This window comes from Herbaspirillum sp. FG34 (assembly GCF_057809315.1).
This window is the reverse complement of the sequence record NZ_JBMDJS010000005.1, coordinates 1-56790: the sequence shown is the minus strand read 5'-3', so window position 1 is coordinate 56790 and position 56790 is coordinate 1. Positions and strand designations below refer to the sequence as shown.

The 56790-nt window shown below is 62.5% G+C and carries 50 protein-coding genes, 1 tRNA gene and 1 rRNA gene (1 of these 52 only partly in view); 31 read left to right on the top strand and 21 right to left on the bottom strand.

What is annotated here, in order from left to right; translation table 11 throughout:
• Positions 1–44: the 3' end of an ABC transporter ATP-binding protein gene (locus ACODSZ_RS08195; protein WP_008325332.1), read on the top strand. It extends 1294 nt beyond the left edge of the window; only the last 44 of its 1338 coding nucleotides appear in the window; its start codon lies off the left edge, out of view; the stop codon is at positions 42–44.
• 39 nt (positions 45–83) lie between these two features.
• Here the strand turns inward: ACODSZ_RS08195 and ACODSZ_RS08190 are convergent, their stop codons facing one another.
• Both ACODSZ_RS08190 and ACODSZ_RS08185 read right to left on the bottom strand, forming a co-directional pair.
• Positions 84–1730 carry a methyl-accepting chemotaxis protein gene (locus ACODSZ_RS08190; RefSeq protein ID WP_008325330.1) on the bottom strand — a complete coding sequence of 549 codons (1647 nt, stop codon included), beginning with the start codon at positions 1728–1730 and terminating at the stop codon, positions 84–86.
• Between the two features lie 328 nt (positions 1731–2058).
• Complete coding sequence (locus tag ACODSZ_RS08185; protein WP_175344268.1) at positions 2059–3513, bottom strand: MFS transporter; 1455 nt, start codon at positions 3511–3513, stop codon at positions 2059–2061.
• A gap of 141 nt (positions 3514–3654) precedes the next feature.
• On the opposite strand from ACODSZ_RS08185, the gene ACODSZ_RS08180 reads away from it, so the two are divergent.
• The 3 genes from ACODSZ_RS08180 (at position 3655) to ACODSZ_RS08170 (ending at position 7046) form a co-directional block, all read left to right on the top strand.
• On the top strand, positions 3655–4605 hold the full coding sequence (locus ACODSZ_RS08180; RefSeq protein WP_488927377.1) for a LysR family transcriptional regulator: 951 nt from the start codon (positions 3655–3657) through the stop codon (positions 4603–4605).
• 22 nt (positions 4606–4627) lie between these two features.
• A complete protein-coding gene (gene gloA2, locus ACODSZ_RS08175; protein WP_488927376.1) occupies positions 4628–5020 on the top strand; it encodes an SMU1112c/YaeR family gloxylase I-like metalloprotein in 393 nt (130 codons plus the stop codon).
• A gap of 145 nt (positions 5021–5165) precedes the next feature.
• On the top strand, positions 5166–7046 hold the full coding sequence (locus ACODSZ_RS08170) for an AI-2E family transporter (RefSeq protein ID WP_488927375.1): 1881 nt from the start codon (positions 5166–5168) through the stop codon (positions 7044–7046).
• 87 nt (positions 7047–7133) lie between these two features.
• Here ACODSZ_RS08170 and ilvD read toward each other — a convergent pair whose 3' ends face one another.
• Complete coding sequence (ilvD, locus tag ACODSZ_RS08165; protein WP_175344272.1) at positions 7134–8996, bottom strand: dihydroxy-acid dehydratase; 1863 nt, start codon at positions 8994–8996, stop codon at positions 7134–7136.
• 196 nt (positions 8997–9192) lie between these two features.
• Entirely contained in the window at positions 9193–10626 is a 1434-nt protein-coding gene (locus ACODSZ_RS08160; protein WP_008325314.1) for an MFS transporter, read from the bottom strand.
• Positions 10627–11040: 414 nt separating this feature from the next.
• Here ACODSZ_RS08160 and ACODSZ_RS08155 point away from each other — a divergent pair, with 414 nt between their 5' ends.
• Positions 11041–11994, top strand: coding sequence for a 2-hydroxyacid dehydrogenase (locus tag ACODSZ_RS08155; RefSeq protein ID WP_488927374.1), 954 nt, complete (start codon positions 11041–11043; stop codon positions 11992–11994).
• A 70-nt stretch (positions 11995–12064) separates the two neighbouring features.
• Positions 12065–12976, top strand: a complete 912-nt coding sequence (locus ACODSZ_RS08150) for a LysR family transcriptional regulator (protein ID WP_488927373.1) — start codon at positions 12065–12067, stop codon at positions 12974–12976.
• Positions 12977–12978: 2 nt separating this feature from the next.
• Here the strand turns inward: ACODSZ_RS08150 and mntP are convergent, their stop codons facing one another.
• The gene (mntP, locus tag ACODSZ_RS08145) at positions 12979–13560 is read right to left on the bottom strand and encodes a manganese efflux pump MntP (RefSeq protein ID WP_175344275.1); all 582 of its coding nucleotides are present in this window, start codon (positions 13558–13560) and stop codon (positions 12979–12981) included.
• On the opposite strand from mntP, the gene ACODSZ_RS08140 reads away from it, so the two are divergent.
• Positions 13559–13711 carry a hypothetical protein gene (locus tag ACODSZ_RS08140; RefSeq protein ID WP_175344276.1) on the top strand — a complete coding sequence of 51 codons (153 nt, stop codon included), beginning with the start codon at positions 13559–13561 and terminating at the stop codon, positions 13709–13711. The genes mntP and ACODSZ_RS08140 overlap by 2 nt on opposite strands.
• 138 nt (positions 13712–13849) lie before the next feature.
• Here the strand turns inward: ACODSZ_RS08140 and ACODSZ_RS08135 are convergent, their stop codons facing one another.
• A complete protein-coding gene (locus ACODSZ_RS08135; RefSeq protein WP_008325306.1) occupies positions 13850–14788 on the bottom strand; it encodes a cation diffusion facilitator family transporter in 939 nt (312 codons plus the stop codon).
• Between the two features lie 257 nt (positions 14789–15045).
• Here ACODSZ_RS08135 and ACODSZ_RS08130 point away from each other — a divergent pair, with 257 nt between their 5' ends.
• Together ACODSZ_RS08130 and ACODSZ_RS08125 are read left to right on the top strand one after the other, a co-directional pair.
• Positions 15046–16683, top strand: coding sequence for a flagellar assembly protein A (locus tag ACODSZ_RS08130; protein ID WP_175344277.1), 1638 nt, complete (start codon positions 15046–15048; stop codon positions 16681–16683).
• Between the two features lie 107 nt (positions 16684–16790).
• The gene (locus ACODSZ_RS08125; protein WP_175344278.1) at positions 16791–17189 is read left to right on the top strand and encodes a cytochrome c oxidase subunit Vb family protein; all 399 of its coding nucleotides are present in this window, start codon (positions 16791–16793) and stop codon (positions 17187–17189) included.
• Positions 17190–17210: 21 nt separating this feature from the next.
• Here ACODSZ_RS08125 and ACODSZ_RS08120 read toward each other — a convergent pair whose 3' ends face one another.
• A complete protein-coding gene (locus tag ACODSZ_RS08120) occupies positions 17211–18059 on the bottom strand; it encodes a LysR family transcriptional regulator (RefSeq protein ID WP_008325300.1) in 849 nt (282 codons plus the stop codon).
• Between the two features lie 126 nt (positions 18060–18185).
• Between ACODSZ_RS08120 and ACODSZ_RS08115 the strand changes: the two genes are divergently transcribed.
• The 4 genes from ACODSZ_RS08115 (at position 18186) to ACODSZ_RS08100 (ending at position 21215) form a co-directional block, all read left to right on the top strand.
• The gene (locus ACODSZ_RS08115; protein WP_488927372.1) at positions 18186–19205 is read left to right on the top strand and encodes a bile acid:sodium symporter family protein; all 1020 of its coding nucleotides are present in this window, start codon (positions 18186–18188) and stop codon (positions 19203–19205) included.
• A gap of 127 nt (positions 19206–19332) precedes the next feature.
• Positions 19333–19704: a VOC family protein gene (locus ACODSZ_RS08110; RefSeq protein ID WP_488927371.1), complete on the top strand. Its 372-nt coding sequence runs from the start codon at positions 19333–19335 to the stop codon at positions 19702–19704.
• A gap of 117 nt (positions 19705–19821) precedes the next feature.
• The gene (locus ACODSZ_RS08105; RefSeq protein ID WP_488927370.1) at positions 19822–20556 is read left to right on the top strand and encodes a helix-turn-helix transcriptional regulator; all 735 of its coding nucleotides are present in this window, start codon (positions 19822–19824) and stop codon (positions 20554–20556) included.
• Between the two features lie 137 nt (positions 20557–20693).
• Positions 20694–21215, top strand: a complete 522-nt coding sequence (locus ACODSZ_RS08100) for a hypothetical protein (RefSeq protein ID WP_008325295.1) — start codon at positions 20694–20696, stop codon at positions 21213–21215.
• A gap of 81 nt (positions 21216–21296) precedes the next feature.
• On the opposite strand, the gene ACODSZ_RS08095 is transcribed toward ACODSZ_RS08100, so the two are convergent.
• The 3 genes from ACODSZ_RS08095 to ACODSZ_RS08085 form a co-directional block, all read right to left on the bottom strand.
• On the bottom strand, positions 21297–22130 hold the full coding sequence (locus ACODSZ_RS08095) for a GGDEF domain-containing protein (RefSeq protein ID WP_488927369.1): 834 nt from the start codon (positions 22128–22130) through the stop codon (positions 21297–21299).
• A gap of 142 nt (positions 22131–22272) precedes the next feature.
• Complete coding sequence (locus ACODSZ_RS08090) at positions 22273–23841, bottom strand: methyltransferase regulatory domain-containing protein (RefSeq protein ID WP_175344283.1); 1569 nt, start codon at positions 23839–23841, stop codon at positions 22273–22275.
• Positions 23842–23895: 54 nt separating this feature from the next.
• On the bottom strand, positions 23896–24339 hold the full coding sequence (locus ACODSZ_RS08085) for a nucleotide pyrophosphohydrolase (protein WP_175344284.1): 444 nt from the start codon (positions 24337–24339) through the stop codon (positions 23896–23898).
• Between the two features lie 194 nt (positions 24340–24533).
• On the opposite strand from ACODSZ_RS08085, the gene ACODSZ_RS08080 reads away from it, so the two are divergent.
• From ACODSZ_RS08080 to ACODSZ_RS08065, 4 genes are all read left to right on the top strand, one after another.
• Positions 24534–25127, top strand: a complete 594-nt coding sequence (locus ACODSZ_RS08080; RefSeq protein WP_175344285.1) for an attG domain containing protein — start codon at positions 24534–24536, stop codon at positions 25125–25127.
• Between the two features lie 342 nt (positions 25128–25469).
• Positions 25470–27122, top strand: coding sequence for a methyl-accepting chemotaxis protein (locus tag ACODSZ_RS08075; protein ID WP_488927368.1), 1653 nt, complete (start codon positions 25470–25472; stop codon positions 27120–27122).
• A 185-nt stretch (positions 27123–27307) separates the two neighbouring features.
• A complete protein-coding gene (locus ACODSZ_RS08070) occupies positions 27308–27517 on the top strand; it encodes a hypothetical protein (RefSeq protein ID WP_008325282.1) in 210 nt (69 codons plus the stop codon).
• Positions 27518–27783: 266 nt separating this feature from the next.
• Positions 27784–27939, top strand: coding sequence for a hypothetical protein (locus ACODSZ_RS08065; protein ID WP_008325281.1), 156 nt, complete (start codon positions 27784–27786; stop codon positions 27937–27939).
• Between the two features lie 42 nt (positions 27940–27981).
• Here the strand turns inward: ACODSZ_RS08065 and ACODSZ_RS08060 are convergent, their stop codons facing one another.
• Together ACODSZ_RS08060 and ACODSZ_RS08055 are read right to left on the bottom strand one after the other, a co-directional pair.
• Positions 27982–29019 carry a TRAP transporter substrate-binding protein gene (locus ACODSZ_RS08060; protein ID WP_175344287.1) on the bottom strand — a complete coding sequence of 346 codons (1038 nt, stop codon included), beginning with the start codon at positions 29017–29019 and terminating at the stop codon, positions 27982–27984.
• 84 nt (positions 29020–29103) lie between these two features.
• Positions 29104–29853 (bottom strand): SDR family NAD(P)-dependent oxidoreductase, encoded by a 750-nt coding sequence (locus tag ACODSZ_RS08055; protein WP_488927367.1) that lies wholly within the window; start codon positions 29851–29853, stop codon positions 29104–29106.
• A 283-nt stretch (positions 29854–30136) separates the two neighbouring features.
• Here ACODSZ_RS08055 and ACODSZ_RS08050 point away from each other — a divergent pair, with 283 nt between their 5' ends.
• The gene (locus tag ACODSZ_RS08050; RefSeq protein ID WP_175344289.1) at positions 30137–31024 is read left to right on the top strand and encodes a LysR substrate-binding domain-containing protein; all 888 of its coding nucleotides are present in this window, start codon (positions 30137–30139) and stop codon (positions 31022–31024) included.
• An 86-nt stretch (positions 31025–31110) separates the two neighbouring features.
• Positions 31111–33156: a transketolase family protein gene (locus ACODSZ_RS08045; RefSeq protein ID WP_488927459.1), complete on the top strand. Its 2046-nt coding sequence runs from the start codon at positions 31111–31113 to the stop codon at positions 33154–33156.
• 532 nt (positions 33157–33688) lie between these two features.
• Here ACODSZ_RS08045 and ACODSZ_RS08040 read toward each other — a convergent pair.
• Positions 33689–33898 (bottom strand): cold-shock protein, encoded by a 210-nt coding sequence (locus ACODSZ_RS08040; protein ID WP_006461922.1) that lies wholly within the window; start codon positions 33896–33898, stop codon positions 33689–33691.
• A gap of 417 nt (positions 33899–34315) precedes the next feature.
• Between ACODSZ_RS08040 and ACODSZ_RS08035 the strand changes: the two genes are divergently transcribed.
• The 3 genes from ACODSZ_RS08035 to ACODSZ_RS08025 all read left to right on the top strand — a co-directional run bounded on the left by ACODSZ_RS08035 (position 34316) and on the right by ACODSZ_RS08025 (position 38312).
• Positions 34316–37255, top strand: a complete 2940-nt coding sequence (locus ACODSZ_RS08035) for an HD domain-containing phosphohydrolase (protein WP_488927366.1) — start codon at positions 34316–34318, stop codon at positions 37253–37255.
• Positions 37256–37381: 126 nt separating this feature from the next.
• A complete protein-coding gene (locus tag ACODSZ_RS08030; protein WP_488927365.1) occupies positions 37382–38035 on the top strand; it encodes an alanyl-tRNA editing protein in 654 nt (217 codons plus the stop codon).
• Between the two features lie 82 nt (positions 38036–38117).
• Positions 38118–38312 carry a hypothetical protein gene (locus tag ACODSZ_RS08025; RefSeq protein ID WP_488927364.1) on the top strand — a complete coding sequence of 65 codons (195 nt, stop codon included), beginning with the start codon at positions 38118–38120 and terminating at the stop codon, positions 38310–38312.
• 183 nt (positions 38313–38495) lie between these two features.
• Here ACODSZ_RS08025 and ACODSZ_RS08020 read toward each other — a convergent pair whose 3' ends face one another.
• A complete protein-coding gene (locus ACODSZ_RS08020; protein ID WP_488927363.1) occupies positions 38496–41111 on the bottom strand; it encodes a P-loop NTPase in 2616 nt (871 codons plus the stop codon).
• 33 nt (positions 41112–41144) lie between these two features.
• On the opposite strand from ACODSZ_RS08020, the gene ACODSZ_RS08015 reads away from it, so the two are divergent.
• Both ACODSZ_RS08015 and trmB read left to right on the top strand, forming a co-directional pair.
• Positions 41145–41218 (top strand) — tRNA-Gly (locus ACODSZ_RS08015).
• Between the two features lie 81 nt (positions 41219–41299).
• Positions 41300–42019, top strand: coding sequence for a tRNA (guanosine(46)-N7)-methyltransferase TrmB (gene trmB, locus ACODSZ_RS08010; protein ID WP_008325264.1), 720 nt, complete (start codon positions 41300–41302; stop codon positions 42017–42019).
• Between the two features lie 137 nt (positions 42020–42156).
• Here the strand turns inward: trmB and recQ are convergent, their stop codons facing one another.
• The 3 genes from recQ to ACODSZ_RS07995 form a co-directional block, all read right to left on the bottom strand.
• Entirely contained in the window at positions 42157–44004 is a 1848-nt protein-coding gene (gene recQ / locus ACODSZ_RS08005; RefSeq protein WP_488927362.1) for a DNA helicase RecQ, read from the bottom strand.
• A gap of 37 nt (positions 44005–44041) precedes the next feature.
• Complete coding sequence (locus tag ACODSZ_RS08000) at positions 44042–44914, bottom strand: undecaprenyl-diphosphate phosphatase (RefSeq protein ID WP_008325259.1); 873 nt, start codon at positions 44912–44914, stop codon at positions 44042–44044.
• 162 nt (positions 44915–45076) lie between these two features.
• On the bottom strand, positions 45077–45931 hold the full coding sequence (locus tag ACODSZ_RS07995) for an undecaprenyl-diphosphate phosphatase (protein ID WP_008325258.1): 855 nt from the start codon (positions 45929–45931) through the stop codon (positions 45077–45079).
• A gap of 529 nt (positions 45932–46460) precedes the next feature.
• On the opposite strand from ACODSZ_RS07995, the gene ACODSZ_RS07990 reads away from it, so the two are divergent.
• A complete protein-coding gene (locus ACODSZ_RS07990; protein ID WP_008325257.1) occupies positions 46461–46628 on the top strand; it encodes a hypothetical protein in 168 nt (55 codons plus the stop codon).
• Between the two features lie 3 nt (positions 46629–46631).
• Here ACODSZ_RS07990 and ACODSZ_RS07985 read toward each other — a convergent pair whose 3' ends face one another.
• Complete coding sequence (locus ACODSZ_RS07985) at positions 46632–46922, bottom strand: YkgJ family cysteine cluster protein (protein ID WP_175344295.1); 291 nt, start codon at positions 46920–46922, stop codon at positions 46632–46634.
• A gap of 145 nt (positions 46923–47067) precedes the next feature.
• Here ACODSZ_RS07985 and ACODSZ_RS07980 point away from each other — a divergent pair, with 145 nt between their 5' ends.
• From ACODSZ_RS07980 to ACODSZ_RS07970, 3 genes are all read left to right on the top strand, one after another.
• Entirely contained in the window at positions 47068–47697 is a 630-nt protein-coding gene (locus tag ACODSZ_RS07980; protein ID WP_008325254.1) for a TetR/AcrR family transcriptional regulator, read from the top strand.
• Between the two features lie 150 nt (positions 47698–47847).
• On the top strand, positions 47848–48513 hold the full coding sequence (locus ACODSZ_RS07975) for a protein-L-isoaspartate O-methyltransferase family protein (protein ID WP_488927361.1): 666 nt from the start codon (positions 47848–47850) through the stop codon (positions 48511–48513).
• 27 nt (positions 48514–48540) lie between these two features.
• Positions 48541–48864, top strand: a complete 324-nt coding sequence (locus tag ACODSZ_RS07970) for a rhodanese-like domain-containing protein (protein WP_175344297.1) — start codon at positions 48541–48543, stop codon at positions 48862–48864.
• 157 nt (positions 48865–49021) lie between these two features.
• On the opposite strand, the gene ACODSZ_RS07965 is transcribed toward ACODSZ_RS07970, so the two are convergent.
• Both ACODSZ_RS07965 and ACODSZ_RS07960 read right to left on the bottom strand, forming a co-directional pair.
• On the bottom strand, positions 49022–49666 hold the full coding sequence (locus ACODSZ_RS07965; RefSeq protein WP_175344298.1) for a TetR family transcriptional regulator: 645 nt from the start codon (positions 49664–49666) through the stop codon (positions 49022–49024).
• 294 nt (positions 49667–49960) lie between these two features.
• Positions 49961–50284 (bottom strand): hypothetical protein, encoded by a 324-nt coding sequence (locus ACODSZ_RS07960; RefSeq protein WP_175344299.1) that lies wholly within the window; start codon positions 50282–50284, stop codon positions 49961–49963.
• Between ACODSZ_RS07960 and ACODSZ_RS07955 the strand changes: the two genes are divergently transcribed.
• From ACODSZ_RS07955 to ACODSZ_RS07945, 3 genes are read left to right on the top strand one after another with little or no spacing between them, the layout of a single operon-like run.
• On the top strand, positions 50262–51470 hold the full coding sequence (locus ACODSZ_RS07955; protein WP_008325245.1) for an efflux RND transporter periplasmic adaptor subunit: 1209 nt from the start codon (positions 50262–50264) through the stop codon (positions 51468–51470). The genes ACODSZ_RS07960 and ACODSZ_RS07955 overlap by 23 nt on opposite strands.
• Before the next feature lie 11 nt (positions 51471–51481).
• Positions 51482–54628, top strand: coding sequence for an efflux RND transporter permease subunit (locus tag ACODSZ_RS07950; protein WP_034349630.1), 3147 nt, complete (start codon positions 51482–51484; stop codon positions 54626–54628).
• Between the two features lie 2 nt (positions 54629–54630).
• Positions 54631–56082, top strand: coding sequence for an efflux transporter outer membrane subunit (locus ACODSZ_RS07945; RefSeq protein WP_283810182.1), 1452 nt, complete (start codon positions 54631–54633; stop codon positions 56080–56082).
• Positions 56083–56560: 478 nt separating this feature from the next.
• Here ACODSZ_RS07945 and rrf read toward each other — a convergent pair.
• Positions 56561–56673: ribosomal RNA gene (rrf, locus tag ACODSZ_RS07940) — 5S ribosomal RNA — on the bottom strand.
• Between the last annotated feature and the right edge of the window lie 117 nt (positions 56674–56790).

The following is a 56790-nucleotide window of genomic DNA, read 5'->3' as shown; positions in this document are numbered from 1 at the left end:
TCGTGCCCAAGGACGAGGACGAGGACGACGGCCCCCAAGGCTGAGTGCCGTCCCCCTGCCGCTTCGCTCTCTCGGTATCGGTCTCAGTGCAGGGCCGCCAGCGGCGCGCTCTGCAAGGCCGGTGCCGTCGGGCTTGCGGGTGCGTTGTCGGTCATGGTCGAGGCATCCTGGCGGATCTTGAAGACCGACACCACCTTCAGCAAACCCGAGGCCTGCTGCGACAGCGACTGCGCCGCCGCACTGGCCTGTTCCACCAGCGCTGCATTCTGCTGGGTCACCTGATCCATCTGCACGATGGCGGTATTGATCTGCTCGATGCCGCTGCCCTGCTCCTGGGTGGCAGTGGAAATCTCGTTCATGATCTCGCCGAAGCGCTGCACCGAAGCCACGATGCCGCTCATCTGCTGACCGGCGCTGGCCACCAGTTGCGAGCCCGCCCCCACGTGTGCCATCGATTCACCGATCAGATCCTTGATCTCCTTGGACGCCACGGCGCTGCGTTGTGCCAGCGAGCGCACCTCCGAGGCCACCACCGCAAAGCCGCGCCCCTGCTCGCCGGCGCGGGCCGCTTCCACAGCCGCATTCAAGGCGAGGATATTGGTCTGGAAGGCGATGCCTTCGATCACGCCGATGATGTCGGCCATCTTGCCGGAACTGGCCGAAATCTTGTCCATGGTCGAGACCACGCGATCAAAGGCTTCGCTGCCGCTGGCGGCCGTCTGCGCGGCACCGCCCGAGAGGCGCAAGGCTTCGCTGGCATGGCTGGTGTTCTGGCGCACGGTGGTGGTCAGCTCTTCCATGCTGGCGGCGGTTTCCTCCAGCGAGGCCGCTTGTTCTTCCGTACGTTGCGAGAGGTCGAAATTGCCCTGGGCAATCTGGCCACTGGCCACCGAAATCGTCTCGGCCGCCGACTTGATGCCGTGTGCGATTACGTTCAACTGATAACGCATCTGCTCGATCGACGCCATGAGGCTGGCGCCGTCGCCCTCACGCAGACGCACCGTGGCCGTAAGATCTCCCGAGGCAATCTCGCGCGCGACGGCCTGCGCTTCCGATGGCTCGGCCCCCAACTGGCGCAGGATGCTGCGCGCGATCATCGCCGAGGCGACCACGCCTGCGAGCAAGGCCAGCGCCACCGCGCTGAGCATGATGGAACGAAGCCAGGCATAGGTGCTGCGGGCACTGGCGGCAGCGTCGTCGTTGAGCTGGTCTTCGAATTCGGCCAGTTCGGTCAGCGACTTGATCCAGGCCTGCTGCTTGGGCCGCACTTCGGTGATGAGCACCTTGACGGCATCGGCCGGCTGGTTATCCAGCCCCAATTGCAGCGCCTTGGCCATCAACGGCACGGCGGCCGCCTCGTCGGACCTGATCTGGGCCAGCAACTGTTTCTCGCGCTCGCTGGTGGCCGCTTCGGTGTTGAACATCTTGTCCAGCGCGAGCAAGGCATCGCCATAGATCTTTTCCTGGCGCGCCAGCGTCTGCGCTTCTACGCGCATGCCTTCCTGGTCATCGAGCAGGGCAATGTTGCGAATGGCGATGGCGCGCTGGCTCAGTGCGTTGCGCATGGTGGCAACCAGCCTGGTTTCGGCATTGTTGACAGAGGTGATGTCGCTGAGGGCATCATTGATGCGCGACATGCCCGCCATGCCCAGCAAGGAAATGCCCAACAGAAACACGAGAATCAGGCCGAAGCCCAATGCCAGCCTGGTCACGACTTTCAACTTGCCCATGGTATTGCCCCCTTTTGTGGTATCCCCCGGCCGATGCAGGATGAGGCCGGAGAGAGTTGGACGGAGCTTGCAAGGGTGGACTGCGAAACCTGAACGCTTGAGTGGGGCGAGGAGGATGAAACGGGACGCTGTTGTGCTTGTAATTCGCCCTGGGTGGCAGTCGGCACACCGGCAAGCAAAAGCAGTCTATGCTCCCGCCTGTCGGGACAAAGCGAGAATCAACGAGGATTTAAGGGCTCACTAAAAAGTTACCAATTCAGGTACATTTCAGTCAATAACGAGTTCCGGGGGCCTTGACGTTTTCTGCACCGTGGCTCGCAAATGCAGATCAGGCGGGCGATTGCGCCTTGCGACGCAGGCGGCTGGCGCTCACTGCCGTAGCCAGCGCGGTAGCCAGGACCGCGACCCACAGGGCAAGACGGATCGCCTCGCCATCCTGCGTCGCACTCATCTTGAGCTCACCTTGGGCCACCGCACCGGCGGTGTAGATCGCCAGGATCGTGCCCAGCATGGCCGCGCCCAGGCACTGGCCGAAGGTACGCATGATGGCCAGCACGCCCGAGGCATTGCCACTGCGTTCGCGGGCGACATTGGAAAGCATCTCGCGGTTGTTGGGACTCTGGAAGAAACCGAAGCCCATGCCGCATACCAGTGCGCGCCAGCCAATGTCCCAGGCCTGGGCGTGATCGGGCAGCAAGGCCAGCAAGCCCAGCCCGACCGTAAAGAGCGCCAGGCCCAGGCTCGACAGCAAGGCCGGAGAATGACGGTCGGCCAGCTTGCCTGCATGCGGCGCCACCAGCACGATACCCAGCGGCCACGGGGTGAACAGTGCTGCCGATTCAAAGGCGGTGTATCCATAGCCGTTCTGGAACAGGAAGGGCAAGGCCACGAAAGCGATGCCCTGCCCCACGAAGGACGCCAGCGAGGTCAGTGCGGCCAGCGAGAAACGTGCATTGGCAAAGATGTCCAGCGGCAACAGCGGTTCCGGTACACGGCGCTGGCCGCGCACGAAGGCGGTACCGGCCAGCAGCGCCACCAGGGCGTAGGCTGCCGCCTCCAGCATGGCGTGGGTACCCTGGCCCGGTTCGGCAAAGCGCGCACAGGTATCGGCCGCCATGATGATGGCGCCCATGGCCAGCGCCGACCACAGCGCACCGGCCACGTCGAAGGGCGCCTGCGCCGGCTTGCGTGTTTCCGGAATGGCGCTCCACGACAGCAGCACGGCGAGGATGCCCAGCGGCACGTTGATGAGGAAGATCCATTCCCAGCCCAGCGCAGCCAGCAAGGTGCCGCCCAGTACCGGACCGATGGCGGTACTGGCCGCCACCAGCACGGCATTGAGGCCGAGGATGCGCCCCAGCAGGCGGTTGGGAAAGACGGTGCGATGAATGGCCGGCGCAATGCTCAGCATGGCTGCACCGCCCAGGCCCTGCAACACGCGCATGGCAATGAGCAGGTCCACCGAGTGCGACAATGCACAGCCCAGCGAGGCCAGCGTGAAGACAGCCAGCCCCGCCGTGAACTGGGAGCGGAAGCCCAGTCGCGACGACAAGGCGGCGAAGGCGGCCAGCGTCATGGCCGTAGCCAGCAGGTAGGCATTGGCGACCCATACCGAGGCGGCGGCCGAGGTCTGCAGGGCCTGGCTGATCTGCGGGAGGGCCACGTTGATGATGGTGCCGTCGAAGACGGCCATGGTGGTGGCCGTCATCACGGCCAGCATGGCGCGGCGGCGCTGTACGCCCGGCAGGCCTTCGTCGCCGGGCAGATCGGAAAAGAGTGACATGGAGATCGCTTGGGAAGATCGAATCAGGTCTTCACTATAGCCAGCCGCGAGACAAGGCGGAAGACGCACGGCCTGCATTGGATCATTGCATGCAACGCCATGCCTCCAATCATGTCTGCTACCGCATGCTAGGATGCCGTCATGTCCGATACCGACCTCAACCTGCTGATCGCCCTCGATGCCCTCATCGCCGAAGCCAGCGTGGCCGGGGCTGCGCGCCGCCTGGGCCTGAGTGCCTCGGCCATGAGCCGCACCCTGACCCGCCTGCGCCAGGCCACCGGCGACCAGTTGCTGGTACGGGCCGGACGACAGATGGTGCTGACTCCCTGCGCAGAAGCCCTGCGCGAACGGGTGCGCAATGTGGTGCACGAAGCCCGATCGGTCTTGCGTCCCTCGGTACCGGAACTGGACCTGGCCCGGCTGGAGCGGGATTTCACCCTGCGCGCCAATGAAGGCTTCATCGAAGCCTGCGGTGCCGCACTCATCAGTGCCGTGGCGGCAGAGGCCCCGCTGGTGCGGCTGCGCTTCGCGCCCAAGGTGGAGCGCAGTCCGCTGCCGCTGCGCGAAGGCAGTGCCGACATCGAGATCGGCGTGGCCAGCGAGATGGGACCGGAGGTGCGTCTGCAAACCCTGTTTCGTGATCGCTTCGTGGGTGCGGTACGCATCGGACATCCATTGGCCGCCTTGCGCCGCGTCAGTGCCGAGCGCTATTGCGCCCACGAGCATGTGAGCGCCTCGCCACGAGGCGAGCGCAACGGCCCCATCGATGCCGCACTGGCCGGGCGCGGCCTGGTGCGCAAAGTGGTGGCAGTCGTGCCCAGCTTTCCGGGCGCGCTGGCGGTGGTGCGTAGCTCCGACCTGGTGACCATGGTGCCCTACTCCTTCCTGACCCAGGCGGGGGCACCGCGCAAGGATGGCAGTGCCTCCGGCATCCATCTGTTCGAACTGCCGGTGGCCACCGCCCCCATCATCGTCTCGCTGATGTGGCATCCCCGCGTAGAGCTGGACCCGGCCCATCGCTGGCTGCGCGACAAGGTGCGCGCGGTCTGCGCCGGGCTGGCGCAGCGCGGCCCCAAGGGCCGTCCCGGCTGAACCCTCTTTCTGAAAGCATCCCATGCAGCTGCAAGGCATCCATCATGTGGCCCTCATCTGTTCCGACTATGCGGCCTCCCGCGCGTTCTACGTCGATCTGCTGGGCCTGCGCGTGATTGCCGAACATTACCGCGAGGCACGCGACTCGTGGAAACTGGACCTGGGCCTGCCCGACGGTACGCAGATAGAACTGTTCTCCTTCCCCGCCCCACCGTCGCGTCCTTCGCGTCCCGAGGCCTGCGGTCTGCGCCATCTGTCCTTTGCGGTCGCCGACGTCGCCGCCAGCAAGGCCGAACTGGAAGCCCGTGGCGTGGTCGTGGAAGAGATCCGCGTGGATGAATACACGGGCCGGCGCTTCACCTTCTTCGCCGATCCGGATGGCCTGCCGCTGGAATTGTATGAAGTGTCGCGCTGAACCACCCCCTCTGCAAGCCTCGCTGCACCTGATGTTGCGGGGCATGGTGCAGAAAACGTCAAGGCGCGATGCGCGCACTGCAAGGGCAAGGGCTATACTCGCGCTGCATCGCTGACCGGCCCGCCTTCCTGCCCTCATCCTCTCCATGCAAAACCTCAAGACTTCCGCCTTTTCACGCCTGAATTCCACCACCCTCCTGGGGGCGGCCGTGGTACTGGGCATGCTCTACTTCGGCCGCGACATCCTGGCCCCGCTGGCAGTGGCCGGCATTGCCAGCCTGATCATCCTGCCGCTGGTGAGGAAGCTCGCCGCCCTGGGCCTGAACCGGGCTGCCGCCGCCATGGTATCGGTGCTGCTGGTGGGCGGCTGCCTGGTGGCACTGGCGGTGGTGCTGACCTTCCAGCTGGTGAGCGTAACCAGCGATCTGCCGCAATACCGCGAAGCCATCCAGGACAAGGTAGAAAGCGTGCGTGCCATGACCGAGCGTCCCTTCGCCCGGCTGGAGGCCGAACTGAGCGCGGTGATCCCGCAGCCGCTGCCGGAGAGCGCGCGCAGCGGCAAGAAGAACAGTCGTGCCGCCGCTGCAGCAGCAGCCGCCGCCGCACCCGAAACCGATACCCGCATGTCGGTGCGCGGGGCCTTGCGGCGGCTCTTTGCGCTGGCCTGGGGACCGATCGGCCAGGCCGGCATCGTGCTGGTCTTGCTGGTGTTCATCCTGCTGGAACAGGAATCCCTGCGCGAACGCCTGATCCGCCTGGCCGGACTGACCGAGATGAGCCGCACCATGCAGGCACTGGGCGATGCGGCAGAGGGCGTATCGCGTTTCTTCTTTTCACAGTTCCTGGTCAACCTGGTGTTCGGCCTCATCATGGGTGCGGTGCTGGCCGCCGGGGGCGTACCGCATGCGGTGCTCTGGGGCGCGCTGGCCGGGGTGCTGCGCTTCGTCCCCTACCTGGGTGCACTGGCCTCGGGCCTGATGATCTCGATCTTCATCGCCGCCATCGATCCGGGCTGGTGGCTGGCGCTGTCTTTCCTGGCGTTCTATGTGGGGCTGGAAGTGATCGTGGCCAATTTCATCGAACCGCGCGTGTATGGTCATAGCTCGGGCCTCTCGCCGCTGGCGGTGATCGTCTCGGCGCTGTTCTGGGGCACGCTGTGGGGACCCATCGGCCTGCTGCTCTCCACTCCGCTGACGCTGTGCCTGGTGGTGGCCGGGCGCCATGTGTCGGCCCTGGAACCGATCACCATCCTGCTGGGCGAGGCGCCCGACATGACACACGCCGAGCGTTTCTACCAGCGTGCCCTGGCCGGTGAATCGGACGCCATCATCCGCGATGCCCGCACGCATCTGCAGAAGCAGAGCTTTGCCAAGTACTGCGACCAGATCCTGCTGCCCGGCCTGGCCCTGGCGGCGCTGGATTTGCGCCATGGTCGCATCGAAGGAGCGCAGCAGGAGCGTCTGCTGCATGCGGTCTCGCAGTTGACCGAAGTGCTCACGCAAAGTCCCGGCGCGCCGCGCAGCCTGCGTCGGCGCCGCGAGGTACCGCTGCTCAACAGCGGCGTCGGTGCGCATCTGCGTGAACTGCGCCAGGCGCGGCTGGGACGCTGGCAGGGTTCGCTGGATGTGCCGCAAGGGTCGGTGGTGCTGTGCGGTGGCTTGCGCCATGAGCGCGATGACCTGCTCTCCGAACTGCTGGTGCATGCGTTGCGCGTGACCGGCATCGATGCCCGCAGCATCACGCTGGACCAGCCCGAGGAAGGACCGCCCGATACCAGCAAGGCCGAACTGGTGTCCATCGTGTTCCTGGTCTATCCGGTGCGAGAGAAACTGGACGCCTGGATGGGGGTAGTACGCGACCTGCGCGAGAACCTGCCGCATGCGCTGCTGGTAACGATTCGTCCGTCCTTCTTCAACGAGGAAGTCGAGGCCGCGACCGTGAAGGAACAGGTGGACATGGTGCTGTCGTCCTTCGAGGAAGGGCTGGCATTTGCGTCTACGCACATGCGGCCGGCAATCAAGGTCTAAGCCTGGCCAGACGCAGCACAAAAAAAATCGCCCGGCTTGCACCGGGCGATTTTTTTGGCAGCGGTGACCGGCGACGGCCACGTACGATCAGCGCTTCAACTGCGACAGATCACGCACGGCACCACGATCGGCCGAAGTGGTCAGCGCGGCATAAGCCTGCAGTGCCTGCGAAACCACGCGCTGGCGGTTGCCCGGCTGCCACGCGGCATCGCCACGGGCTTCCATGTCGGCGCGACGCTTGGTCAGTTCTTCACCGGAAATGCGCAGGTTGATGCTGCGGTTGGGGATGTCGATGTCGATCATGTCGCCCTCTTCCACCAGACCGATGGCGCCGCCTTCAGCCGCTTCCGGCGAAGCATGGCCAATCACCAGGCCGGAGGAACCACCGGAGAAACGACCATCGGTGAACAGCGCGCAAGCCTTGCCGAGACCCTTGGACTTGATGTACGAAGTCGGGTACAGCATTTCCTGCATGCCGGGGCCGCCCTTGGGGCCTTCGTAGCGCACGATGACCACGTCGCCGGCCTTGACCTTGTCGCCCAGGATGCCTTCGACGGCGGCGTCCTGGCTCTCGAAGACACGTGCGGTGCCGGAGAACTTCAGGATGCTCTCATCCACGCCGGCGGTCTTGACGATGCAGCCCTTCTCGGCGATGTTGCCGTACAGGACCGCCAGGCCGCCATCTTGAGAATAGGCGTGTTCGCGATCACGGATGCAGCCGTTGGCGCGATCCAGGTCGCTGTCTTCAAAACGCTCTTCCTGCGAGAAGGCCACTTGCGTCGGCACACCACCGGGGGCGGCGCGGAACAGCTTGTGCACGGCCGGATCGCTGGTGACGCGGATGTCGAATTTCTCGATGGCTTCACCCAGGGTCTTGCTGTGCACGGTCGGACGCGAAGTGTCCAGCAGGCCGGCACGGGCCAACTCACCGAGGATGGAGATGATGCCACCGGCGCGGTGCACGTCTTCGATGTGGTACTTGTTGGTCATCGGCGCGACCTTGCACAGGCAGGGCACACGGCGCGAAATGCGGTCGATGTCGGCCATGGTGAATTCCACCTTGGCTTCGTGCGCTGCGGCCAGGAGGTGCAGCACGGTGTTGGTGGAGCCGCCCATGGAGACGTCCAGGGTCATGGCGTTTTCCCAGGTTTCCTTGGTGCAGATGTTGCGCGGAAGGATGCTGTAGTCATCCTGTTCATAGTGGCGCTTGGCCAGTTCGACGATCAGGCGGCCGGCGCGCAGGAACAGTTCCTTGCGGTCGGCGTGGGTGGCGACGATGGTGCCATTGCCCGGCAGCGACAGGCCCAGCACTTCGGTCAGGCAGTTCATCGAGTTGGCGGTGAACATGCCCGAGCAGGAACCGCAGGTCGGACAGGCCGAGCGCTCCACTTCGGCCACGTCGGCATCCGAGATGTTCTTGTCGCCGGCCTGGATCATGGCGTCGACCAGGTCCAGCTTGATGACCTTCTTGTCGGTGTTGACGGTCTTGATGACCTTGCCGGCCTCCATCGGGCCACCGGAGACGAAGACCACGGGGATGTTCAGGCGCATGGCGGCCATGAGCATGCCCGGGGTGATCTTGTCGCAATTGGAGATGCAGACCATGGCGTCGGCGCAGTGGGCGTTGACCATGTATTCGACCGAATCGGCGATCAGGTCACGCGAGGGCAGCGAGTACAGCATGCCGTCGTGGCCCATGGCGATGCCGTCATCCACGGCGATGGTGTTGAATTCCTTGGCCACGCCGCCGGCCGCCTCGATCTCGCGCGCCACCAGCTGGCCCAGGTCCTTCAGGTGCACGTGACCCGGCACGAACTGGGTGAAGGAGTTCACGACCGCGATGATGGGCTTGGTGAAATCGCCATCCTTCATGCCGGTGGCACGCCACAGCGCACGCGCGCCGGCCATGTTGCGGCCTTGGGTAGTGGTATAGGAACGATAGGTCGGCATGATGGGTGTCTCCTCAGGGCTGCTTAGGGAAAAAGGGAGCACAAGAGTGCCTCCGAGGAGAGTGTTTGTCCAATATATAATTCGATACGTATTAATATCCAGAAGATATTAATACGTATCAGTACGAACATTCCTCGTCAGCAACAGAAAGGCCCGCAACAACGCGGGCCAGTCGCTTTCTCCATGCACTGCGCGCTCAGGCTTCGTCCCCCGCCTTGCGTACCGTGATCGGCTCCACTACGCTCAACAGCAGCACCAGGCACAGCAGCGAAGTGCCGACCATGTAAAGGAAGACACTGCTCCAGTCATAGCGGTCCAGCAGCATTCCCACGGCCAGGGGTGCACAGGCGCCACCGATCTGGCCCAGCGAATTGACGATGCCGAACGCGGTCGGGTAGGTGGACTTGGTGGCCAGGCCCATGGGATAGGCCGAATAACCGGCAAAGCCGATCCCCAGCATCAGGCCCGACAACATCAGCATGGCGCCGAGATAGAGCACGCTGTCGGGCGCATCCACCAGCATGAGCGTCATCACGGCGGTACCCAGCGCCCCCAGCAGCATCATGGGCTTGCGGCGGCCACCCAGCAGGCGGTCCGAGATCACGCCCCCCAGCATGTTGCCCGCGACCGCACCGATGAACGGTGCCGAGGCAAGGAAACCCATCTTCACCGAAGCAAATCCCTTGACCGTGACCAGATAGGTCGGGATCCACGACATGAAGATATTGCTGATGCCGATCATGCAGCCATAGCCGAGAGCCACGCCGATCACGTTCCAGGACGTGAAGACCTGGCGCAAGGTCTCCAGGCGCGGCACACGACGGGTACGGTTGATGCCGTCCAGCCATGGCATCGGTGCCACCTGCGCACCCTGCCCCGCAACAGTGCCGGCGCTGGCCGCACCGGCCGACAGCTCCTGGGTGATGTAACGGCGCTCGGCCTCATTGCAGAAGCGGTTTTCGGCGGGCGAATTGGTCACCAGGAAGAACCACAGAATGGCCAGGAAGATGCCCGGCACCGCAAACACGTAAAAGATTTCGCGCCAGCCCCAGAGCTGGATGACGATGATGCACACCGTCGGCACGATCAGCGGACCCAGCTTGGAGGCCGCAATCCACAGTCCGGTGGCGGTCCCCTTTTCCTCCGGCGGGAACCAGCGATTGATGACGTTGGTACAGCCAATGCCCAGTGGCCCTTCCGACAAACCGAGACCGACACGGTAGAGCTGCAACAGCAGCACCGAGGAAGTCGTGCCCATGAGCCCGGTAAACAACGAGGTCAGCAACATGAAGACGGAAAACAGCATGCCGGTGGTCTTGGCACTCAGGCGCTTGTACATCAACCCGACCGGAATCTGCACCAGACCATAGGCAAACGAAAACAGACTCACGATCAGTCCGGCTTCGGTGTTGGAGATGCCGTACTCCTTTTTCATGTACGGCAGGGCGATGCCGAAATTGGCGCGATCGGCGCAGGCAATGGCCCAGATCAGGAAGATCAGGCCCATCACCACCCAACGGTAGCGGGTGGGTTTCTGCTCTGACAAACGGCTGGCCGCAGGGGCAGCAATTGCAGAGGATGCGGTGGAACTATGGCGGCCGACGGGGTCGGCGGCGTCGACAGGATTCATCGTCGAACTCCTTTGGTGGCGTGTCTCGTGGTTATCGTTATGGTTGGCGGCAACGGCGTGGTGATGCGCCCGTGTCAGGAGGGCAGCGCGCGCTGCCTCCGGTGTGATCCCAGGTTCATGCTTGTCTCCAGTGCAGGTGGCGGGCTTTGTTGTGCGTCCCGCAAAGGGATCTGTTGGCGCCCGACGTTGATGGCGACCTTGCGTGTCTTGCAGGCCGACGCCGGGAATCATGGCCGTGCCCCTGCGTGGCGTCCAATCTTTTCTGGCTATCAGGTGATGTGCAGATTGAATCGATATTGATACCCGATCAGGTGCCATTTCCTGAATCAATTGATAGCCTTTTCGGATTGGACGTGCTGGCGGAATGCCCGCATCATCGCCCCGCATTGCCATCGAACGAGAAGGAGTTCTCCCATGAAACGCCACGTACTGCAGCTCAATCCCATCCTGGTTCCTGCCATCAATGACAAGCTGGAGAATCTCTATCACATGCACCGCCTGTTCGAGCAGGAGGACAAGGAAGCCTACATCGCACGCCACGGGGCCGTCATCGAAGGGGTCATCACCGGCGGCCATACCGGTATCAGCAACGCCCTCATGGATCGCCTGCCGGCCTTGAAGGTCGTGGCCGTCAATGGCGTAGGGACCGATGCAGTGGATCTGAACCATGCGCGCAGCAAGGGCTTGCCTGTCACCGGCACCTTCGGTGCACTGACCGAGGACGTGGCCGATCTGGCGCTGGGCCTGATGCTGGCGGTGAGTCGGCAGATCTGTCCGGGTCACGCCTTCGTGCAGCGCGGTGACTGGGTGCGCCATCCTTCGCCGACGGCGATTCCCCTCTCGCGTCGCCTCAGCGGCAAGTGCGTGGGCATCGTCGGCATGGGCAAGGTCGGCCGTGCCATCGCCCAACGCGCAGCGGCCTTTGGCTGCCCCATCGCCTACACCGACCTGCGCGCCATGGACGACCTGCCCTACACGTTCCAGCCGGCATTGCTGCAGCTGGCGCGCCAGAGCGATGTACTGGTGCTGGCCGCTGCCGCCGACAAGGCGCAGGGCATCATCAACGCCGCCGTCCTGGATGCGCTGGGACGCGAAGGCATTCTCATCAATATCGCGCGCGGCAAGCTGGTGGTGGAAGAGGATCTGGTGGACGCCCTGCAACGTGGCGTCATTGCCGGTGCGGGGCTGGATGTGTTCGTGGACGAACCCAACGTGCCGCCGGCCCTGCTGCAGATGGACCAGGTGGTGTTGCAGGCGCATCGCGCCAGCGCCACCGTGGAATCGCGCACGGCCATGGGCGAGATGGTGCTGGCCAGTCTGGCGCAGGGGCTGGCAGGGCAGCGCCCCGAAGGTAGCCTGACCACCTGAATCCGACCACGGCCGCAGCGGGGAGCGGCCATGCCTATAATGCAGGCGCTCCCCTTACCGGCACATCCTCATGCTCGATCTGGCTCAAGTCCGTTGTTTCGTGGTCGCTGCGACCGAACTCAATTTCCGTCGTGCGGCGGCGTTGCTGAACATGACCCAGCCGCCTCTGTCACGCCAGATCCACTTGCTGGAACACCGGCTGGGTGTGCAGTTGTTCGAACGGGTGGGGCGCACGGTGCGGCTCACCACCGAAGGCCGGGTGTTCCTGGCCGACGCGTCGCGCCTGCTGCAATTGTCGGAACAGGCCGAGAGCACGGTACGCCGCGCCAGCCAGGGCAAGACCGGGCGCGTGCGCGTAGGCTTCACGGGCGCGGCCGGCTACGAGCTGATCCCGGAGTTGCTCATGCAGGCGCGCAAGAGCCTGCCCGAGATCGATGTGGTGCTGTTCGAACTGATTTCGGTGGCGCAGCTGGAAGCCTTTAGCGCCAACACCATCGATATCGGCTTCCTGCGCCCGGTATCGACGCGCCAGCCGCTGGAATTGCAGCTGGTCGATGAGGAACCGCTGGTGCTGGCCATGCCCCAGGGGCATGCGCTGGCGCTGCATGAACGCATCGCCACCAGCCAGCTCGATGGTCAGCCCTTCATCATGCACTCCCCCACGCATGGCAAGTACTTTTACGAACGCATCATGGCCATGCTGGGCGCGGCGGACGTCAAACCGGATTTCACCCAGTACATCGACCAGAGCCATACCATCCTCTCACTGGTACGCGCCGGCCTGGGCGTTGGCATCCTGCCTGCCTCGGCACAGCGTTTCCATTACGATCGGGTGGAGTTCCGGCCACTGGCCGGGGAGGTGCCGCGTGCCGAGATGAGCATGGCGTGGCGCGCGGACCAGGACAATCCGGCGGTGACGGCCTTTCGCCTGATGGCCACCGGATACTGTGCCGAGCGCGCGGCACGACTGCACAGGGCCTGAGTTCAAGCGCCCGCGCGGCTCATGTGCTCGTAGAGAATCGCTGCGCCCACGCCGATGAGAACCACACCCCCGACAATCTCGGCACGCTTGCCGATCAGATGGCCCAGCACGCGGCCGACCATCACGCCGATGGTGACCATGGTGGTGGTGGCCAGGCCGATCAGCAATGAGGCTTCCAGGATGTTGACGTCGATGAAGGCCAGGCCCACGCCCACGGCCATGGCGTCGATGCTGGTCGCCACAGCGGTGAGCGCCAGCATGACCACGGATTGCTTCTGCGGGGTCGCATCGGCCTCGTCTTGCTCATCATCCTCGCTCAGACCTTCGCGGATCATGCGCGCGCCCAGCACCAGCAGCAGTACGAAGGCGATCCAGTGGTCCCATTCGGCGACCCACTTGGTGGCCACGGAACCGGCAAACCAGCCGATGAGCGGAGTGATGGCTTCGATCACGCCGAACAGCAGACCGATACGCAGCGCCTGCAGCAAGCGTGGCTTCTGCATGGCGGCACCCTTGCCGATGGCTGCCGCAAAGGCGTCAGTGGACATCGCGAGCGCGAGAAGAACGAGAGCGGGGAAATTCATGAACGGGGTTCCTTGGCCGGGCGAAGTCCATGGACGTGCCTGCGCGCCCAGCCTGGCCGCAGGATACGTCTATGGTCTCGCCTACCTGGATGGCTACCCGCGCCACGGCATCGATGCTGCCGAGAATGTTGACACGGGCTCTTCCGGATGACCCGGAAGCTGGCTACTCCCCAAAGAGAAGCCCGGATTTTAAACGAAGACGGCCGTGCCCGACAAGTCGTCGTGCAGAGTTCGTCACAATGTAGTGCTCCACGCTACACAGTGTATTGCCACGCAGTCATTGTGACGATCAGTGCGCTGCCCCCTGCTCCACCGGATCCACATGCGTCATCACATCCAGCACATGATGCGCCGCCAGCACCCGCCGGCGCGCATCGATGGCAATGGCATGGCCCTCGGTGACGGTGAGGGCGCCATCGATTTCCAGATGCACGTCCACCAGCGTCAGGTCACCCATGCGCCGCGTACGCAGATCATGCAGCCCCTGCACGCCGGGCGTGGCGAGGATGGTGGCGCGGATGGCCTCGGCTTCCTCGGCCGAGACGGCACGGTCCATCAGGTCATGCAGCGCGCTCCAGAAAAATCCCCAGCCGGTGCGCACCACCATCAAACCCACGACCGCCGCCGCCACCGGATCAAGCAAGGTGAAACCGGCCAGGCTGCCGACGATGCCCAAGGCCACCACCAGCGACGAGGCCGCATCCGAACGCGCATGCCAGGCATTGGCCACCAGCATGCTCGAACGCACGCGCTCGGCGATGCGCAGCATGTAGCGAAACAGCAGTTCCTTGGCCAGCAAGGCCGCCAGTGCCACCCACAAGGCCGCCACGTGTACTGGCGGGGTGTGGCCGTAATGCTGGATCTTCTGCGCCGCCGATACCAGCATGCCCAGACCCACGGCCAGCAGCAGCGCACCGAGTGCCAGCGAGGCGGCCGTTTCGTAACGCTGGTGACCATATTGATGATCGTCGTCGGCCTGCTTGCGGCTGTGGTGCCCGGCCAGCAGCACCACGAAGTCGGAAATGAGATCGGACAGCGAATGGATGCCGTCCGCAATGAGCGCCTGCGAACCGGAAAACACGCCCGCCGTGACCTGCAGCATCACCAGCGCGATGTTGACCACGATGCTCACCAGCGTACTGGCACGCCCGGCACGATAACGTGCCGCACTCAAGGCGTCGTCGCGAGGATCTTCCCCCTTGAAGTCTTCTATTTGGGTACTTAACATAAAACCAACGATAAGAGCCTAATCTAGAGCCAAAATTGGCAAAACTTGTGCTATCGAACAAATTACTGGATCATCTTGCCACATTACAATGTCAACTGTATTGCGTCAGGGGGACTGCCGTCGGCATGATGCCGACCCGGCACGTATGGATGGTGCCTTGAGGGCGCACGCCTCCATTGCACAAGACGATATCGCGGCCGCCATCACCCGCAGGGGATCCGCAGCAGACCCGGTGCAGCATCACATCGAGGAACAGCATGAACCAAGCAACTCCGCAACCGCTGTCGTTTGCGTTCGACCGGGCCAGCGGCGAACTGAGCGCAACGTGGCAGCCCACGCCGGGCTTCCCGCCGCTCACGCTGGCCTTCCTGAAACAGTCCATGACCGATCATGGTCTGACCAAGCTGTTTTTCCAGGATTCGATCCTCAACGCCTTCGTGCGCAAGGCAGAAGATGCCAAGGAGGCGGTCACGCAGGTCATCGCCGAACGGCGCGATGGCGAGTTCTCGCTGGAGGTGGCCGATGACCTGATGACGGCCTCGCTGACCCTGGTGCCGCCCTATGGTGGCCGCGCCAAGAGCGTGGAAGTGGTCAACGCCATCCGCGCGGCCGGGATCACCTACGGCATCCTGCACGAGCAATTGCGCGGCGCGCTGTCGGCCGGTTTCTGCAACAAGCTGGTAGTGGCCCAGGGTCTCATGCCCACGCCGGCCGAGCCGGCTCGTTTCGAGAGCCTGCTGGAAGAAAAGGAAGAGGAACTGGCCGACATCGACGAAGATGCCGTGGTCTCCTACGCCGACATGGGCCATATCCTGCTGGTCAAGGTGGGCGATGCGCTGATGCGCCGCATTCCGCCCGTACCGGGCCAGGACGGCATCGACATCCGCGGCGGCAAGGTACCGGCGCGGCCGATTGCCGACGCCCCCTTCTCCAAGGAATGTATCGGTGCCGAGCCCAGCGAGGACGACCCCAATCTGCTGGTGGCCATCGTGCCGGGCCAGCCCACGGTCATCAAGAATGGCGTGAAGGTCAATCCGGTGCTGGATGTTGAAAACGTCGACCTCTCCACCGGCAACCTCAGCTTTGAAGGCACGGTCAAGGTCTCGGGCGACGTGCTCACGGGCATGAAGATGCACGTGGGTGGCGACGTGGTGATCAACGGTACCGTGGAAGCGGCCGAGATCGTGGCCGGCGGCAGCGTCACCGTCAAGGGCGGCGTGATCGGTCACAGCGAAGGCGTGACGGCGCAGGCCGGGACCACCGCCATTGCCTCGCGCATCAGTTCGCAAAAATCGGTGCAGGTGATGTTCGCCGAGAGCGCCCACATCGAAGCTGCCGAAGACATTCTGGTGCTGGGCAATGCCCGCCATTGCGAACTGCTGGCCGGCAACGAGATCACGGTGGGCAAGGGCAATCCGCGCACCGGCCACATCATCGGCGGGCGCGTGGAAGCCACCAACCTCATTCGTGCCAACGTGATCGGCGCCTCGACCACCACGCATACGCGCATCCAGGTCGGTCTCGATCCGTATCTGGAAGAGAAGATCGCCATCAAGGAACAGGAATACACGCGCAAGGTGGCCGAGCTGGACCGTACCATCAAGCAACAGAGCTACTACAAGCTCAACCCCGAGAAGGCCACGCCGGAAATCCTCCATGAGACCAGCGACAAGCGCAAGGCGCTGGCCTACGAGGTCAAGGTGCTGCTGGAAGAAGTGAGCCAGATGAAGGAAGGCATGGTGGCCGCGGAAGACGCTCGCATCATCGTGGCCAAGGCGGTCTACGAAGGGACCGAGTTGCGCATCGGACATGAGGTGTGGCCGGTGCAATCCGACCTGGGAGGCGGTACGGCACAGCTGTTTGAAGGCGATATCCGCTACAACCCGAAAAAGTAGGTTTGCCCGGTTTTCTTGTTTTCGCCAGCCTGTGGATAAATCGTTTCTCGCATTGGCACTGCGTTTATCCACAGGACATCAGGCTTTACCACTGATCCATTGCTCCCATGCAAGACCTGCTTCCCCATCCAGACCTGGCGCAATTGCGCGCCCTGGCTACCGAGAGTGCGGCCATCACCACGCCCTGCAATTGCCGCACAGCCGACAGCCGCGGCTGGATCAGCCTGCCGCTGTCCTTGCCGGAGACCCAGCTGGTGGACGTGGCCACGCTCATCACCGACCCCTACGACGAACCGACCTTCACCGAATACCATCCGCACGGCACGCGCTATGCCTCGCCGGAGGCGCCCATCGCACCGGCCTGGTATCCCTGCAACCGCAGCAACGTCGCCCGCTGCACGCAATGCGGGCGCCATTATCTGCGCTACGTGGAAGCCGGTGGCTACTTCGTGGACCGGCGCATCCGTTCACTGGCGGACCCCGCCCTGATTGTCGAGACGACCTGAAACCCGCCCCGGACAAGCTGTTCAGCCACGACTCAGGCGGCTGGCCATGAGGATCTGGTAGAGCGTATCGGCCGGGCGCGACAGGCGCCGCGCGGTCAGGGCTACATATTCCACATCCGGCAGGCGCGGCAGGGCCGCGTGATTCAAGGGCTCCACCAGGTCGCGTGAGCCCAGGTGCTGCGGCAGGGCTGCCAGACCCAGCCCGCCGCGCGCAGCCGCCATGCAGCCGGCATGACTGCCACTGGTGCAGACAATGCGCCAGTGATGACCCGACTTGCCCAGTGCCTGCAAAGTGGCCGCGCGGGTGATGCTGGGCTCGGGCAGCAGGATCAGCGGCAAGGGTTCGCTCAGATCGACCAGCGTATCGGGGCGCGTAAGCCACTGCATGGGGGTGGAAAACATGCTGTGTCCGCGTGACTCGCCCGCGCGGCGCTTGCCGACCAGCAGGTCCAGCTTGCCTTGCTCCAGCGCGGCATACAGATCGCTGGTGAGGCCGATGGTGATTTCCAGTTCGACTTCCGGATGCTGGCTGCGAAAGGCCGCCAGCATGTCCGGCAGCGGGCCCATGGCAAGGTCGTCGGAGGTGCCGAAGCGGACCCGGCCGCGCAAGCGCGGGGCACTGAACTGCGCTTCGGCCCGCGCATGGGCCTGCAGGATCAGGCGCGCGTGCACCAGCAGGCTCTCGCCATCGGCGGTCAGCGCCAAGGAATGCGTGTCGCGCACGAACAGGCGTCGCCCCAGACTTTCTTCCAGGCGACGGATATGGTCGCTCACGGTGGATTGCGTCAGGCCAAGCTGGCGCCCGGCCTCGGTGAAGCTGGAAGCAGTGGCAGCCGTGGCAAAGGTCTGGAGCCAGAGGGGATTGAGCATGCGGCCATTATCATCGGATTTTCCGATGACAGTCAACGCGATCAGAGGGGTTCCCGATAGCCGTGCACTTTCCTATGATGAGGGCAAACCCGGGCAATTTCCTTCCATTTTCTTCGCGAGCGCGCCATGAACCGCTTCCTCCCCGACCGCTTCACCCAGTTGCTCATCGGCACCGTGCTGCTGGCCACCCTGTTCCCGGCCACCGGCGGCTTCGAGCATTTCATGCACATCGCCAGCAATGCGGCCATCTCGCTGCTGTTCTTCCTGCACGGTGCCAAGCTCTCGCGGGAGGCGGCGCTGTCGGGGCTGAAGCAGCCACGCCTGCATCTGCTCACGCTGACTTCCACCTTCCTGCTGTTTCCCCTGCTGGGCCTGGCCCTCAGGAGCGCCGTGCCCGACCTGCTGACGCCGCAGTTGTGGATGGGCGTGCTGTTCGTCTGTACGCTCTCCTCCACGGTGCAGTCTTCCATCGGTTTTACCTCGATCGCTCGCGGCAACGTGCCGGCGGCGATCTGCGGCGCCACCGCCTCCAACCTGCTGGGCATCGTCATCACGCCGTTGCTGGTGACGCTGCTGCTGCATCGTCACCACCAGGCCAATGGCATGACGCAGGTGCTGAGCATCCTGCTGCAGTTGCTGCTGCCCTTCGTGCTGGGCAACCTGATGCGGCCCTGGATCGGCGCCTGGATCAATCGCCACAAGGTCATCGTCAACGTGGTTGATCGTGGCGGCATTCTGCTGTCGGTCTATGCCGCCTTCAGCGTGGCCGTGGCGCAGGGCGTGTGGCACCTGTTTCCGCCCGCGCAACTGGCCTTGCTGGTGCTGGTCAATGCCGTGCTGCTGGGGACCGTGCTGCTGGCAACCACCTATGGCGCCCGCGCCCTGAAGATGCCGCGTGGTGATGAAATCGTGCTGGTCTTCTGCGGCTCCAAGAAGTCGCTGGCCTCGGGCATTCCCATCGCTTCGGTGCTGTTTGCCGGCAGCGGTGCGGCCGTGGTGCTGCTGCCGATCATGCTGTTCCACCAGATGCAGCTGATGCTGTGCGCGGTGCTGGCGCGGCGCTATGCGGCCCGGCACGATAGTGATAGTGAACAAATCGGCCAGACCGCGCAGCCGGAGGGCGCCCCGGCCACGGCGACGCGCTGATTCGTGAAGGTTTCTTCCTCAGGGCGCGAGGGCTACTGACAGAACGGTGTCAGTAGCCCTCACGCATGATGCGCTCCATGCCAACCGGCATGCACAACGCTCCCCTCACAAGAAAAGGAAGAACATCATGCAAACCCAAGTCAACTGGTTCGAGATCGCCACCCAGGACCTGCCGCGCGCCACCCGCTTCTACGAAGCCGTCTTTGCCACCACGCTGCGCCAGGAACAACTGTCGGAAGAAGGACCGATGGCCATCTTCGTGCGTGACGATGGCCAGTCCGTCGGCTGCCTGACCTCACCCGGCTGGCTGGAGCCGACCCGTCAGGGCACGCTGATCTATCTCGATGCAGGCCCTTCCATCCAGGCCGTCCTGGATCGCGTCGAGGCCGCCGGTGGCGAAGTCACCATGCAGCGTTTCCAGCTGCCCAACGATATCGGCTATATCGCCCAGTTCATCGACAGCGAAGGCAATCGCCTGGCCCTGCACGCCATGCACTGAATGCTGTGGCGCGCCCGCTGAATCTCACGCCCGCATCTTGCACAGCAGCATCGAAGTTCGTGGCGGGCCAGGAGCATGCGTGCCAGAATGGCGCGCATCTTTTTTTCTCTGCCAGTCATGCGTCGAGCCGATCGCCTGTTCCAGATCACCCAATACCTGCGCGGACGCCGTCTCACCACGGCGCGTCAGCTGGCGCAGTGGCTGTCAGTGTCGGAACGCACGGTCTATCGCGACATCCGCGACCTGTCGCTGTCAGGTGTGCCGGTGGATGGCGAAGCCGGGGTCGGCTATCGCATCAAGCCGGGCTATGACCTGCCGCCGCTGATGTTCAACAGCGATGAAATCGATGCACTGGTGATCGGCATGCGCATGGTGCAGGCCTGGGGCGGCCCGCAACTGGGGGCTGCGGCCGCATTGGCGCTGGCCAAGGTGGTGCTGGCCCTGCCCAGGGAAAAGCGCGATTTCGTCGAGGCCACGCCGCTATTTGCTCCGGCCATGCAGGACGATGGCAGCCAGGGTGAGCGGCTGGAAGCCATCCGCCAGGCCATCAACAGCCGCCACAAGCTGCTGCTGCATTACACCGATGCCCAGCAGCGCAGCAGTCAACGCGTGGTATGGCCACTGGCGCTGGCCTTCTTTGGCGGTATCTGGCTGCTGGCGGCCTGGTGCGAGCGGCGCGAGGACTTCCGCTCCTTCCGCCTGGACCGGGTGCAACAGATGAGCGAACACGGCCACTATCCGGACCGCAATGGTCGCCGCCTGCCAGACTTCGTGCGCGCCATGCGGCGCCAGGCGCGCGCCTCCTCTGCGACCTCGACAGGTACGGACACACCGTCCACCCCACCCGCCTGACTCCACCTGCCGCCTTGACACCGCAAAAATACGGTGCCGCTTGGAAAAAATCACGAAAGCCCCCTACAATCGACTCCCCGGCCCGCCCTGCGCGCCGTACCGACAACATGCCAAGACGGCAATTTCCGGGAGTTCGCTTGAAGATCGTATCTCGCCTGTGCACCTGCCTGCGTCCGCGCGTGTCTGCGCTGGTGCTCACGCTGGCCGGTGCCATGGCTGCAGCACCGGCGGCTCAGGCCGCGCCGCAGCCCAGCTTCGGCATCGAAGTCGGCAATGCCCTGCTGTGCCTGAACCAGCTCAACAGCAAGTATTTCTTCGATTACCTGGTCGCCGCCTTCGGCCCGCCCTACAAGACCGAGGGCGGTGCCTACTGGTTCAAGGCCTCCAATGTCTCGCTGTGGGGCATGCAGCCCACCGATTTCCTGGTCAATGACAGCAACAGCCAGGCTGATTTCATCGGCGCCTACTTCAAGACCACGCCGGTCAAGCTGAGCGATGCCATCAAGGCGGCGCTGGGCATCCGCTTCACGCCCGAGGATGACTCGGCCTATCCGGTGCGACAGTCGCAGGCCGGCAGCAAGATCGTCTACAACGACACCAACGCCAAGATGTATTGCGCCAAATCCAAATTCCTGGTCCCAGGGCCCGAGCAACCCTGACTCCGAGCTGGGCCAGCCCCATGAAAAATGCCGCGCGGTGGGCGACCATCGCGCGGCATTGTCATTGGGTCCTGGGCGTGGCTACGCTATCGACGCCTTCACGAGATCTTCGCTGGTACGAATGCAGTCGCGGCCCGACGCCTTGGCCAGCGCCAGCGCCTGTTCCGATTCGCGCAGCACGGTATCGGGTTCGTCCACCTGGCGCTGCGGTGCCACGGCAGCAATGCCGATGCTGATGGTCACGCGGCCGGTAGGACTGGCGCTGTGCTCGATGTTGAGTTGCTCGATCGACGTGCGGATGCGCTCGGCCACGATCAGCGCGCCTTCCAGGCGCGAGCCCGGCAGCAGCACGGCGATCTCCTGGGTACCGAAGCGCGCCAGCAGGTCCTCCGGGCGTACGTTGGTATCACGGATGGCGCTGCCGACGCGGCGCAGTACCTTGTCACCGGCCATGCGGCCATAGCTGGCGTTGTATTCGTCGAAGAGATCGATGTCGATCATGATGATGGCCAGCGACAGACTGGTACGGGCCGCACGGTTGAATTCTTCCAGCAGTCCGCGCTCGAACTGGCGTCGGTTGGCCAGGCCCGTGAGCGCATCCTCCAGGCCCACGCCGGCCAGGGTCTTTTCCATTTCTTCCAGGTGGGTGCGGGCATCGTCACGTTGCTCCACCAGTTGCTTGTGCTCATCCTGCAGCTGCTGCATGCCCGCTTCCAGCTCGGACAACGGTTGCAGCAACTGCCGCGCCAGCCCCCAGGACAGCAGCGCCGATACGAGCACCAGCAGCACGGCAGCGACGGCCAGGCCCTGGGTAATGCCATTGAGGGCCATGGCGGTGAGCACGATGGCTGTCAGCAGCGCGGCAGCGGTGCCGGCCAGGGTCAGGCGTGTTTGGAGTTTGCGGGACAGGGACATAAGCTGGAAACCGACTTTCCTTAAAGAGAGCTTCGGCGCCTCGATGGCAGACAAGGCAGATGCGGCCGTGCAGGCCGACAATACGGCCACGCGGAATGCTACAGGCTAGTGCGCTGCGATGCAACGCGCATTGCGCGCCGGATCAGGCCACCTGCAAGGCCCGCAGCAGGGGGAGCCGGGTCCGTGCAAACAGTCGCGCCTGGGTGGCCAGTTCGGCCAGGTTCTCATCCTCGGCTTCCAGCCGCACACCATCGCGTACCAGCCGCTTGCCCTGCGCGGCGATATGCCGCCAGGCCTGCGCGGGCCAGGCTTCGACGTCATCGCCGCAGACTTCACGCGCCAGCAGGAACAACTGCTCGACCCGCTCCACCTTCACGCCGCCTCCGGTCAGCGGGCTGACCAGGTGGCTGATGTCGCCCTCCTGGCTGTCCGGCAGCACCAGCGCCGCGCGTTGCAGCAGATAGGCATTGAGGTCGGCCGTGCGGCGCGCGATCTGGGCCTGGGTGGCGGCGTCGGGCTCGGGCGGCAGCGGTGCGGCGTGGCCGGTACCGATGAGCATGAGGGCCGAGTCGATCACCTGCGCCAGATTCAGATTGCGATGCGCCAGCGAGGCCGCCAGGTCCACCAGAGTATGCGGCCGGTAGTCCGAGAGCGCCTGCAGGATGGGCTCGTAGATCAGGCGGTTGAGCGTGATCTCGGAGGCCACGTTCTGGATCGTCAGCGGCACCTTGTCCGGTTCGGTCAGCAGTACCACGCTTTGCAGCGCCAGGGCCTGCACACGCTGGCGCTCGTCCTGCACCTGGGCGCCACGGACCCAGTAATCGCGGCGGAAAGTCTGGTTGACCATGAAGTCGCGCGTGCTCTGGTACAACACCGGGTCGTCGATCCCGGCCAGGCACTGGCGCTGCGCGGGCGTCAGGTTGGCCATGTCGAGATGGTCGATGTAGTGTGCCGGACAGGCAAACTGCAAACCCGCCGGCGAGAAGCGACGATGGATCTCGGCAAACGCTTCGGCATGCCAGTCACGGTTGAAGTACTCGTGCGCCAGGTAACTGCGCGGCTGCTGCAACAACAGCTTGAGCCGGTCCCGCATGAAGGGATTGGCCTGGGCGTAGACCGGGTCGGTCTCGAACAGACGCGTCGCGAAGGCCAGCGCAGCCTCGATGCGGTCCGCGGTAGGCAGGCCGCGTTCCTCGTTGCCGGCCAGTTGCGTGTGCTGCACCAGCAGGTCGCGCAGCGGCATGAAAGCCGACCAGCCCGGCTGGGTGTTGTAGCTCAGGTAGAGCACCCCGCCCGGTTTGAGCTTGCGGTCGATGAAATCCAGAATGATGGAGCGGTTGTCTTCGGACACCCAGCTCCAGATACCGTGCAGGGCGATGAAATCGAAATCCGGCAGATCGTCGCGACGACAGAAGTGCGAGAAGCTGGAGTCCTCCAGCTGCGCGCCGCTGCCGCTGGCGGCCGCCAGCTCCCGGGCGAAGGCGGCCTGGAGGGGATTGAAATCATTGCCCCACCAGCGCGTGGTGGACGCCGCAGCGTGGAAGTTGGTCGACAGCCCCTGGCCGAAGCCCAGTTCGCAGGCAGTCTGGATGGCCGGCGCCTGCAGGCCGTGGAAGGCGAAGGCCAAGGGCAGGCGTGCCGGATTCATGCCGGGGTAGTAGCCGTAGGTATAGGCGATGTCGACGACGTAACCGTCATTCCAGTTGGTCAAGGCAGGCTCCGGGCAGCGAACGTGGGAAGTGGGCAAGCAAGGAAGAGGCCAGCCTCAGGTGCGAGTCGGGGCATCGGGCGCGCCTTCATCGGCATCATCGGCCGGGCTGGCCAGGGCACTGTATTTGCGCGCATTGCCACGAGCCAGCTCGACCGGGTACTTGCGGCGATTCAGTTCCATCTTCTCCAGCACTGCGCTGCGCAGATCCACCCCGGTGTGGTCGGCCAGCTGGATGAGATAGACCAGCACATCGGCCATTTCATGACGGATGCCCGTGCGCGCGGCATCGTCCAGTTCATGGTCGGCGCCGGTGGGCAGCCACTGGAAATGTTCCATCAGCTCGGCCACCTCCACCGACAGGGCCATGGCCAGGTTCTTGGGCGTGTGGAAACGCAGCCAGTCACGCTCGCCGGAAAAACGGCGGATGAGCTCGCGCAGTTCGTGCAGATCGGACGGGGCGCCCGCAGGAGGAAGCGGGCCGGAGGGAGAGTCTGTCATGGGCTTGGCGTCGGATCGGATGTTGTAGTATTGCCTTGTTGTCGGCCAGGTACTTTATCACCAACCCACACAAACCGGCCTGCACGCTTGATCTGCGACAGGTTGGAGGTAGCGGCAATGATGCACAATGCCTCAATCCATCTCACGCCTGTTGATGAAATGGGTTCGAGGAAACACGCCACATTCTGACGAACATGCTGACACTTCTCCGTTCCCCGCTGCGTCTTCTGTCCTGCGCCCTGCTGGCCACCGTGATCCTGGCCACGGGCTGTGATCGTCATATCGACGACGAACTGGCCGCCCATGAAGCGGCGCAGACCACGCTGGGCGTCACCCCCAGGCAATTCTCCGATCGCTTCAACAAGCGCCTGGCCGACGTGCTCAAGGACATGAACGTGGAAGAGCCCGAGCACATGGCCCGTCTCTACATGCTCGATGCGGCACGCCTGCATCCGGGCCAGTACGAATATGTGCTCGATACCCGCGTGGGGCCGGCCCAGACTACGCTCATCGGTACGCTCAACAAGAAGGGCGAGCTGCGCAACGTCGGCGTGATGATGACCAACAAGGTCCCCGGCGCCCGTGACGAATTCCTGATCTGTGCGACCAGTGCCGCGCGCAGCTTCATCTCCGGTGGACAAGACAAGCTGCTGCCCCTGATTACCCGACTCACCACGGTCGCTCTGGACAATCCCGGCCAGCGCATGACTGAAGTGGTGGCCGACCAGTTGCTCTCGGTAGAAGTGGTCCCGCAGGGCGTGCTGTTTCAGGTACAGCCGCGCCAATGATCTGCGCCCCGGCCTGCCGGTGACGATGACGATGACGGGCGGAAACAGTTTCCACCCATCAAAGCCAATGCTGCCCCTGTTTCTGATGCACCCATGGAAAGGTCTGCCTGTTTAAAGGATTGAAAGCGCGGACCTGGGTTTAGATTCTGATGATCGTGGTTTCCGCGTTGCGCCGACCAGGCCGGACACAGGCTGGCAGCCTGCATGAGAAGCGGAAAGGCCACAGAACGCCTTTACACCAGGGTCGTCGCGCTTGGGGAAAAAGTGCGACGGCTTTCTATAACAGCGGCAGGACCGTGATCCCGCAACGTCAGGACCGGTCAGGGCAATGGGGGGGCAAGCATGCGCACGAATCTACCGATCACCACCAATGAACGCTTGTTGGAGGATGGCAAGTCCATCGTCTCCAAAACCGACCTGCAGGGCAACATCACCTACGTCAATCCCTACTTCGTGGACATCAGCGGTTTCGACGAAGAGGAGCTCATCGGGGCACCGCAGAACATCGTGCGCCATCCCGAGATGCCGCGCGAAGCCTTCGCCGACATGTGGGCCACCCTCAAGGAAGGACTGCCCTGGAACGGACTGGTCAAGAACCGCTGCAAGAACGGCGACTACTACTGGGTCCAGGCCAACGTCACCCCGGTGCGCGAGAACGGCCGCGCGGTCGGCTACATGTCGGTGCGTACGCGCCCCACGCGGGAACAGGTGCAGGCTGCCGAGAGCGCCTATCGCCGCTTCGTCGCCGGCCAGGCGCGCGGCCTGCGCATCCGTCGCGGCGCAGTGGCGCGCACCGGCTTGATCGGCTGGCTGCAGGGGCTGCGTGATCTGTCGCTGGCCAGGCGGCTGGGTTGGCTCATGAGCATACTGACGCTCATGTTCATTCTCGGTGGTGCCGTGGCCGGCAGTGCCTTGCAATCAGCCGGGGGCAGCCCGTATGCGGTCTGGCTGGGCACGCTGGCTGGCGCCGTCCTGCTGCTGGGATCCTGGGCGGTGCTGCATGCGAGCGTCGTGGCGCCCTTGCGACGCGCCATCAAGGCTGTCCATGGCCTGGCCGGTGGCGACCTCGATCTGCATATCGATACCGATGCACGCGGCGATATGGGACTGCTGCTGCAAGCCCTGCAACAGCTCAACGTGAACCTGCGCGCCATCATCGGTGACGTACGCCGCAACGTCGAATCCATGACCATCTCCACCGGCGAGATCGCCAGCGGCAACATGGACCTCTCGGGCCGCACCGAATCGCAGGCCTCGGCGCTGGAGGAGACGGCCTCCAGTGTCGAGCAGTTCGCCGCCACCGTGCGCCAGAATGCCGACTCGGCCGCCAACGCCGACCGCCAGGCGCAATCGGCCTCGGCCATCGCCCAGCGCGGCAGCCAGTCGGTGCAACGCATGGGCAAGACCATGCAGGAGATCGACGCCGCCTCGCACAAGATCGTGGACATCATCGGACTCATCGACGGCATCTCCTTCCAGACCAACATCCTGGCGCTCAACGCCGCCGTCGAAGCCGCCCGCGCCGGCGAGCAAGGGCGCGGCTTTGCGGTGGTGGCATCCGAAGTACGGACCCTGGCGCAACGTTCGGCCGCCGCGGCCAAGGACATCAAGGGTCTCATCGACGACTCGCGCGCCAAGGTCGAAAGCGGCAACCAGCTGGTGCGCGAAACCGCGCAAGCCATGGGCGACCTCGGGGGCGCGGTGGAAAACATGGCGGTGACCATGGCCGAGATCACGGTGGCCAGCAACGAACAGAGCGGCGGCATCGAGCAGCTCAACCAGGCCGTCAATGCCATCGATGAAACCACGCAGCAGAATGCCGCCCTGGTGGAGCAGGCGGCCGCAGCCGCCGAAAACCTGCGCGACCAGTCCGTCAAGCTGAGCCAGGCGGTCTCGGTATTCAAGATCAGCTACGGCAGCCCGCGCTCGCCGGCTGCTGCGTCAGCCGCCACCGCGACACGCCAGAAGGAATCGACCCTGGCGCTGGCGCAGTAAGTGGGCAGGGCATGTCGCTGCAACGACATGCCAACACCGCTTTACAAGGCATTGCATTTCTTTACCCGTTGCAGGGCTGTCCGCACCTTTGCAGGGGCGGCGCGCTTGCCTATGATGAACTCCTGTCCGCATCTCCCTCACCAGAGGGGGATGCCGGCTGCCTACCTACTACAAGGGAGTTTCACATGAGCGTATCTTCGGTCTCCTCCAGCAACAGCAGCTTCTACAACACCATCATCCAGCCGATCAAGAATGTCGCCTCCGAAGTCGGTGATGACATCGAGAGCGCCTACGACACCACGGTCGATGCCGTTTCCTCGGCCGCCCACTCGGTGGCCGACAGCGTGAGTTCGGGCATCAAGGCCATCGGCAACATCATCGATACCTCGGCCTGATCCTGAGTACAGCAGCATGGCGCAGGAATGGCGCCATGCAATCATCCCCGCTTTGCGACTGACCGCCAGCCCGAAGCCTCTCTGCTGGCCATCCGTTTTCACCGGGAGCTGCGCACATGGACAAGGAGCACGTGCACGGTGTTGACTGAGCCTGTGCGAAAGGTGTCGACATCCTTTGTTGCAATTGCCTGACTGCGCTTAGCAAACTGTCGGTGTTCAATGCTGCCTCACTGCATCTCTTTCCTTTTCTTTGCATGAGGTTGACCATGAAACGATTGACGACACTGCTGGCAGCAGCACTGCTGCTGACCACACTGGGTGGCTGCGTCTGCGCCCCCTGGTTCTGCGGTCCGGGACCGGGCGGCGGAGGTGGGCCACGCGGCGGCTGGGGCGATGGCGGCCACGGTGGCGGGCCGCGCTGAGCGCGATACGAGCGGCCGGACCATCGTCCGGCCTTTTTCATTTCAGCCCAGCGCCCCTACGCTGCCTTCCAGCAGTTTCCAGGCGTCTTCGCCGAACTTGGCACGCATGTCCTTGTAGAAGTTGGCCTGCGCCAGCGCCTGCTTGAACGAATCCTTGTCGGCCTCGATGATCTGCAAACCCTTGCCCGCCAGGTCATTGCGCGCCATCCCGGAGAAGGTGGCGATGTCGGCACGCTCATCGGTAGCGGCCTGGTCGAGTTCACGGCGCACGATTTCCTGGATGTCCTTGGGCAGCCTTTCAAAGGCGCGACGATTACCCAGGATCCAGTAGGCATCCCATACGTGATTGGACAGCGTGCAGAATTTCTGTACTTCGTACAGGCGCGCAGTGCTGATGATGGCCAGGGGATTTTCCTGCCCTTCCACCAGCTTGGTTTGCAGCGAGGAATAGACCTCGTTGAAGTTGATCGGTGTGGGGCTCGCACCCAGCGCCGAAAACAGCGAGGTCAGCATCGGTGCCGCCGGCACGCGCAGCTTCAGGCCCTTGACGTCGGCAGCACTCCTGATCGGCCTGGTCGAGGTGGTGATCTCGCGAAAACCATTATCCCAGGGCTTGGACATGGCCAACAGGCCGACCTTCTCGATCTGTGCGCGCACATGGGCCCCCAGGGCGCCATCCATGGCTTTCCAGACGGCGGCGTAATCCTGGAAGGCAAAGCCGGTATTGACGATGCCGGCTGCCGGCACCAGGGTGGAGAGCACCGTGTTGGCCTGATTGAAGAACTCCACGCCGCCATTGCGGATCTGCGACATCAGGTCGGTATCCGACCCCAGCTGGTTGGCCGGAAACAGCTTGATCTCCATGCGTCCGTTGGTGGCATTGCGGATGCGGTCGATGGCTTCCTGGGCGCGTTTGTTGACCGGGTGGGACGGGTCCTGGCCGGTGGCGAATTTATAAGTAAACTCGGCCGCACTGGCCGGCCGCGTGAGAATGGAAAACAGCGGCAATGCTGCGGCCACGGCGCCCGCCTTCAATACCTGGCGGCGGTGGATTTTCTTGGATGCGATCTCGTCTTTCATCTTCTGTCTCCTGTCGTTTTTTTTTAGAACTCATGGTGGGAATCGATGAAGCCGCGCCGGCCGCTACGCCGGCGCCAGAACAACTCAATGGATCAGCATGCCGCCGTTGACATCCAGCGTGATGCCGGTGCAGTACTGCGACAGGTCGCTGGCCAGGAACACGCATACGCCGCCCACATCCTCCGGCCCGCCCAGGCGGCCCAGGGGAATGGTCTGGGCGATCTCGGCCTTTTTCTCCGCGCTCAGGATGTCCTTGTTGATGTCGGTCGAGATGAGACCTGGCGTGACGCAATTGACGCGGATGCCTTCCGGTCCGAACTCGCGCGCCATGGCGCGCGCCAGCCCCAGTACCCCGGCCTTGGCCGCCGAATAGTGCGGACCGCCCAGAATGCCGCCACCGCGCTGGGCCGACACCGAGGAGATGCACACGATGGAACCGCTCTGCTGCGCGCGCATGGCCGGCAATACGGCCTGTGACATGTAGAGCGTGCCGCGCAGGCTGACGTCGAGGATACGGTCGTAGTCCTTGCCGCTGATGTCGAGGAACTTGGCCGGCTGGGTGATACCGGCATTGTTGACCAGGATGTCGATGCGACCGAACTGCTGCAGCACGGCCTGCGCCGCCGCCTCGCAGGACGCCTTGTCGGTGACGTCGGCCACCAGGCCCAGATGACCCTCGCCCAGGCGAGCCGCTGCCGTCGAGGGCTCGGCGCGTTCCAGATCGAGGATGACGACGCGTGCGCCTTGTGCGGCCATCAGGCGCGCGGTGGAAAATCCCAGGCCGTTGAGGCCGGCGCCGCCGGTGATGACGGCGACTTTGTTCTTGAGCAGCATGGTGTGGTCTCCTGAAAGTGACATGCGAACGAGCAACAGCGAAGACCTGCGCCACCTAGCAGGCTGGCGGCTTCCGGTGCAATGGCACTCGTGGATGGGTGTCTGCCTGTTGTTCTGGCGGCGATCTTCGAACTTTCATCCGACGCCGACAAGTGATGCTTTGTCATGGAAATGTGACGAAGCTTCATCTGCCGCATCGATGCGCTAAAATCGGCCGCACGCCCACGCCGGTGCATGCTGTAGCGCAGCAGAATCCTTCACAAGAGCAAAAAACCGAGACACCATGATTCCTCCATTGACCTCCCTGATGGCCTTCGAGGCGATCGCGCGCAGGAAGAGTTTCAACCTTGCCGCTGCCGAACTGCACCTGACGCCCTCGGCCATCAGCCACCAGGTCGCGCGACTGGAAAAGCTGCTGGGGCTGCGTCTGTTCGAGCGCTCCACCAAGGGGGTGGAACTCACGCCGGCAGGGCAGAGCTATCTCAACCGGGTGGCCGGTGCGCTCGGTGCGATCAATTCGGCCACCGACGATCTGCGGCATGGTGTGGAGAATTCGCTGCAGATCCACTCCAGTCCCAGCTTTGCCAGTCTCTGGCTGATGCCGCGCATCGGCCGCTTCACGCAGCGCCATCCGGAGATTGCCTTCGGCTTGTCGGCCTCGCCGGAAATATCCGATTTCGAGATCGGACAGGTGGACCTGGATATCCGCTGTGGCGTGCCGCACTGGCCGGATCTGGAAATCGAACCGGTATTGTCGGAGCAGGTGATTCCGATGGCCAGCCCGGACTTCCTCGCGCGTCACCGCATCGAGACACCGGAAGACCTGGTGCTGGCACCGCTGATCCAGTCGCGCGGCAGTCTGCTGCAATGGCCGGAATGGTTTGCCCGCTACGCACCGGACCTGCGCCCGGAACGCATCGCACTGCGCTTCGACCGCGCCATGATGAGCATCGAAGCGGCGGTACAGGGATTGGGCGTGGTCTTCGAGAGCAACGCCTTCGGTGCCGGCCATCTGGCCAGCACTCGCCTGCAGCCGGTGTTTGCCGAGGGCATGACACTGGAGATCACGCAACACTTCGCGGTCTGTCCGGCGCGCAACAAGTCGCGGCCTGAGGTGGTGCTGTTCCTGCAGTGGTTGCGCGAAGAGAGCGGAACGATTTCGCCTAGTTGAAGCCAATTCAGCCAAGCCTGAATTTTCATCGCTTGCCTGCATGTGCACTGCGCGCCAAGAATAAGCCTCCACCATTACAACGGAGACTGACGCACCGCCCCGCCACCGGGTCGGCGCGCCTTGCTGTCATGACCCCACATCCCCTGCAGCCGCTGGCGCATGCCATCCGCTTCCTGTCCATCGATGCCATCGTGCGTGCCACCGAGGGCCACCAGGGCGTTCCGCTGGGCATGGCCGAGATCGCCACGGCCCTGTATGCGCGCCATCTGCGCTTTCATGCGGACGACCCGACCTGGCCTGACCGCGACCGCGTGGTGCTCTCCAATGGTCACGGCTCGATGCTGCTCTACAGCCTGCTCTACCTCACCGGTTACGAACACATCACGCTGGAGGAACTGCGCAACTTCCGCGAGTTCGGCTCGCACTGCGCCGGCCATCCGGAATACGCGCCGCATCTGGGCATCGAAGTCACCACCGGTCCGCTCGGCCAGGGCATCGCCAATGCCCTGGGCATGGCCGTGGCCGAGGCTTATCTGAATGCGCGTTTCGGCGACGACATCGTCAACCATCGCACCTATGCCTTCGTCGGCGACGGCTGCCTGCAGGAAGGCATCGGACAGGAAATGATTTCGCTGGCCGGTCACCTGCGTCTGTCCAAGCTCACCCTGCTGTGGGACGACAACCAGATCACCGACGATGGCGCCACCGAGCTCTCCATCAGCGAGAACGTGGCCGAGCGCTTCCGCGTGGCGGGCTGGCATGTGGTGGAAGTGGACGGGCACGATATCGATGCCGTCTCGCGCGCACTGGATGCCGCACACGCCTCGGACCGGCCTTCGATGATCGCCTGCCGTACCGTCATCGGACGTGGTATCCCGCGCGTGCAGGGCCAGCGCGGCGGTCACAGTGCCCGCCTGTATCCGGAGGATGCCCAGGCCGCACGCGCGCTGCTGCAATGGCCGCATGCGCCCTTCGAGATTCCACCGGAGATCCTCTCGCCGTGGCGCGGATTCGGTCAGCGCCATCGCGATGAACATGCGGCCTGGCAGCGGCGTCTGCAGGCCCTACCGGCGACACAACGCGCCGAATTCGAACGCCTCCTGCGCGGTGACTTGCCCGACCGATGGCAGGACGTGTTGCTGCAATTCAAACGCACCGCGCATGAGCCCGCGCAGGCGCAAGGCGGCATCCTGATCTCGGCCGCCCTCAACCAGTTGCTGGCCGAAGTGATCCCGGAACGCATGGTCGGCTGCGCCGATCTCGAAGCACCCACCGCGCACAAGGGTTCGCTCAACGCCTTTACTGCCGCCGACCGCAGCGGTGCCTACGTGCATTGCGGGGTGCGTGAACATGTGATGGGCGCCATGGCCAATGGCATGGCCGCGCATGGCGGCGTGATCCCGCTGGCCGTGACCTATCTGGCCTTCTCGGATTACGAACGCCCGGCCATGCGCATGGCCGCGTTGATGGGCTTGCCGGTCAAGTTCGTGTTCAGCCATGACTCCATTGGCATCGGCAAGAACGGGCCGACACATCAGCCGGTGGAAATCCTCGCCGCGCTGCGCGCCATGCCCAACATGCTGGTGATGCGTCCGGCCGATGCCAGCGAGGTGGTGGAATGCTGGGAAGTCGCCATGCAGCACCGGAGCGGGCCGGTGAGCATGGTGTTGGCTCGACAAAGCTTGCCGCCGGTACGCAAGCGTTTCGAGGTGAGCAATCTGAGTGCGCGCGGCGGCTATGTGCTGGCAGAGGCGCAATGCGGGGCGCGCCAGGTCACCTTGCTGGCCACTGGCTCGGAGGTCGCCATCGCCTGCGCTGCGCGCGATCTGCTCGAAGCCCGTGGCGTGGCTACGGCGGTGGTCTCACTGCCATGTTGGGAATTGTTCGACCAGCAGGACAGCCACTATCGTCACGCCGTGCTGGGCAGTGATACGGTGCGCGTGGGGATAGAGGCGGCGCTGCGCTTTGGCTGGGATCGCTACCTGGGGGAGCGCGGTGGTTTCGTCGGCATGACGGGATTCGGCGCACCGGGACCGGCCGATGTGCTGTACCGGCATTTCGGGATCACGCCGGAGGCGGTGGTGGCGCAGGCTTTGCAGCTGCTGGATGGTCCACACAGACTGGCTACATAAACCATTTATATCGTTTATATTGTTTCCAGAACGCAAAAAGCCCATCTGAAACCAGATGGGCCGTTCATTGATTAACGCTGGATTCCCTCATGACCCTGGCGATCTGCCAGGTGCTGCAAGAGTGTCCCGCCCGGCCTATCTGGCCGGTGCCGGACTCAATCCAGGTGTTCGTGTTGTGGTCCGGAAGCCGCCGTTGGTGCGGTCCGGTGTCACGCTTCTACGAGCGATTAATTAACTATTTGCTACACGGCTTGCGCCGTGATCGACGCGCCCCTGCCGTCAAAGTTCACCTGTCCGCGCTATCTGCACGGCCACAGGGGAGTCTCTGGCAAGGGCGGCGCCCTGCGCTGCCCTCTCCTTCGGAACCGACCCTCCCTGGCTATCTGCCAGGTGAGCGTCTGCGAAAGAATTCGCGCCGACATGAAAGGGCTGCGGAGTCTGCCGACCTGGTCCCTGGAGCGTATGGAATTCCGGGGACGTTCAGGCGCGGACAGCGGGGATATCCTGCTTCGCTTGCGCGAAAATCGCGGTCTTAGATGACCTTGATGTTGGTGGCCTTTTCACCCTTGGGGCCGACACCGCGGTCGAAGGACACGCGCTGGTTTTCCGACAGGCTGCGGAAGCCGTTGGACTGGATGTCCTGGAAGTGCGCGAAGACGTCGGCACCGCCGGCATCAGGAGTGATGAAGCCGAAGCCCTTGGCATCGTTGAACCATTTGACTACGCCGGTTTGAGTGCTCATGTTTGTTTCCTTTGGAAAGTTTGGGACGAATGAAGGCATCTGCCTGGAAGGCACTTGAAACCAAGAACTGAAACCGAAGGAAAGAAAACAGAACGACCGAGGAGGGAACGACAGTCAGGCGGAATTGGAACCAACAAGAATACAACTTGATGCAAGTACAAATCGTATTGTACACCAATTGCTACAACGTGCCGTGATCTGTTGATAAATGTGTGGTTTTTCTGTCGGCATGTCCAGCGTGTCGCCGCCACCGGGCCACGCCCGCAGACGCCGCGTGACCGCTTTTTGCTGGCCCAACGTAATTCCGGTATATTGACGCGGAGATAAAAGAGGCCGTGTCCCGTTGTGCGCCGGTGGGTGGGCGGCGCCGATGGCATCGCGGGTTCCGCTGCATGTCACCCAGTCACTGCGTGCTCGATGCCCCTTCCCGAACGCCCCTTGTTTGATCCCTCTGATGACGACGCCACCGTGCCTGGTCTGCCGGTGCGCTTCGGCATTTCCGCACTGGTGATGGCGGGCATGGTCCTGCTGGCGGTGGTGCTGGTCTCAGTAGGCTGGTGGGGGGCACGCCAGGTGCTGCTGGACATGGCCGAGCGTTCCGCCGAGGATGCCGGACGCATCATGACCGAGCGCTCGCGACGCATCATCGACCCTGCCGTGGCCACGCTGCGCCAGCTGGCCTTCGATCCGATCACCGAATCCACCCGGCTTGATGAGCGCCTCACGCGCATCGCGGCCTTCTCCATCGACCTGGTTGCCAATCCGCTGGTGTCGGCGGTCTACGTGGGCTATCCCAATGGCGACTTCCTGCTGGTGCGCTCGCTGCGGGGTGCGGAGCAGCGCGCTTTCTTCTCCGCGCCGACTGCATCGGCTTTCCTCGTGCAGACCATCGTGCACGATGCCCACGGTGCGCAGCACGGGCAATACCGCTTCTACGACGCCGAGCTGAAACTACTGAGCCTGCGCGACGAGGCCGGCTATCGCTTCGACCCGCGCACGCGCCCCTGGTACGCCACGGCGGACCGTTCGCTGATCCCCTCCATCTCGGCCCCTTACGTATTTTTCACCACGCGCCAGATCGGTATCAGCCTGTCGCAGCGTGCCCGCAACACCGATGCCGTGGTGGCCATCGACATGACACTCGATGACCTCGCCGCCAGTCTGGGCAACCTGCGCCTGACGCCCCACAGTGAGCTGGCGCTGGTGGACGAGAACCAGCGCGTGATCGCCTACAGCGACATGGCGCGCGTACTGGAGCAGGACGGCGAGAACTTCCGTTTCCGGGGCCTGCCGGAGCTGGATGTACCGAGCCTGTCGCACCTGGCCGAGCGCGCACGGGATGGCCAGACCAGCACGCTCTACAGCGTGGGCGGACGGGAGTGGCTGGGTCTGTCATTGCCCTTCAATGTCATCGACGGCCATGCCCTCAAACTGCTCATTGCAGCCCCCGGCGACGAGCTGCTGGGCCAGCTCGACCGCAATCGCAAGACCCTGGTACTGGTGGCCTTTCTGGTGGTGCTGGCCTTCCTGCCATTGGGGTGGTGGGCCGGACGCGCCATCGGCCGCAGCATGGAGCGACTCGCCCTGCGGGCCGGACGCATGTCGCGCTTCGACTTCCGCATCCAGAACCGGCGTCGCAGCACCCTGCGCGAGATCAACATGCTCACCGACATGGTGGACCACGTGAGTCTGACGGTAGAAGCTTTCCTCGACATCAGCGCCATCCTCAGTACCGAGACGCATGTCGAAGAAATGCTGCAGCAGGTGCTGGAGAAGTTCGTGCAGGCCACGCGCTGCGACGGTGGCGCGGTCTATCTGTGGCAGCGCGAGGGCAGCCAGATGCAGCGGGCTGCGGCCTATGGCCAGCAATGCGGCCTGGCCGACAGCATGGCTTATGACGAGCAGGGCGCAGAGGCTGCCGGGGCTGCTTGTGCACTTGAAGCACGCGAGACCGAGGATGGCCGCCTGCGCGTGGAACTGGACCTGCGTGGCCGCAATGGCTCGCTTGAAGGTCTGCTGGTGCTCATGCACGCCCATGACAGCGCCCACGAGGATCCGCGCTTCCTGGCCTTTGCGCGGCGTCTTTCAGGCATGCTGGCCGTGGCCATCGAGACACGTCAGCTGATCGCCGCACAAAAGGCGCTGCTGGAGTCCCTGATCCGTCTCATGGCCGATGCCATCGATGCCAAGAGTCCCTACACCGGTGGCCACTGCGAGCGGGTACCGCACCTGGCCATCCAGCTGGTGGACCGGCTGGCGCAGGAAGAACAGGGCCGCTATGCCGACTTCCGGCTCGACGAAGACCAGCGCTATGCCTTCCAGCTGGCCGCGCTGCTGCACGACTGCGGCAAGGTCACCAGTCCCGAGCACATCGTGGACAAGGCCACCAAGCTGGAAGTGATCCACAACCGCATCCATGAAGTGCGCATGCGCTTCGAGGTTCTGTGGCGCGATGCCGAACTGGATCTGCTGCGCGAGCTCTACACCACCCTGCCCCCGGCCCAGGCCGAAGCTTGGCGCGTGCAGCTGCAACAGCGCCGACAGCAGTTGCGCGAGGATTTTGCCTTTGTCGCGCAGTGCAATGTTGGCGGCGAGGCCATGTCGGACGAGGCCATCGCACGCCTGCGCCAGATTGCCACGCAGACCTGGCAGCGTCATTTCGATGACAGCCTGGGTCTGGCTGACGAAGAGAGCCGGCGGCTCGCCGCCGCGCGTGGCGCTCAGGTGCAGCAGGTGCTTCCCTGCACCGAGCAGTTGCTGGCCGATCGTCCCGAGCACGAGGTGGCCTGGGAAGAGGGGCACCGCCCGCCGGTTGAACGGGGCGATCCGCGCAATACTCTGGGCTTCGACATGCGCTTGCCGCAGGTCCGGCAGAACATGGGCGAGCTGCACAACCTGACGGTACGGCGCGGCACGCTGACCGAGGAAGACCGCTTCGCCATCAACAACCACATCGTGCAGACGCTGGTGATGTTGAAGCGCCTGCCGTGGCCGGACTCGCTCAAGAGTGTGCCCGATACCGCTGCCAATCATCACGAGAAGATGGATGGCAGCGGTTATCCGCGCCGCCTGCGCGCAGCCGAACTGCCCTTGCAGGACAGGGTGATGGCGCTGGCCGACGTCTTCGAAGCGCTGACCGCGGCGGACCGTCCTTACAAGCCGGCCAAGACCTTGTCGGAATCGCTGCGCATCATGGCCAGGATGTGCCGGGAGCAGCACCTGGATACGGAGCTGTTCCGCTACTTCCTGCACAGTGGCTTGTGGCGCAGTTATGCCGATGAACTGCTGAGGGCGGAGCAGCGGGATGCGGTGGATATTGCGGCCATTGAAGACCTGCTTGATCCGCAGCCTGCCTGAATCCCGTGATGCGAAGCGTGAGTCCGCTTTCAGCGTAGAATTTGTGCACCTGTGTTTGGCGTCTCGCGCGTGACACACTTGCGCCGATGTGCCGTACCGATCAACTGTTGCCGTGTGCTCCCGATCATGACTTGCAAAATTTTCTGGTCCGCTCCCTACCAGACCGAACTCGATACGATGATCAGCGCCGTTGATGGGGACCAGGTCCAAGTGGCGCAGACGATCTTTTTCGCTTTTTCCGGTGGGCAGGAGAGTGACGTCGGTACGCTGGGCGGCCATCCCGTGCTGCAGGCGGAGAAGCGCGAGCAAGACATTGTCTACACGCTGCCATCGGGCCATGGACTTCAGGTCGGCGATGCGGTTCGCCTGCAGATCGACTGGATGCGGCGCTATCGCCTGATGCGCCTGCACTTCGCGGCCGAGATGGTGTTGCAGCTGGTCTACCAGATGCGTCCCGGCATCGAACGCATCGGCGCGCATATTGCCGTGGACAAGGCGCGGGTGGACTTCGCCAGCGAAACCAGCCTGGCCCCGCTGTTCCCGGCCATCGAGGCGGCGGCGCGGCAACTGGTGGCGGCGGACCGGCCCATCGTCACGGCCTTCAGCGACGAAGCGGCCGGGCGGCGTTACTGGGAAGTGGAAGGATTTGCGCGCATGGCCTGCGGCGGTACGCACCCTCGCACCACTGCCGAAGTGGGAACGATACGGCTCAAGCGCAAGAACACCGGGCGCGGCAAGGAGCGCATCGAGATTCTGTTGGATGAGGTTGGGCAGGCGTGAGCACAGATGCCTGCATGCGTCGATCCGAACGTGGAAAAGAGAAAGAGAGAGGCATCTTCAACAGATTTTTGCGGCCCTTTCCTTGATCCCGCTGCTGGCTTCATCGGCGGAGCTCAAGGTGCTTGCCGCCGGCGCCATCACGCCCATCGTGCGCACGGTGGCGGCCGACTTTGAACGGTGCAGCGGCATCCACGTCACGGTAGACAACGCCACGGGCGGTGTGGTGGACAAGCGGGTACGATCATGTCTGAATCTCCTGAAGTGCGGAGCGAACTAATACCTAGCAAGATCGCAAACTAAAAAATGAACCATGTCTATTCGAAATTAGAGCATGACCCTCCAAGCGCGTCGGCGGCGACTAGGTGAGCGCATTCAAACTCACTTGTTAACGACTTCTGCGGCATATTCTTAGAGAGATCTTCTTCAGGCTCATCACACCAACATTGGGTTAGAGAAAAAATTAAAGTGTGAATCGCTCCCTTAACCTCAATATCGCGCTTTGCACGGAAGAGTTTTTCCTTAATAACCGTTCCGCGTCGCTCATCCTTGATAAAACCTCCTGCTTTGTAACTTTGCTCAAAACACCTCCCAATTCGATGAATCTATCGGTCCCTCTAAAAAGCGCGACATAGGCATGACCACTATGTCTACGTAATTTCTGCGAATCAAAATCAAGCGCCTTAATCAGATAATCGAATGCTTCAGTAAATGCTTGGTCACGCCCGAGCGGATCGCCGTTCATTTTCTTTATAAGCAATGAGGCAAGCGTAGTCCAAGGGAAAGGATGCCCTTCAATAGCAACTGCTTGGCGAGCATGCTGTATCGCAATAGGTAAATTCCTTCCAGCCAGCTCCAATGCTCTCTGCTCCCAATATCTAGAATTCCATTGCCAATTTTTTTTTGTTCGAATGTAGAACTGCTCTGCCTCCTCACCCAAGAATTTAGTCACAACATCTTCCGCGTGAAACAACCGTCCCGACAATCTCGCCTCTGATGTACGAGCTATGATTGTTCGCCTGTTGACGTACGGAGCAATTACGTTACCTAATTCGACAAAAACTTCTAGCAAAATCCCAGGCGCGATTCGCGAAGACAAATCCAATATGCGTTCTCCGATGGTCGCATTAAGCGGAAGAATATAGTCATTATCATCATCACAGTATCCTAAAGGCAAAGCACAAGCGCTACCAAACAGTTGCACGATATCGTCAGTTCTTTGCGTCGCTCTCAACAACGAATACTTAATCCCATCTGGCACACAGAATTCCGCCAAGGCCACAGTCAAATAAATTTTCCGCTGAACAACAGAAGAGTCAATCCATAAAGACTGAACCACTTGCTCGAACGGTCTGAAACTATTTAAAAGTCTACAAGCCCCAATAGCAACGGGCTCTGATGAAAGACGTCTAGCAGAGGCATCTGGATCTTTCACAGCATCAGACGCTGCTAGCAATCCAGAATCTCTAAAACTCTCGATAAGTTGAAAATAGGTGTGCGCTTTCCAAGGAGGGACCTCCAAGTACTCAACATTAAATTCTTCTAAGTTAGCTAGAACATGAGCCTTGCGATAATCGCGCTCCGCAAAAACCAAAAACAGCTTATCGGCCAGATCTTCTTTTTCTAATAACAATCTTAAGAAATTAACATTTTCGGCAGCACCGTCCGCAAATAGCACGCAACGACCGACAATAGCTCGAAAGCATTGAAGCATATCGTCATAGTTCACATCTGCATGCCGCTTAAGAAAAAACACAGTCCTACCGTCTTTGACTAAATCGTATGCCACCCTTCTCAGATTAGTAGTTTTCCCGGTTCCCGGCTCCCCAATCAAAGCAAGAGCTCTGGAAGGGGACGCTCCGCCTTCCAAAAAGAATTTGACTTTGTTAACTAGATTTCCAGTGCTCGCGGTGCCAATGTCAACATCAGCTTCCAAATCTTGCCAAGTTGGAGGTTGTCCAAAGAAGAAACCAGAATGATCCTTAGCCCCCTTCCCCGCAACCGGTTGAACTAACTCGACCGATGAGAAGAAAGAGATTTTCGAAATTGCTGGCAAACTCTCTTCGAACAACTTCTCGACATCAGGCAACACAACGGTTTCCAAAGTCGGAAGCTCTCCCAATTTCAATTTTAGCCAGTTCAAGAATTCAATTAGCGTAGCCTTTACCAAAATCAAACCATGTCGGACGCAGTCGCTTTCCGTAACAGAATCGGGAAACGGCTCTACTAAAATCGACGGCCCGCGATCGGAACGTCCAGATCGATCGGTTCGAAAGCTTAGATAATATTCGAGGTCGGGCTCTGATAAAGATGTCCCAGAGATGATAAACGGTTCAGTAGCGAGCGTTTGAGACAACACCATCATCCAAGGATTTTGAGTTTTTGATATCCGGGCGTACTCCGTTTGAGCAAAAACATAACCTACATCAGGCTGCCGGCTGTAGCCATGCAAATGAACTATCTGGAGGTGCTCGGACGGTTTGGGATTCGTGAATGGATCATTAAAATTAATCGCAACAGCTTTTTGCTTGGGGGAGGCATTTTCTTGATATGCGGTTTCAAGCGCATCATCAATATTGAAGGTGTAGACTTGATTCCAAATAAAATCAGGAAGCAACCTGACAGTGGCCCCAGGCCGCGTATGGGAAAAACGATCTGTTAGAAATCGCTTTATCTCAGCTTCAGACAAAAGCTGATATACCTTGGTCAGGGGCCTGTTCTTCACCATCTTCAAGGTCGCCAATTCGTCTAAAAGGGAACCTCCCGATGGGAGCTGTTTCTCTCCGTTCTTTTCTGAGCTATCCAGTGAAATACCTGCACCTACTAAAAGATTATATCTCCCGGAAAACAGGGAGTCCTTCAAACGCGACAGATCATCTTCCCCTAGCATAGCAGCAACCCTTTTTAACCGTAAATTAATAATATTTTTAATTTTGCAAGGGCAATTTTGCCATATTTTTGGGAATAAATTTTCACTTTCAGGACGCTGTATATCCGCAATCAAAATCGGGGGATATTTCAAAATCAATCTCGGATATAGAGTCCAGCGGCGTGATGCGCGCCCGTTCAGCGTTTGCATGTAAGATCAGAAGCTATGTAAAATGCCCGTTGTGCGGGTGTAGCTCAATGGTAGAGCAGAAGCTTCCCAAGCTTAAGACGAGGGTTCGATCCCCTTCACCCGCTCCAGATCGCTTCCCTGCGGCCCTCTTCGCCCGTCCCTGACCGGCGCGACTGTGCGGGCCGCGCCTCAATTGCTTCGAGTCATCCATGTCTGAAAACAAATCCGGCAAGCCGCTGTTCTACGATCCCAGCGAGCGCCGCATCCGCAGTTTCGTCACCCGCGCCGGGCGCGTGTCGGTCGCGCAAGGACGCGCACTGGAAGAACTCGGACCGCGCTTCCTCGTCCCCTACGACAAGGCCCCGCTGGACCTGGATGCCACCTTCGCACGCCAGGCACCGACCATCCTCGAAATCGGCTTCGGCATGGGCGAAACCAGCGCCAAGATCTCGGCCCTGATGCCCGAGAAAAACTTCATCGGCGTCGAAGTCCATACCCCCGGCGTGGGCAGCTACCTCAAGCTGATCGGCGAAGGCCAGCTGGAAAACGTCCGCATCATCCAGCACGATGCCGTCGAAGTGCTCACCAACATGATCGCCCCCGAGTCCCTGGCCGGCGTGCATGTGTTCTTCCCCGATCCCTGGCACAAGGCGCGCCACAACAAGCGCCGCCTGATCCAGTCGCCCCTGGTGCAACTGATCAGCACCCGCCTGGCCCCCGGTGGCTACCTCCACTGCGCCACCGACTGGGAAGAATATGCCATCCAGATGCTCGAAGTCCTGTCGGCCGAACCGACCCTGAAAAATACCGCGACCGATCCGTCCGGCTACGTCCCGCGTCCGCATTACCGCGATACCACCAAGTTCGAAAACCGCGGCCTGCGTCTGGGTCATGGCGTGTGGGATCTGGTGTTCGAAAAGCGCGCCTGATCGATTCGCCCTCCCCCGGCCCCATGAAAAACGGCATGTTCCTTCACAGGACATGCCGTTTTTCATGGGACCTACGGGGCAACTGATGCAGAAAACTTCATATCGTCCATTTTCCACCCTCCCCCAGACTCTTGCCGCTATCCACCCTGCATTTCGGCAATCAGGGCGATGATCTGGGCGCCATAGGTCTCCAGTTTCTTCTCGCCCACGCCGGTGACGTGGCGCAGCGCATCCAGCGACTGCGGCCGCGCCTTGGCGATCTCGCGCATGGTGGCATCGTGGAAGATGACGTAGGCCGGCACGTTGTGTTCGCGCGCCGTCTCCACGCGCCACCAGCGCAGCTTCTCGAAGAGCGCCTGTTCTTCGCTGCTGAGGTTGGTCTCGACGAAGCCGGAGCGCTGCGAGCTGCGCTTGGCCTTCTCCGGCTTGCGGTAGCGGCGCAACTGCACCTGCTGCTCGCCGCGCAGTACCGGGCGGGCGGCTTCGGTGAGCTTCAGGGCGCTGTAGTTCTCGGCGTCCACGGTCAGCAGCCCCAGGGCGATCACCTGGCGCAGGATGGCACGCCATTCAGCCTCGCCACGATCACTGCCGACACCAAAGACGGAAAGCTGGTCGTGACGCCACTGCTTGACGCGTTCGCCATCGATGCCACGCAGCACCTCGATCACATGGCCGGGCGCAAAGCGCTGCTCGACGCGGTAGACGGTAGAGAGCAGCTTCTGCACCTCGACCGTGGCATCGAAGGAAACCGGTGGCGTGAGGCAGGTATCGCAATTGCCGCAGGGGCTGGATGGCTCGCCGAAATAATCCAGCAGGTGCACGCGCCGGCAGTGCAAGGTCTCGCACAGAGACAGCATGGCGTCGAGCTTGGTGCCGAGCACGCGCTTGAAGGTTTCGTCGGCTTCGGATTCGTCAATCATGCGGCGCTGCTGCACCACATCCTGCAGGCCATAGGCCATCCAGGCGTCGGCAGGCAGGCCGTCGCGGCCGGCGCGTCCGGTTTCCTGGTAATAGCCTTCCACGCTCTTGGGCAGGTCGAGGTGGCAGACGAAGCGCACGTCGGGCTTGTCAATGCCCATGCCGAAGGCGATGGTGGCCACCATCACGATCTTGTCTTCGCGCAGAAAGCGCGCCTGGTTCCTGGTGCGCAGCGCATAGTCCATGCCGGCGTGATAGGCCAGCGCATTGAGGCCCTCGCCGCGCAGGAACTCGGCAGTCTCCTCGACCTTCTTGCGCGAGAGACAGTAGACGATGCCGGCATCGTCCGGATGTTCGCTCTTGATGAAGTCCAGCAACTGCTTGCGGCCGTTGGCCTTCTCGACGATCTGGTAACGGATGTTGGGACGGTCGAAGGAAGAAACGAACTGGCGCGCATCTTCCAGTTGCAGGCGGTGGATGATTTCTTCGCGGGTCTGCTGGTCAGCGGTGGCCGTCAGCGCGATGCGCGGCACCTGCGGGAAACGCTCGTGCAGGATGGAGAGCTTGATGTATTCCGGACGGAAATCATGGCCCCATTGCGAGACGCAGTGCGCTTCATCGATGGCGAACAGCGAGATGCGGGCCGACTCCAGCAACTCCAGACAGCGCGGCGTCATCAGGCGTTCGGGGGCGACATAGAGCAGATCCAGATCCCCCTGACGCAGGCGCCGCTCGATTTGCAGGGCTTCGTCGAAACTCTGGGTGGAATTGAGGAAGGCGGCGCGCACCCCGACTTCGGCCAAGGCATCGACCTGGTCCTGCATCAGCGCGATCAGCGGCGAGACCACCACGCCAGTGCCCGCGCGCAGCAACGCCGGGACCTGGTAGCAGAGCGATTTGCCGCCGCCGGTGGGCATGAGCACCAAGGCATCCCCGCCACCGGCGACGTGCTGGACGATCTCGCCCTGATGACCGCGAAAGGACGAGTAGCCGAACACCGTTTCCAGCACGTGCAGTGCACGTTCCTGCTGGGTGGCGCCGGGAGGCAGGGAATCGAAATCGACCATGGAAAACCTGAAGCTGCTGCGTAGCAAAGGCGCTATTTTATTGCAGCCAGCCCCGCGACACCGCCAACAGCAGGAAAACACCCAGCGCAGCTCGATAGACGATGAAGGGCCATGTCGAGAAACGCTCCAGGAATTTCATCAAGCCCCAGATGGCGACAAAAGCCGAGACACTTGCCACGACCAGGCCGAACAGCAGCACGCCCCAGGCTTGCAGCGGGATATGCGCATGCAGCAGCACGGCCAGCTCCTTCAAGCCAGCCAGCGCGATGGCAGGCAAACCCAGCAGGAAGGAAAAGCGCGCGGCTTCCTCGCGACGGAAATTCAGGAACAGCGCGGCGGTGAGCGTGGAGCCGGAACGCGAGACCCCCGGGATGAGCGCACCGACCTGTGCCAGCCCGACGATCATGGCATCGCGCAGGCGCATCTGGTCGACACTGCGGCGATGGCGGCAGACCAGTTCCGAGATCGCCAGCAGCACCGCCATGACGATGCAGGACCAGCCGATCACGGAGAGGCTGCGCAGCGGCGAGCCGCAGGCGTTGAGCACGTGCGACAAGGCCAGTCCGGCAATGCCGATGGGAATGGTGGCCAGGAGGATGGCCACGGCCAGCCTGAACATGGGATCGGTGAAATCGCGGCGACGCCAGGCAGCCAGGCTGCCACCGGTCACCGCCGTCACATCGCGCCGGAAGTAGCTGATCACGGCGGCCAGCGCCGCCAGCTGCATGGCGGCGGAAAAGGCCGAGCCCGGATCATGCCAGCCCAGGAAGGCCGGTACCACGCGCATGTGGGCGGTCGAGGAAATGGGGAGCAGTTCGGTGATGCCCTGGACGATGCCGAGAAAACCGATCTGCGCGTAACTGAGGGAGGCAAAGCCGATATCAAGCCCGGCGCTGCAGACGTTGGCCATGGGGTGTGCTCTGAAGGGAGTTGGCGAAAAGAATGTTGTGAACCGGTGCCGGCAGCAAGGCCGGCCACGGGTGCAGCAGTGTACCGCGCCCGCCGGGGCGCGGGCTGACAGGCGCCTGACGTCCGCACAGGCATGCGCTGTGCGATGTCAGGCGCCGCTGGATCACTCCACCCAGGCGACCACGCCGGTATAGGCAGTCACCAGGACGATGATGCCGAAGACGATGCGATACCAGGCGAAGATGGTGAAATCGTGCGAGCTGATGTAGCGCAGCAACCAGCGCACGCACAGGAAGGCCGAGACGAAGGCGGCCACGGTACCCACGGTGAACAGCGGCACGTCGGCAGCCGACAGCAGGGCGCGTTCCTTGTAGAGCGAATAGAGGGTGGCGGCGAAGAGCGTGGGGATGGCCAGGAAGAACGAAAACTCGGTGGCCGCCTTGCGCGACAGGCCGAACATCATGCCGCCGATGATGGTGGCGCCCGAGCGGCTGGTACCGGGGATCAGGGCGAAGGCCTGGGCGATGCCGACCTTGAGTGCGTCCAGGGCGGTCATGTCGTCTACCGTTTCGACGCGGGCCGAGGCCATGCTCATGCGGTCCTTGTTGCGACGCTCCACCCACAGGATGATGAGGCCGCCGACGATGAAGGCGATCGCCACCGAGACCGGGTTGAACAGCATTTCCTTGATGCGGCGACTGAACAGCAGGCCCAGGATGGCCGCCGGCAGAAAGGCGATGATCAGGTTGATCACCAGGCGCTGCGCCTTGCGGTCGGTGAACAAGCCGGTCAACACGGCAGCGATGCGCGCACGGTACTCCCAGCACACCGCCAGGATGGCGCCGGCCTGGATGACGATCTCGAAGACGTCGGCCTTGTCCTTGGAAAATTCGGGACCCGTGAACTGCAACAGGCTGTTGGTCAGGATCAGGTGGCCGGTGGAGGAAATGGGCAGGAATTCGGTCAGGCCTTCGACGATGCCCATGATGAGCGCCTTGAGCGCGAGGAGAGTGTCCATACGGGTGCTGTGAGTGGCTGTGGTGGTGGGGTTGAAGGGAAATGAAGGAAATTGCTGCTGCCGGGCCCGAAAGCCCGCCAATTCGGCCCTCCGGGCGCCTGGATACGCAAACGGGTGAAGCAATCTCCCGTTTTTGGGTGGCCGGCTACCGTCAAGCACGGTCACGGGGCCGCCCAAACCCGGGCAGGACGGTTTGCGTTGCCATCAAGCGGCCTTTGGACCTCACCGGCACGCAGAAAGTGCACTCGGTGCGCTGCAACAAAAACGGATTTTACCTTAGCAGGGTGACAAAACTCGCGTTTTCCTGTCAGCCATTCGCACGAAGCTGACTTTTCATTCATCCCATCCCCTGCGGGGCAGGAGCGGGAGGCGGCCTGCCGGGCGGTGCAGGGAGATCTTTCGCCGGGACCCGGATCAGGACACATCGGCCCCGTATCAGCGCTCATTTGATGCCAAACTCGCCAGATGATGCCGATCCGTGGTACAAAGGCAGGGTTCCTCCCTCCCTTTTATCGATTCAGGAGCAGCGGTGCATCATCGACACGAAGAAAGTACTGCCGATCTGAAGGAGCTGACCACCATCGCTCCCATCAGCCGTGAAGCCCATGCCGCCCACCTCAAGGAAAAGGTGGATACCCGGCGGCTCATCGAGGATATTCGCGAAGAAGCGCGACGGCGGCGCGAGGAAGCCTTCTAAACTTCAGGCTTCCTCTTCCGGTCGCCGGCCAGCCTTGCTGCCCGGCGCGGTCAGCGTCTCCAGTTCACTGAGCCAGGTAATGGCCTGGCTGCGGTTCTGCCCACACATCTCCAGCGAAGGCTGCAAGCCGGCGCAGAAGGCCGGACGCTCCGGCTGGCCGAAGATCTTGCAGCGCATGTCCTCCCCCAGTTGCACACAGGGCACATTGGCCGGCTTGCCATGCGGCATGCCGGGAATCGGGCTGGTGATGGAGGGGGCGATGCAGCAGGCGCCGCATGCGTCTCGGCAGTTCATGGGCTTTCCTGGTGGCCGGTGGTATGCGGGGACTGCATTGTAGTGCATCGTGCTCTCTGCGGCTTGCGTGGAGGGCTTGCGCTGCTCGCTTGACGCCGGCGCGATTTGCCACTTACAGTGCCCCGTCCCGGTAATCTTGTTTCTCATGTCAGCATCGGCCAAAGAACCGCGTTGGGAACGACGCAAGCAGGACCGCCCCCAGGAGTTGCTGGCGGCGGCTCTGGAGTTGTTCGTCGAACGCGGCTATGCCGCCACCCGCCTGGAAGACGTGGCGGCCCGCGCGGGCGTCTCCAAGGGCACGCTCTATCTCTACTTCGACGGCAAGGAAAGCCTCTTCAAGTCGGTGGTGCGTACCAACATGCTGCCCCTGCTGGACCAGGCCGAGGCGCGCATCGAGGGCCATGCCGGCAGCAGCGGCGAACTGCTGCGCGAGCTCATCATGCACTGGTGGCAGGCCGCCTCGCACTCCGGCGTGATGGGTATTGCCAAGCTGATGGTGGCCGAATCCGGCAACTTCCCCGAGCTGGCGCGCTTCTACCATGACGAGATCACCGCCCGCGGCGACGCCACGGTGGTACGCGTGCTCGAACGCGGCATGGCGCGCGGGGAATTTCGCCACATCGATGCCCAGGCGATGAAGAAGGTCATCATCGCCCCCCTCATCATGCTGATGCTGTGGGAACGCTCACTCGCACCCTGCGCGGCTGATCCCATCGATCCGCAAGCCTACCTGCAGAGCATGATCGACCTCTGCCTGAATGGACTGAACACCTGATGCCAGCCTGACACGCTCGCATTGCATTGAGGAAAACCCGCAACACAAGCCTGCCGCTGGGCTTATTCCCCACACAGATGGGCTGATTAGGGCGGCGGTGTTTGCTAAAATGCTGCCTTTCCGTCGCAATTGATTAATCGAGCCACCGCCATGAATATCGAACAAGCCCGCTTCAACATGATCGAGCAGCAAATCCGCCCCTGGAACGTGCTGGCGCAGGATGTGCTGGACCTGCTGATGGTCGTCAAGCGAGAAGAATTCGTCCCGGCCGCCTATCGCAGCCTGGCTTTCTTCGACGCCGAGATCCCGCTGCCGGGTGGTGAAAACATGCTGGCTCCCAAGATCGAAGCGCGCATCCTGCAGGAAGCCAATGTGAAGAAGCACGAATACGTGCTGGAAATCGGCGCAGGCTCGGGCTACATGGCGGCCCTGCTGGCCCACAAGGCCCGTCACGTGACGACCGTGGAAATTTCCCCCGAACTGAAGGCCCTGGCCGAGCAGAACCTGGCCGACTACGGCGTGGCCAATGTGGACGTGCAACTGGGCAATGGCGCGCAGGGCTGGACCGGTGCCGACGGCAAGGCAGCTGAATACGACGTCATCGTCATCTCCGGCTCGCTGCCGGTGCTGCCGGAAGCCTTCGGCAAGCAGCTCAAGATCGGTGGCCGCCTGCTGGCCATCGTCGGCTCGGCCCCGGTGATGGAACTGCAACTGATCACCCGCACCTCGGAACACGCCTTCGAGACCGTCAATATCGTGGAAACCCTGGCCAAGCCGCTGCATGCAGCGATTACGCCGTCCCACTTCACGTTCTGAATCACCAGGCCGAGACAGGAAAGCATCATGGAGCACATCTCTGCCCCGGAACTGGCAGCCTGGATCAACGATCCGGACCGCCCCACGCCCCTGCTGCTGGATGTGCGCGAACCCTGGGAACACCAGACCTGCCACATCACCGGTTCGCAGCTGGTCCCGATGAACACCATTCCCGGCCGCTTCTCGGAGCTCGATGAAGAGCAGCCGGTGGTCTGCATCTGCCATCACGGCGGACGCAGCATGCAGGTGGCGGCCTTCCTGGAGCGCCAGGGCTTTACCAGGGTGATCAACCTGAGCGGCGGCGTACATGCCTGGGCCAATGAGGTCGACCCCGCGATGCCGACCTACTGATCCGGTCTATCGCTTCATATCGCACTCTGGCCGGCGGGCGTCATGCACATGGCGCAGGCCGACCAGACGGGGGCCGGGTTCTCCGGCCTGCCTGATTTTCCCTGTTTTTTTGCTTTTTACTTCATATCGCCTGAGAACCGCCCGGGTCTTGAGGGATTCAGTCCGGCTGCACCTTCTGCAGGGACGGCGCGGTCTTGAGGGTATGGAGCGAGGCCGCCAGGATGCGTTCGCCGTCCTTGACCAGGTCGAAGCTGTCCGGCGAAAAGAACCAGTCGGTGAGCAAGCCACTGAAGGTGGCATGCGCCGCCAGGCAGGCCAGGCGGATATCCAGCGTGACCGGAAGCTGACCGCGCGCAACCGCGTTGAGCAGGATCTGCTCCAGTCGCAACAGCCCGTCCACATGGCATTCGCGCTGGCGGATGAGAATGGGGTCGTGGGCGTCGGCGAATTCGCACTTGTTGAAGATGATGTCGAACACGCGCCGGCAGCGCTCGTCCGTCGCAGCCATGGTCAGCACATAGACACCGCTGCGCAGGAACTGGCCCAGCGGATCTGCGACCTGCGGGCTGGCATTCTCCTCCAGTACCGCTTCCATGGGCAGGCGCACGCGCTCGCACATGGCGTCGAACAGATCGCTCTTGTTCTTGAAATGCCAGTAGATGGCCCCGCGCGTGACCTCGGCCGCCTTGGCCACGTCGGCCAGCGAGGTCTGGGAGACGCCGCGCTCATGAAACACCTGCTCGGCCGCATCAAGGATGCGGGAACGGGTTTCCAGCGCTTCTTCCTTGGTCGATCGGGCCATGTCAGCAAGCTCCAGCAGAAAGAACGATGACGCCGCCCATCAGGCCCGCCATCCCATGCGCATGTTGCAAATGCACATCATCCGGCGCGGGCGCATATTCGTCAAAGGCTTCATGTGCGCAGCAATGGTCATGAAGAAATAAGTGAGATTCATGCACAATATCAGGGCCTCTGTTTCGTCTTCCTGGCAGCGCGGCAACACCCGCTGTGCAGAGGGAAGAGCTCAGGTTCTCGGCAGCGAAGACGGCATCTGAGTCCCTTTCGCACGAAAATGCAAGGTATCGCTCATATTTTGCTACGCCGTCTCGAACAATTTTGCTAAATTAATGTGATGTTGAGAAGAAATACATACATTCATGGATGTATGTATAATAGCATCCGCTTCAAGTCCCTGCCGTTCATCAAGTGCAAAAAAATTCATCACCCTGGCCGCGAGGCCGGTGGGGATCTTTTGCATTGCAACAACCTGCGCCCTGGAACATCCATCCCCTCCGACTGTGGATGACAGGGTCAGCATCATCGTCGTGACCGGTTCTACCGAATTCGTTTCATCGCCGCCCCTGGCGGCTTCAACTTTACTTTCGTGCGAGATATCTATGAGCTCAGTCAGTCGTTTCACGCGCCTCACCATGACCGTCGCCGTTGCCGCCGCGCTGGTTGCCTGCGGACAGAAACCCGCCGCGCAAGGCGGCCCGATGCCGCCGGCCGAAGTCTCGGTGGTGACCATCACCCCGCAGCGCGTGGCCATCACCAATGAACTGCCGGGCCGGGTGGAAGCCTTCCGCGTGGCGCAGGTACGCGCACGGGTGGCGGGCATCGTGCAAAAGCGCGTCTTCAAGGAAGGCAGCGAGGTCAAGGCAGGCCAGGTGCTCTTCAAGATCGATCCGGCCCAGTACAAGGCCAGCCTGGAAAGCGCACAAGCCACGCTGGCACGCGCCCAGGCCAACCTGACCCAGACTTCGCTGACCGCGCAGCGCTACAAGCCGCTGGTGGAAGTCAATGCCGTCTCCAAGCAAGAATATGACAACGCCGTGGCGGCCCAGAAGCAGGCCGAAGCCGACGTGGCCGCCGGCAAGGCGGCCGTGCAGACGGCCAGCCTGAACCTGGGCTATGCCACCGTGACCTCGCCCATCTCCGGCCGTATCGGCCGCGCGCTGGTGACCGAGGGCGCCCTGGTGGGCCAGGGGGATGCCACCCAGCTGGCCCTGGTGCAGCAGCTCGATCCGATCTATGTCAACGTGACCCAGTCCAGCGCCGATCTGTTGAGGCTGCAGCAGGCCATGGCGGCCGGCCAGTTGAAGAAGGTCGGCGACAACAAGGCCAGCGTGACCCTGGTGCTGGAAAACGGCCAGCCCTACGACCAGCCGGGCAAGCTGCTGTTCTCCGATGTGAGTGTGGATGAAAGCACCGGTTCGGTCTCGCTGCGCGCCGAATTCCCCAATCCCAAGCGCCTGCTGCTGCCGGGGACCTATGTGCGGACCAAGATCGAGCAGGCTGTCGATGAGCAGGCTCTGCTGGTGCCGCAACAGGCTGTGATGCGCGACGCCGGCGGTTCGATCGTGATGGTGGTCAATGCCGAGAACAAGGTCGAACCGCGTCCGGTCAAGACCGGCGGCGCACGCGGCAACAACTGGCAGATTCTCGATGGCTTGAAGGAAGGTGATCGCGTGATCGTGGAGGGTCTGCAGAAGGTCCGCCCGGGCGCCACCGTCAAGCCGGTCCAATGGAGTCCCGCGGGCGCTCCCGCCGCTGCTGCGGGCCAGCCGGCCAAGCAGGACGCGAGTGCCCAACCGAAAGCTAACTAAGAGGCTGCCAGATGGGAAAGTTCTTTATTGATCGCCCCGTATTTGCGTGGGTGCTAGCGATCTTCATCATGCTGGCCGGTGCGCTGGCCATCACCGGCTTGCCGGTGTCCCAGTACCCCAACATTGCGCCGCCGACCATTGTGGTCACGGCCACCTATCCGGGTGCAACCGCACAGACCCTGGACGATTCGGTGACCAGCCTGATCGAACAGGAAATGAACGGCGCCGATGGCCTGCAATACATCGAGTCGCAAAGCCAGGCCAACGGCCAGGTGCAGATCACCATCACCTTCTCGCCGGAAACCAATCCGGACCTGGCGGCGGTGGATGTGCAGAACCGCTTGAAGCGCGTCGAGGCCCGCCTGCCGGCGGCCGTGACGCAACAGGGCGTGCAGGTGACCAAGTCGCGTTCCAACTTCCTGCTCTTCATCGGTTTGTCTTCCACCGATGGCAAGCTTGATCCGGTGGCTCTGGGTGACTATCTGTCGCGCAATGTCCTGAACGAAATCAAGCGCGTGCCCGGTGTCGGTCAGGCGCAGCTGTTCGGTACCGAACGCGCCATGCGCATCTGGATCGACCCGAACAAGCTGATCGGCCTGAGCCTGACTCCGGCCGACGTGACGGCGGCCATCCAGGCACAGAACGCACTGGTGGCCGGCGGTACCCTGGGTGCCTTGCCCAGCCCGGGCACCCAGCAGATCGCCGCCACCGTGGTGGTGAACGGTCAGCTGACCTCGCCCGAGCAATTCGGCAACATCGTGCTGCGCGCCAATGCCGATGGCTCCAGCGTACGCCTGCGCGATGTGGCCCGCATCGAAGTCGGTGGCCAGAGCTATGACACGTCCGGTCGCCTGGATGGCAAGCCCTCGTCCTTCATCGGCGTGCAGCTCTCGCCCACTGCCAATGCGCTGGGTACCGCCACGGCCGTGCACAAGAAGATGGAAGAGCTGTCCAAGTACTTCCCGGCGGGCGTGAAATACACCATCCCGTACGACACTTCCAAGTTCGTCAAGATCTCGATCGAGGAAGTGGTCAAGACCCTGATCGAAGCCATCGTGCTGGTGTTCCTGGTGATGTTCCTGTTCCTGCAGAACATCCGCTACACCATCATCCCGACCATCGTGGTGCCGGTGGCGCTGTTGGGGACCTTTGCCACGCTGCTGCTGTTCGGCTTCTCGATCAACGTGCTGACCATGTTCGGCATGGTGCTGGCCATCGGTATCCTGGTCGATGACGCCATCGTGGTGGTGGAGAACGTCGAACGCATCATGAGCGAGGAAGGTCTCTCGCCTGCCGACGCCACCCGCAAGGCCATGGGTCAGATCAGCGGCGCGCTGATCGGTATCACCCTGGTGCTCATCGCAGTGTTCATCCCGATGGCCTTCTTCGGTGGCGCGGTGGGGGCGATCTATCGCCAGTTCTCGCTGTCGATGGTGGCCTCGATGGTGTTCTCGGTGCTGATGGCCTTCACTCTCACGCCGGCGCTGTGCGCGACCATCCTCAAGCCGGTGGAAAAGGGGCATCACCACGAGAAGAAGGGCTTCTTCGGCTGGTTCAACCGCAAGTTCAACACCACCGCCAATGGCTACCAGGGCTTGATCGCTCGCATGCTGGGCAAGGCCGGGCGCTACATGATCGTCTACGTGGTCATCGTGGCGTGCGTGGGCCTGCTGTATGTGCGCCTGCCGGCATCCTTCCTGCCCAACGAAGACCAGGGCTACATCATCACCAACGTGCAGCTGCCGCCGGGCGCGAGTACCGCGCGTACTACCGAGGTGGTCAAGCAGATCGAGCAGTACTATCTCAAGGATCCGGCGGTGGAGCATGCCATTGCGGTGCTGGGCTATTCGTTCTCCGGTAATGGTCAGAACGCGGCACTGGTGTTTACTCCGCTGAAGGACTGGTCCGAGCGCGACAAGTCGCAATCGGCTGATGCGATTGCTCACAAGGCATTCGGCACCTTCTCGCGGATCAAGGATGCGATCGTCTTCCCGCTGAACCCGCCGCCGATTCCGGAACTGGGCAATGCGACCGGCTTCACCTTCCGTCTGCAGGACCGCGCCGGTCTGGGTCACGCTGCACTGGTGCAGGCTCGCAACCAGATCCTGGGCATGGCAGCCCAGAGCAAGGTGCTGGCCGGGGTGCGTCCGGAAGGTCTGGAAGATGCGCCGCAGCTGCAACTGGACATCGACCGCGACAAGGCCAATGCGCTGGGCGTACCGTTCTCGACGATCAACAGCGTGCTCTCCACGGCGCTGGGTTCGGCCTATGTGAACGATTTCCCCAACCAGGGCCGTCAGCAGCGCGTGATCGTGCAGGCCGATGCCAATCGCCGCCTGCAACCTGAAGATCTGACCAACTTGTACGCCCGCAACGCCAATGGCGGCATGGTGCCCTTCTCGGCCTTCGTGACCGCGAAGTGGATCAATGGTCCGGTGCAGCTGATCCGCTACAACGGCTATCCGGCCATGAAGATCGCCGGCGGTGCAGCCCCTGGCCGCAGTACCGGTGAAGCCATGGCCGAGATGGAATCCTTCGTGACCAAGCTGCCGCCGGGCTTCGGTTTCGAATGGACCGGCCAGTCGCTGGAAGAAAAGACCTCCGGCAACCAGGCCCCTGCCCTGTATGCGCTGTCGCTGATCGCGGTATTCCTGGTGCTGGCCGCATTGTATGAAAGCACCTCGATTCCGCTGGCGGTGATGCTGGTGGTGCCGCTGGGTATCCTGGGTGCGCTGCTTGGGGTGACGCTGCGCGCCATGCCCAACGACGTTTACTTCAAGGTGGGGATGATTGCGGTGGTGGGTCTGTCGGCCAAGAACGCGATTCTGATCATCGAGTTCGCCAAGGATCTGCAAGCGCAAGGCAAGGGCCTGATCGAAGCGACGCTGGAAGCGGTGCACCTGCGCTTCCGTCCCATCATCATGACCTCGCTGGCCTTCATTCTTGGCGTGTTGCCGCTGGCCATCGCCTCTGGTGCCGGTTCTGCCAGCCAGCGCGCCATTGGTACCGGCGTGATGGGCGGCATGATTACCGCCACCGTGCTGGCCGTGTTCCTGGTGCCGATCTTCTTCGTGGTCGTGCGCAAGATTTTCAAGGGCAGCGAGCGTCAGCGCAAGTTTGACGCCGACCACTCGCCCAAGATTGATAGTGGAGAATGACAATGACCAATATGTCGTTGCCGCGCTCGCCTCGCCTGCTGCAATTATGCGCAGCGCTGATGGTGGCCGGCGTACTGGGGGGCTGCTCGCTGGCCCCCACTTATGACCGTCCGCAAGCGCCGGTGGAAGCGGCCTATCCGGCTGATGCAGCAGGCCGTGCCGAGCTGCAGGCTGTCAATCTGGGCTGGCGCCAGTTCTTCCCGGACCAGCGTCTGCAGCAACTGATCGCCGCTGCGCTGGAGAACAACCGTGACCTGCGCACGGCCGTGCTCAACATCGAGGAAGCGCGTGCGCAGTATCAGATCGCCCGCGCTGATCTGCTGCCCAACCTGAACGTCACTGGCAGCGCTGCGCGCGCGCGTACTGCGGCCAGTCAGTCGCTGACGGGGCAGCCGTTCATCAGCAACAGCTATCAGGTCGGCCTGGCGGTGCCAGCCTACGAGTTGGACTTCTTCGGCCGCGTACGCAACCTGAAGGATGCGGCGCTGGCGACTTATCTCTCCACAGAGGAGGCCCAGAAGTCGGCACAGATCAGTTTGGTGGCACAGGTGGCACAGGCGTATCTGTCCGAGCGCTCCTATGCAGAACAGCTGCAGCTGGCCAATGACACCCTGAAGTCGCGCGAGACCGATCTTGACCTGGCAAAGCGGCGCTTCGACGTGGGCGCTAGTTCTGCGCTGGACTTCCGTCTGACGCAGACGCTGGTCGAGTCGGCCCGAGTGGCCAAGGCTCAGCTGGAGCGCCAGCGTGCGCAGGCCGAGAATGCGCTCACGCTGCTGGTGGGCAAGAAGGTAGGGGATCTGCCGCCTGCGCAGTTGCTGTCGGATGAGAAGATCGTCACCGATATTCCGGCGGGTCTGCCGTCGGACCTGCTGATCAATCGTCCGGACATCCGTTCGGCCGAGCAGAGTCTGCTGGCAGCCAACGCCAACATCGGCGCGGCACGCGCGGCCTTCTTCCCGCGCATTTCGCTCACCGGCAGCTTCGGCAGTGCCAGCAGCACGCTGGGAGGCTTGTTCGAGTCAGGTTCGGGCGCGTGGAGCTTTGGTCCCTCGCTGTCTCTGCCGATTTTCGACTTCGGACGCAACAGCGCCAATCTGGATCTGGCCGAAGTTCGCAAGAACAAGGCCGTGGTGACTTACGAGAAGACCATCCAGACTGCCTTCCGCGAAGTGGCTGATGCGCTGGTGGCGCGTGGTTCGCTGGAGGATCAGGTCAAGGCACAGGAGGCTTTCCTGGCGGCCCAGCAGGAACGCTTGAAACTGACCGACCTGCGCTTCAAGAACGGCATTGCGTCTTCGCTGGATCAGCTGGATGCGCAGCGTGATCTGTTCTCGGCGCAGCAGGCCTTGATTCAGGCGCGGCAGTTGCGCTTGAACAATGCGATTGATCTGTACAAGGCACTGGGCGGGGGCATCCATGAGAATACGGTGACGGTGGCGACGAAGCAGTAAGTCGTTGCCATGTCCGTATCATGATGATGCAGCCATGATGGAAATGAAGAAGCCGGCTCTGCCGGCTTTTTTATTGTCTGTCGTTTGGGTGTGTTTGCCGGGTGCTTGCCGTGCCCGGCATGCGTGCGGGGATTCGGGTGGAATCTTAGATTTTTACCTGTGCATAAATTAACAGCCCTGGTGCGCAGTCAATCCGGCTGTGTATAAATCTAAGTTCCTGTTTTTCAGCAACCGCCTGGGCCAAGGGTTGACGGCCGACTGGACGCACCAAAACCAAAGATCCTGTCTGTCAATTGATGCACAAGCGCTTGCCGGTGGCCTGCGGGTCTGTGCATAACACTAAGAGAACGTGTGTACCTGATCGTCGCGTATGGGCGAGATGTCGGCTCTCGCCAGGGCAAACGGACATCAATACAAACCGGCCGCCCAAAGCAAAAACCCTCGCTACTTTCGTAACGAGGGTTCTTGGGAGTAACAAGCCTGACGATGACCTACTTTCACACTGGTTGCAGCACTATCATCGGCGCGAAGTCGTTTCACGGTCCTGTTCGGGATGGGAAGGGGTGGTACCAACTTGCTATAGTCATCAGGCATAACTTGTAAAGTCAGTTGCTCTCGATGGAGCAGCAACTAACCCAAACTGGAAGAAGTATTTAGTAGATTCTTGGGTGTGATGCACTAGGGCAAACACAATATATGCTCAACTTG

Coding starts and splice junctions, on each gene's coding strand:
- ACODSZ_RS08190 (WP_008325330.1), bottom strand. CDS start 1,730: ATGGGCAAGTTGAAAGTCGTGACCAGGCTGGCATTGGGCTTCGGCCTG.
- ACODSZ_RS08185 (WP_175344268.1), bottom strand. CDS start 3,513: ATGTCACTCTTTTCCGATCTGCCCGGCGACGAAGGCCTGCCGGGCGTA.
- ACODSZ_RS08180 (WP_488927377.1), top strand. CDS start 3,655: ATGTCCGATACCGACCTCAACCTGCTGATCGCCCTCGATGCCCTCATC.
- gloA2 (WP_488927376.1), top strand. CDS start 4,628: ATGCAGCTGCAAGGCATCCATCATGTGGCCCTCATCTGTTCCGACTAT.
- ACODSZ_RS08170 (WP_488927375.1), top strand. CDS start 5,166: ATGCAAAACCTCAAGACTTCCGCCTTTTCACGCCTGAATTCCACCACC.
- ilvD (WP_175344272.1), bottom strand. CDS start 8,996: ATGCCGACCTATCGTTCCTATACCACTACCCAAGGCCGCAACATGGCC.
- ACODSZ_RS08160 (WP_008325314.1), bottom strand. CDS start 10,626: ATGAATCCTGTCGACGCCGCCGACCCCGTCGGCCGCCATAGTTCCACC.
- ACODSZ_RS08155 (WP_488927374.1), top strand. CDS start 11,041: ATGAAACGCCACGTACTGCAGCTCAATCCCATCCTGGTTCCTGCCATC.
- ACODSZ_RS08150 (WP_488927373.1), top strand. CDS start 12,065: ATGCTCGATCTGGCTCAAGTCCGTTGTTTCGTGGTCGCTGCGACCGAA.
- ACODSZ_RS08140 (WP_175344276.1), top strand. CDS start 13,559: ATGAACGGGGTTCCTTGGCCGGGCGAAGTCCATGGACGTGCCTGCGCG.
- mntP (WP_175344275.1), bottom strand. CDS start 13,560: ATGAATTTCCCCGCTCTCGTTCTTCTCGCGCTCGCGATGTCCACTGAC.
- ACODSZ_RS08135 (WP_008325306.1), bottom strand. CDS start 14,788: ATGTTAAGTACCCAAATAGAAGACTTCAAGGGGGAAGATCCTCGCGAC.
- ACODSZ_RS08130 (WP_175344277.1), top strand. CDS start 15,046: ATGAACCAAGCAACTCCGCAACCGCTGTCGTTTGCGTTCGACCGGGCC.
- ACODSZ_RS08125 (WP_175344278.1), top strand. CDS start 16,791: ATGCAAGACCTGCTTCCCCATCCAGACCTGGCGCAATTGCGCGCCCTG.
- ACODSZ_RS08120 (WP_008325300.1), bottom strand. CDS start 18,059: ATGCTCAATCCCCTCTGGCTCCAGACCTTTGCCACGGCTGCCACTGCT.
- ACODSZ_RS08115 (WP_488927372.1), top strand. CDS start 18,186: ATGAACCGCTTCCTCCCCGACCGCTTCACCCAGTTGCTCATCGGCACC.
- ACODSZ_RS08110 (WP_488927371.1), top strand. CDS start 19,333: ATGCAAACCCAAGTCAACTGGTTCGAGATCGCCACCCAGGACCTGCCG.
- ACODSZ_RS08105 (WP_488927370.1), top strand. CDS start 19,822: ATGCGTCGAGCCGATCGCCTGTTCCAGATCACCCAATACCTGCGCGGA.
- ACODSZ_RS08095 (WP_488927369.1), bottom strand. CDS start 22,130: ATGTCCCTGTCCCGCAAACTCCAAACACGCCTGACCCTGGCCGGCACC.
- ACODSZ_RS08085 (WP_175344284.1), bottom strand. CDS start 24,339: ATGACAGACTCTCCCTCCGGCCCGCTTCCTCCTGCGGGCGCCCCGTCC.
- ACODSZ_RS08080 (WP_175344285.1), top strand. CDS start 24,534: ATGCTGACACTTCTCCGTTCCCCGCTGCGTCTTCTGTCCTGCGCCCTG.
- ACODSZ_RS08075 (WP_488927368.1), top strand. CDS start 25,470: ATGCGCACGAATCTACCGATCACCACCAATGAACGCTTGTTGGAGGAT.
- ACODSZ_RS08070 (WP_008325282.1), top strand. CDS start 27,308: ATGAGCGTATCTTCGGTCTCCTCCAGCAACAGCAGCTTCTACAACACC.
- ACODSZ_RS08065 (WP_008325281.1), top strand. CDS start 27,784: ATGAAACGATTGACGACACTGCTGGCAGCAGCACTGCTGCTGACCACA.
- ACODSZ_RS08060 (WP_175344287.1), bottom strand. CDS start 29,019: ATGAAAGACGAGATCGCATCCAAGAAAATCCACCGCCGCCAGGTATTG.
- ACODSZ_RS08055 (WP_488927367.1), bottom strand. CDS start 29,853: ATGCTGCTCAAGAACAAAGTCGCCGTCATCACCGGCGGCGCCGGCCTC.
- ACODSZ_RS08050 (WP_175344289.1), top strand. CDS start 30,137: ATGATTCCTCCATTGACCTCCCTGATGGCCTTCGAGGCGATCGCGCGC.
- ACODSZ_RS08040 (WP_006461922.1), bottom strand. CDS start 33,898: ATGAGCACTCAAACCGGCGTAGTCAAATGGTTCAACGATGCCAAGGGC.
- ACODSZ_RS08035 (WP_488927366.1), top strand. CDS start 34,316: ATGCCCCTTCCCGAACGCCCCTTGTTTGATCCCTCTGATGACGACGCC.
- ACODSZ_RS08030 (WP_488927365.1), top strand. CDS start 37,382: ATGACTTGCAAAATTTTCTGGTCCGCTCCCTACCAGACCGAACTCGAT.
- ACODSZ_RS08020 (WP_488927363.1), bottom strand. CDS start 41,111: ATGCAAACGCTGAACGGGCGCGCATCACGCCGCTGGACTCTATATCCG.
- trmB (WP_008325264.1), top strand. CDS start 41,300: ATGTCTGAAAACAAATCCGGCAAGCCGCTGTTCTACGATCCCAGCGAG.
- recQ (WP_488927362.1), bottom strand. CDS start 44,004: ATGGTCGATTTCGATTCCCTGCCTCCCGGCGCCACCCAGCAGGAACGT.
- ACODSZ_RS08000 (WP_008325259.1), bottom strand. CDS start 44,914: ATGGCCAACGTCTGCAGCGCCGGGCTTGATATCGGCTTTGCCTCCCTC.
- ACODSZ_RS07995 (WP_008325258.1), bottom strand. CDS start 45,931: ATGGACACTCTCCTCGCGCTCAAGGCGCTCATCATGGGCATCGTCGAA.
- ACODSZ_RS07985 (WP_175344295.1), bottom strand. CDS start 46,922: ATGAACTGCCGAGACGCATGCGGCGCCTGCTGCATCGCCCCCTCCATC.
- ACODSZ_RS07980 (WP_008325254.1), top strand. CDS start 47,068: ATGTCAGCATCGGCCAAAGAACCGCGTTGGGAACGACGCAAGCAGGAC.
- ACODSZ_RS07975 (WP_488927361.1), top strand. CDS start 47,848: ATGAATATCGAACAAGCCCGCTTCAACATGATCGAGCAGCAAATCCGC.
- ACODSZ_RS07970 (WP_175344297.1), top strand. CDS start 48,541: ATGGAGCACATCTCTGCCCCGGAACTGGCAGCCTGGATCAACGATCCG.
- ACODSZ_RS07965 (WP_175344298.1), bottom strand. CDS start 49,666: ATGGCCCGATCGACCAAGGAAGAAGCGCTGGAAACCCGTTCCCGCATC.
- ACODSZ_RS07955 (WP_008325245.1), top strand. CDS start 50,262: ATGAGCTCAGTCAGTCGTTTCACGCGCCTCACCATGACCGTCGCCGTT.
- ACODSZ_RS07950 (WP_034349630.1), top strand. CDS start 51,482: ATGGGAAAGTTCTTTATTGATCGCCCCGTATTTGCGTGGGTGCTAGCG.
- ACODSZ_RS07945 (WP_283810182.1), top strand. CDS start 54,631: ATGACCAATATGTCGTTGCCGCGCTCGCCTCGCCTGCTGCAATTATGC.